Origin of the sequence: Enterococcus ratti (assembly GCF_001886195.1) — a bacterium.
In the GTDB taxonomy this organism is placed as follows: domain Bacteria; phylum Bacillota; class Bacilli; order Lactobacillales; family Enterococcaceae; genus Enterococcus_B; species Enterococcus_B ratti.
On sequence record NZ_JXLB01000002.1, the window covers coordinates 1 to 57671 of the forward strand.

General features: G+C 33.4%; 44 protein-coding genes, 4 tRNA genes and 1 pseudogene (1 of these 49 running past the window's edge). 40 read left to right on the plus strand and 9 right to left on the minus strand.

Translation table 11 applies throughout. The annotated features are described in order from the left end of the window. The first annotated feature begins 52 nt into the window (after positions 1–52). The 9 genes from RV14_RS00840 to gor all read left to right on the plus strand — a co-directional run bounded on the left by RV14_RS00840 (position 53) and on the right by gor (position 7531). Positions 53–126, plus strand: a tRNA-Arg gene (locus RV14_RS00840). Between the two features lie 9 nt (positions 127–135). Then, a tRNA-Pro gene (locus RV14_RS00845) sits at positions 136–209 on the plus strand. 18 nt (positions 210–227) lie between these two features. Next, positions 228–300 (plus strand) — tRNA-Ala (locus RV14_RS00850). A 25-nt stretch (positions 301–325) separates the two neighbouring features. Further along, a tRNA-Met gene (locus RV14_RS00855) sits at positions 326–399 on the plus strand. Positions 400–606: 207 nt separating this feature from the next. Then, positions 607–1074 (plus strand): CtsR family transcriptional regulator, encoded by a 468-nt coding sequence (locus RV14_RS00865; protein WP_071854470.1) that lies wholly within the window; start codon positions 607–609, stop codon positions 1072–1074. 6 nt (positions 1075–1080) lie between these two features. After that, positions 1081–3573: an ATP-dependent Clp protease ATP-binding subunit gene (locus tag RV14_RS00870; RefSeq protein ID WP_071854471.1), complete on the plus strand. Its 2493-nt coding sequence runs from the start codon at positions 1081–1083 to the stop codon at positions 3571–3573. Positions 3574–3816: 243 nt separating this feature from the next. After that, positions 3817–4740 carry a peptidase U32 family protein gene (locus RV14_RS00875; protein ID WP_071854472.1) on the plus strand — a complete coding sequence of 308 codons (924 nt, stop codon included), beginning with the start codon at positions 3817–3819 and terminating at the stop codon, positions 4738–4740. A 19-nt stretch (positions 4741–4759) separates the two neighbouring features. Continuing rightward, the gene (locus RV14_RS00880; RefSeq protein ID WP_071854473.1) at positions 4760–6001 is read left to right on the plus strand and encodes a peptidase U32 family protein; all 1242 of its coding nucleotides are present in this window, start codon (positions 4760–4762) and stop codon (positions 5999–6001) included. 183 nt (positions 6002–6184) lie between these two features. Beyond that, positions 6185–7531, plus strand: a complete 1347-nt coding sequence (gene gor, locus RV14_RS00885) for a glutathione-disulfide reductase (RefSeq protein ID WP_071854474.1) — start codon at positions 6185–6187, stop codon at positions 7529–7531. A gap of 138 nt (positions 7532–7669) precedes the next feature. Here gor and RV14_RS00890 read toward each other — a convergent pair whose 3' ends face one another. Then, complete coding sequence (locus RV14_RS00890) at positions 7670–9100, minus strand: AcpB/EbpR/MafR family transcriptional regulator (protein ID WP_071854475.1); 1431 nt, start codon at positions 9098–9100, stop codon at positions 7670–7672. A gap of 327 nt (positions 9101–9427) precedes the next feature. Here RV14_RS00890 and RV14_RS00895 point away from each other — a divergent pair, with 327 nt between their 5' ends. The 15 genes from RV14_RS00895 (at position 9428) to RV14_RS00965 (ending at position 26356) form a co-directional block, all read left to right on the plus strand. Then, positions 9428–10849 carry an AcpB/EbpR/MafR family transcriptional regulator gene (locus tag RV14_RS00895; protein WP_071854476.1) on the plus strand — a complete coding sequence of 474 codons (1422 nt, stop codon included), beginning with the start codon at positions 9428–9430 and terminating at the stop codon, positions 10847–10849. 114 nt (positions 10850–10963) lie between these two features. Next, positions 10964–11272 carry a hypothetical protein gene (locus tag RV14_RS00900; protein ID WP_071854477.1) on the plus strand — a complete coding sequence of 103 codons (309 nt, stop codon included), beginning with the start codon at positions 10964–10966 and terminating at the stop codon, positions 11270–11272. A gap of 52 nt (positions 11273–11324) precedes the next feature. Then, positions 11325–13727, plus strand: a complete 2403-nt coding sequence (locus RV14_RS00905) for a hypothetical protein (RefSeq protein ID WP_071854478.1) — start codon at positions 11325–11327, stop codon at positions 13725–13727. Between the two features lie 85 nt (positions 13728–13812). Next, positions 13813–14256, plus strand: coding sequence for a hypothetical protein (locus RV14_RS00910; protein WP_143139716.1), 444 nt, complete (start codon positions 13813–13815; stop codon positions 14254–14256). A 43-nt stretch (positions 14257–14299) separates the two neighbouring features. Next, a complete protein-coding gene (locus tag RV14_RS00915; RefSeq protein ID WP_071854480.1) occupies positions 14300–16021 on the plus strand; it encodes a VirD4-like conjugal transfer protein, CD1115 family in 1722 nt (573 codons plus the stop codon). Positions 16022–16327: 306 nt separating this feature from the next. Further along, a complete protein-coding gene (locus RV14_RS00920; RefSeq protein WP_071854481.1) occupies positions 16328–16558 on the plus strand; it encodes a hypothetical protein in 231 nt (76 codons plus the stop codon). Positions 16559–16581: 23 nt separating this feature from the next. After that, positions 16582–17403, plus strand: a complete 822-nt coding sequence (locus RV14_RS00925; protein ID WP_071854482.1) for a VirB6/TrbL-like conjugal transfer protein, CD1112 family — start codon at positions 16582–16584, stop codon at positions 17401–17403. Positions 17404–17420: 17 nt separating this feature from the next. Beyond that, positions 17421–17783, plus strand: coding sequence for a PrgI family protein (locus RV14_RS00930; RefSeq protein WP_071854483.1), 363 nt, complete (start codon positions 17421–17423; stop codon positions 17781–17783). Further along, positions 17780–20110 carry a VirB4-like conjugal transfer ATPase, CD1110 family gene (locus RV14_RS00935; RefSeq protein WP_071854484.1) on the plus strand — a complete coding sequence of 777 codons (2331 nt, stop codon included), beginning with the start codon at positions 17780–17782 and terminating at the stop codon, positions 20108–20110. The genes RV14_RS00930 and RV14_RS00935 overlap by 4 nt, the downstream gene beginning before the upstream one ends. A gap of 32 nt (positions 20111–20142) precedes the next feature. Then, the gene (locus tag RV14_RS00940) at positions 20143–20352 is read left to right on the plus strand and encodes a hypothetical protein (RefSeq protein ID WP_071854485.1); all 210 of its coding nucleotides are present in this window, start codon (positions 20143–20145) and stop codon (positions 20350–20352) included. A gap of 3 nt (positions 20353–20355) precedes the next feature. Then, on the plus strand, positions 20356–23076 hold the full coding sequence (locus RV14_RS00945; RefSeq protein WP_071854486.1) for a lysozyme family protein: 2721 nt from the start codon (positions 20356–20358) through the stop codon (positions 23074–23076). Positions 23077–23478: 402 nt separating this feature from the next. Next, positions 23479–23889, plus strand: coding sequence for a NusG domain II-containing protein (locus tag RV14_RS00950; RefSeq protein ID WP_071854487.1), 411 nt, complete (start codon positions 23479–23481; stop codon positions 23887–23889). Positions 23890–23901: 12 nt separating this feature from the next. Continuing rightward, the gene (locus RV14_RS00955; RefSeq protein ID WP_071854488.1) at positions 23902–24468 is read left to right on the plus strand and encodes a Gx transporter family protein; all 567 of its coding nucleotides are present in this window, start codon (positions 23902–23904) and stop codon (positions 24466–24468) included. A 23-nt stretch (positions 24469–24491) separates the two neighbouring features. After that, entirely contained in the window at positions 24492–25481 is a 990-nt protein-coding gene (locus tag RV14_RS00960) for a polyprenyl synthetase family protein (protein WP_071854604.1), read from the plus strand. Between the two features lie 632 nt (positions 25482–26113). Continuing rightward, the gene (locus RV14_RS00965; RefSeq protein ID WP_071854489.1) at positions 26114–26356 is read left to right on the plus strand and encodes a hypothetical protein; all 243 of its coding nucleotides are present in this window, start codon (positions 26114–26116) and stop codon (positions 26354–26356) included. Between the two features lie 613 nt (positions 26357–26969). Here the strand turns inward: RV14_RS00965 and RV14_RS00970 are convergent. From RV14_RS00970 to RV14_RS00985, 4 genes are all read right to left on the minus strand, one after another. Next, positions 26970–27935, minus strand: a complete 966-nt coding sequence (locus tag RV14_RS00970) for a biotin--[acetyl-CoA-carboxylase] ligase (protein ID WP_071854490.1) — start codon at positions 27933–27935, stop codon at positions 26970–26972. Positions 27936–28253: 318 nt separating this feature from the next. Next, positions 28254–29057: an ABC transporter ATP-binding protein gene (locus tag RV14_RS00975; RefSeq protein WP_071854491.1), complete on the minus strand. Its 804-nt coding sequence runs from the start codon at positions 29055–29057 to the stop codon at positions 28254–28256. Between the two features lie 2 nt (positions 29058–29059). Next, complete coding sequence (locus tag RV14_RS00980; RefSeq protein WP_071854492.1) at positions 29060–29965, minus strand: ABC transporter permease; 906 nt, start codon at positions 29963–29965, stop codon at positions 29060–29062. 18 nt (positions 29966–29983) lie between these two features. Next, entirely contained in the window at positions 29984–30952 is a 969-nt protein-coding gene (locus RV14_RS00985) for an ABC transporter substrate-binding protein (protein WP_071854493.1), read from the minus strand. 733 nt (positions 30953–31685) lie between these two features. On the opposite strand from RV14_RS00985, the gene rpoB reads away from it, so the two are divergent. The 3 genes from rpoB (at position 31686) to msrA (ending at position 40869) form a co-directional block, all read left to right on the plus strand. Further along, positions 31686–35303 carry a DNA-directed RNA polymerase subunit beta gene (rpoB, locus tag RV14_RS00995; RefSeq protein ID WP_071854494.1) on the plus strand — a complete coding sequence of 1206 codons (3618 nt, stop codon included), beginning with the start codon at positions 31686–31688 and terminating at the stop codon, positions 35301–35303. 79 nt (positions 35304–35382) lie between these two features. After that, positions 35383–39033, plus strand: coding sequence for a DNA-directed RNA polymerase subunit beta' (gene rpoC, locus RV14_RS01000; RefSeq protein ID WP_071854495.1), 3651 nt, complete (start codon positions 35383–35385; stop codon positions 39031–39033). 1311 nt (positions 39034–40344) lie between these two features. After that, positions 40345–40869: a peptide-methionine (S)-S-oxide reductase MsrA gene (gene msrA / locus RV14_RS01010; RefSeq protein WP_071854497.1), complete on the plus strand. Its 525-nt coding sequence runs from the start codon at positions 40345–40347 to the stop codon at positions 40867–40869. Positions 40870–40951: 82 nt separating this feature from the next. Here msrA and RV14_RS01015 read toward each other — a convergent pair whose 3' ends face one another. Further along, positions 40952–41629: a prepilin peptidase gene (locus RV14_RS01015; protein WP_071854605.1), complete on the minus strand. Its 678-nt coding sequence runs from the start codon at positions 41627–41629 to the stop codon at positions 40952–40954. Between the two features lie 76 nt (positions 41630–41705). Between RV14_RS01015 and RV14_RS12885 the strand changes: the two are divergent. The 4 genes and pseudogenes from RV14_RS12885 (at position 41706) to rpsI (ending at position 45027) form a co-directional block, all read left to right on the plus strand. Next, positions 41706–43248, plus strand: a pseudogene (locus RV14_RS12885) (gluconokinase). A 139-nt stretch (positions 43249–43387) separates the two neighbouring features. Beyond that, on the plus strand, positions 43388–43855 hold the full coding sequence (locus RV14_RS01025; RefSeq protein WP_071854498.1) for a Dps family protein: 468 nt from the start codon (positions 43388–43390) through the stop codon (positions 43853–43855). Positions 43856–44190: 335 nt separating this feature from the next. Beyond that, positions 44191–44619, plus strand: coding sequence for a 50S ribosomal protein L13 (gene rplM, locus RV14_RS01030; RefSeq protein WP_034686358.1), 429 nt, complete (start codon positions 44191–44193; stop codon positions 44617–44619). 15 nt (positions 44620–44634) lie between these two features. Further along, the gene (gene rpsI / locus RV14_RS01035; RefSeq protein ID WP_071854499.1) at positions 44635–45027 is read left to right on the plus strand and encodes a 30S ribosomal protein S9; all 393 of its coding nucleotides are present in this window, start codon (positions 44635–44637) and stop codon (positions 45025–45027) included. A 362-nt stretch (positions 45028–45389) separates the two neighbouring features. Here the strand turns inward: rpsI and RV14_RS01040 are convergent, their stop codons facing one another. Continuing rightward, the gene (locus tag RV14_RS01040; protein ID WP_071854500.1) at positions 45390–46553 is read right to left on the minus strand and encodes a site-specific integrase; all 1164 of its coding nucleotides are present in this window, start codon (positions 46551–46553) and stop codon (positions 45390–45392) included. 253 nt (positions 46554–46806) lie between these two features. On the opposite strand from RV14_RS01040, the gene RV14_RS01045 reads away from it, so the two are divergent. After that, positions 46807–47379 (plus strand): tyrosine-type recombinase/integrase, encoded by a 573-nt coding sequence (locus RV14_RS01045; protein WP_071854501.1) that lies wholly within the window; start codon positions 46807–46809, stop codon positions 47377–47379. A gap of 258 nt (positions 47380–47637) precedes the next feature. Beyond that, positions 47638–48135 (plus strand): type III toxin-antitoxin system CptIN family toxin, encoded by a 498-nt coding sequence (gene cptIN / locus RV14_RS01050; protein ID WP_071854502.1) that lies wholly within the window; start codon positions 47638–47640, stop codon positions 48133–48135. A gap of 22 nt (positions 48136–48157) precedes the next feature. Here the strand turns inward: cptIN and RV14_RS01055 are convergent, their stop codons facing one another. Then, the gene (locus RV14_RS01055; RefSeq protein WP_071854503.1) at positions 48158–49078 is read right to left on the minus strand and encodes a hypothetical protein; all 921 of its coding nucleotides are present in this window, start codon (positions 49076–49078) and stop codon (positions 48158–48160) included. 535 nt (positions 49079–49613) lie between these two features. Next, on the minus strand, positions 49614–50234 hold the full coding sequence (locus RV14_RS01060; RefSeq protein ID WP_071854504.1) for a hypothetical protein: 621 nt from the start codon (positions 50232–50234) through the stop codon (positions 49614–49616). Positions 50235–50611: 377 nt separating this feature from the next. Between RV14_RS01060 and RV14_RS01065 the strand changes: the two genes are divergently transcribed. The 7 genes from RV14_RS01065 to RV14_RS01095 form a co-directional block, all read left to right on the plus strand. Then, on the plus strand, positions 50612–51181 hold the full coding sequence (locus tag RV14_RS01065; protein WP_002338243.1) for a recombinase family protein: 570 nt from the start codon (positions 50612–50614) through the stop codon (positions 51179–51181). Between the two features lie 164 nt (positions 51182–51345). Further along, positions 51346–51615 (plus strand): preprotein translocase, SecE subunit domain protein, encoded by a 270-nt coding sequence (locus RV14_RS01070; protein WP_245785427.1) that lies wholly within the window; start codon positions 51346–51348, stop codon positions 51613–51615. A gap of 20 nt (positions 51616–51635) precedes the next feature. Then, a complete protein-coding gene (locus tag RV14_RS01075; protein ID WP_071854506.1) occupies positions 51636–52556 on the plus strand; it encodes a hypothetical protein in 921 nt (306 codons plus the stop codon). A gap of 9 nt (positions 52557–52565) precedes the next feature. Continuing rightward, the gene (locus RV14_RS01080) at positions 52566–52808 is read left to right on the plus strand and encodes a hypothetical protein (protein WP_002338246.1); all 243 of its coding nucleotides are present in this window, start codon (positions 52566–52568) and stop codon (positions 52806–52808) included. A gap of 440 nt (positions 52809–53248) precedes the next feature. Further along, positions 53249–53491 (plus strand): hypothetical protein, encoded by a 243-nt coding sequence (locus RV14_RS01085; protein ID WP_071854507.1) that lies wholly within the window; start codon positions 53249–53251, stop codon positions 53489–53491. A 2-nt stretch (positions 53492–53493) separates the two neighbouring features. After that, a complete protein-coding gene (locus RV14_RS01090; RefSeq protein WP_071854508.1) occupies positions 53494–55425 on the plus strand; it encodes a hypothetical protein in 1932 nt (643 codons plus the stop codon). Between the two features lie 918 nt (positions 55426–56343). Beyond that, positions 56344–57671, plus strand: partial view of an N-6 DNA methylase gene (locus tag RV14_RS01095; protein ID WP_071854509.1) — the 5' portion only. Its footprint extends 1288 nt past the window's final position; only the first 1328 of its 2616 coding nucleotides appear in the window; its start codon is at positions 56344–56346; its stop codon lies off the right edge, out of view.

Here is a 57671-nt window from a genome sequence, read left to right on the forward strand (position 1 = left end):
TTTTTATTGCTTTTTTTAAGATTATATTTTATAATCTAAGTGAATTGAATATGCGCCCATAGCTCAACTGGATAGAGTGTTTGACTACGGATCAAAAGGTTAGGGGTTCGACTCCTCTTGGGCGCGTTATGTTAGCGGGAAGTAGCTCAGCTTGGTAGAGCACTTGGTTTGGGACCAAGGGGTCGCAGGTTCGAATCCTGTCTTCCCGATAGTTAATAGCTTAATTAGGGGCCTTAGCTCAGCTGGGAGAGCGCCTGCTTTGCACGCAGGAGGTCAGCGGTTCGATCCCGCTAGGCTCCATTTCATTTAAATAATGAATATTTTTCGCGGTGTAGCTCAGCTGGCTAGAGCGTCCGGTTCATACCCGGGAGGTCGGGGGTTCGATCCCCTTCGCCGCGATTTTTAAGAGCCTGGACCTTTAGCTCAGTTGGTTAGAGCAGACGGCTCATAACCGTCCGGTCGTAGGTNATACGGAATCGTGTATTCCGTATTTTTTTATATTTTTAAATGATTTCTAATGTTTTAAAAGAGGAAAGTCTTTCTTCTTTCTTTCTGAAATTAAATTAGTTATAATTAAGGTCAATATTAGTCAAAGGAATGAGTAAGATGGCACATCAAAATACCTCGGATTTAATTGAATCTTATATAAAAAATATTTTAGAAAATAATGAAATGATTGAGATTCGAAGGATTGAAATGGCAGACCTCTTTAATTGCGTTCCTTCTCAAATTAATTATGTGATTAATACACGCTTTACCATTCAACGTGGTTATTTAGTAGAAAGTAAACGTGGTGGCGGTGGCTATATACGTATTGCCAAAGTAAGAATTTCTGATAAGAGGCATATGCTGGAGCAGGTTAACCAATTATTTGATGAAACAATTAGTGAAAAAAATGCGTTTGCCATCATCCAAAAATTATATGAAGATCAAATAATTACTAAAAAAGAAGGTAATTTAATGTTAAGTGCAATTGCTAAAACAACACTTAACGTGAATGGATTCGAAGATTGTGTTCGTGCTCGGATACTCCGAGCATTTCTAGAACGATTAAGCTATGAAGATGGGAAGTGAATATAAATGGAAGAACTCTTTACACAAAAAGCACAATTAGTATTAGAAATTGCACAAGATGAAGCAAAAAAATTTAAACATCAATCTGTTAATTCAGAACATATCTTGCTGGCACTAGTCATTGAACCTAATAGCATTGCTGGGAAAGTATTGCGTGAAGCTGGATTAAATGAAACGGATATTTATGAAGAAATTGAACATCTAATTAACTATGGAACGATGGCTTCTTATCCTAAAGGAGCATTTCTTCCCTATTCTCCACGTATGAAGCAAATTTTTGCATTGGCCAATAGTGAAGTAAGAAAAATGAGCGGGCAAAAAGTTGGAACTGAACATATTTTGTTGAGTCTGCTAAAAGATGAAAGTATTATGGCTACTCGTATAATGATCAATTTAGGAGTTAGCCTTACGAAACTTCGTCAATCGTTAAAGCAAAAAATGGGATTAAAAAGCGATAGTCGGAATAATGGTCCTAGACGTAGAACTTCCCAAAAAAAAAGACAATTAGTCAAAGGGACCCCTACTCTGGATTCCTTAGCAAGGGATTTGACTAAGTTAGCTAAAGAAGGAAAATTAGACCCAGTAGTGGGGCGTTCTAGAGAAGTGAAACGTTTAATTCAAATTCTTAGCCGTCGAACAAAAAATAATCCTGTTTTAGTTGGTGAACCGGGAGTGGGTAAGACAGCCATTGCTGAAGGTTTGGCTCAAAAGATTGTTTTGGGAGAAGTACCTGAAGAAATGAAAGAAAAACGGTTGATGATGCTGGATATGGGTTCATTAGTAGCGGGGACAAAATATCGTGGTGAGTTCGAAGATCGTATGAAAAAAATCATTGATGAAATATATAATGATGGGCAAGTCATCTTGTTTATTGATGAATTACACACTCTGATTGGTGCAGGAGGAGCAGAAGGAGCAATTGATGCGTCGAATATTTTAAAACCTGCTTTAGCGCGTGGTGAATTACAAACAATTGGTGCAACTACATTAGACGAATACCAAAAATATATTGAAAAGGATTCAGCCCTTGAACGGCGTTTTGCTCGTATTCAAGTGGACGAACCTACTCCAGAAGAAGCGGAGGAAATTTTACGTGGTCTTCGTTCACGATATGAAGAACACCATGGTGTGGAAATTACTGATGAAGCATTGCGTGCTGCTGTAAATCTTTCTGTACGTTATATTACTGCTCGACAATTACCTGATAAAGCCATTGATTTGATTGATGAGTCCGCCGCTAAGGTGCGTTTAGATCAAACAGATGATCCATCTGAATCTGCAATGGTAAAAGTAAAAATTGAGCAGTTAATAAATGAAAAAGAAACAGCGATTCAAACGCAAAATTTTGAAATTGCGGCTCAATTAAGAAGACAAGAAAAAGAGTTGCACCAAAAGTTAGTGAAACTCTTGATGATAGAAGAAAAACATGTGAAGGGTTACGCTGATCGTGTTACAGAAGAAGATGTAGCAGTTGTAGTTTCTGAATGGACGGGTGTACCGTTACAACAATTAGAGAAAAAAGAAAGTCAACGTTTATTAGAACTGGAAGCCTTGTTGCATGAACGGGTTGTTGGACAAGATGAAGCTGTAAAAGCTGTGTCTCGAGCGATTCGTCGGGCACGTAGTGGATTAAAAGATCCAGATCGTCCAATTGGTTCTTTTATGTTTTTAGGTCCTACGGGAGTCGGAAAAACAGAACTTGCAAAAGCTTTATCTGAAGTTATGTTTGGTGAGGAAGATTCCTTGATTCGTGTTGATATGTCTGAGTTTATGGAAAAATATAGTACCAGTCGTTTGATTGGTTCTCCTCCGGGTTATGTGGGCTATGAGGAAGGGGGACAGTTGACGGAAAAGATTCGTCAAAAACCTTATTCTGTTATCTTATTAGATGAAGTGGAAAAAGCGCATCCAGATGTATTTAATTTGTTGTTGCAAGTGTTAGATGATGGTCATTTGACAGATTCTAAAGGTCGAAAAGTCGATTTTCGAAATACAATTATGATTATGACTTCAAACATTGGTGCTACCCAAATAAGAGAAGAAAAAAATGTTGGATTTAATGTTCAAGATATTACAAAAGATCATAAAGCCATGCAAAAACGTATTTTAGAAGAATTGAAAAAAACTTTCCGTCCTGAATTTTTAAATCGAATTGATGAAACAGTTGTCTTCCACTCATTGAGCAAGGATGAGATTCATTCTATTGTTCAAATTATGAGCCGGGCGATTGTGAAACGATTAAAAGAACAAGATATTCAAGTAAAAATTACATCGGCTGCGGTGGATGTAATTGGTAAAGCGGGTTTTGATCCTGAATACGGTGCACGCCCTATTCGAAGAACTTTACAAAAAGAAATCGAAGATCGCTTAAGTGAAGCATTGCTAGAAGGAGAAATTCAGTTAGGTGATCAAGTGACAATTGGAGCTTCGAAAGGGAAAATTACTTTGAATGTGCGTTTACCTAAGAAGATAAAGTCGCAACTGGTAAATGAAAAATAAGTGAGAGAGTTTTGATGAACATAGCTGAAAGAATCAATTCTGAAGGTTGTGGAATGAAGTGTTCCCTAAAAATTAGAGGTTTTATCTAATTTTTTAGGGAATACTTCAGAAGAAACTCGCTCACTTTTTTGTTTTTGTTAAAATTATTTGTTGTGAAAAAATTTCAACAATTAACAACTGGAAGAAGTATTGGCAACATTTTTAAGCTATGCTACTATTATGGAGTTGTAGGAGGAGGAAATGATGATCGAAATCATAACTACGGTAGAATCTTTTGAACAAGCTAAAGCATTACTTGAAGCGGGAACAGACACGTTATATTTTGGTGAAGAATTATTCGGTTTGCGATTGCCTGCTTCATTTACTAGAAATGAACAACGCCGATTAGTAGAATTGGCGCATGCTTATGGTAAGAAAGTAAATATTGCGATGAATGGTATTATTCATCCAGAAAAAATGAAAAAAGTTTCGGAATATCTCCAATTTCTTAAAGAAATCAAAGCGGATAAGATCACGGTTGGAGATACGGGTATTATCTATATAATGAAAAAACATCCCAAATGGCGTCTTCCTTATGTTTTTGATGCAGAAACTTTGGTTACTAGTGCACGGCAGATTAATTTTTGGGCAAAAAAAGGTGCTGATAGTGCTGTGTTGGCTAGAGAAGTTCCTTTTGAAGAGATGAAAGCGATGGAGGAAAAGCTACAGATTCCTGTAGAGGTTCTTGTATATGGTGCCACTTGTATTCATCAATCGAAACGACCATTGCTTCAAAATTATTATAATTTTACAAAGCAGGAAGGACGAACAGATCGTGACAGAGGCTTGTTTATTTCAGAACCTAAAAAAGAAGATACACATTATTCTATTTATGAAGATAGCCATGGTACGCATATTTTTGCAAGCAATGATATTAATCTCTCAAAAGAGCTAGGCTTGTTATATCAACATCATTTTTGTACGTGGAAATTAGATGGCTTGTTTACTCCTGGAGAAAATTTTGTCTATATTACAAAAGAATTTGTTAAAGCAAAAAATCATATTTTAACAGGTAGTTGGAACGAAGAATATGCACAAATTCTTTGCAAGAAAATTAGTGAATTACATCCAAAAAATCGAGAGTTAGATACTGGCTTCTTCTATATGGATCCTGAAGCCATTAAGTAAGGAGAATGGGGAAAGAAAAATGACAAAAAATCGTAACTTAAAACGCCCGGAAATTTTAGCTCCGGCAGGAACCCTTGAAAAACTAAAAACAGCTATTCATTACGGGGCAGATGCAGTTTATATTGGTGGAAATGCTTATGGTTTAAGAAGTCGTGCGGGTAATTTTACTTATGAAGAAATGGCTGAAGGTGTTGCTTTTGCTAAGCGATATAATGCCAAAGTTTATGTAGCTGCTAATATGGTGACGCATGAAGGAAATGAAGAAGGCGCAGGTGAATTTTTCAGACGATTACGCGATGTAGGGATTTCAGCGGTTATTGTTTCAGACCCAGCGCTAATTGAAATTTGTGCTGCACAAGCGCCGGGATTGCCAATCCATTTATCTACGCAGGCTTCTGCAACGAACGTTGAAACGCTTGAATTTTGGAAAGAAGAAGGGCTAGAACGCGTGGTGTTGGCACGCGAAGTTTCAATGGAAGAAGTAGCGGAAATTCGAAAAAATACGGACATTGAAATTGAAGCTTTTATTCATGGAGCAATGTGTATTTCCTATTCTGGGCGTTGCACATTATCTAATCACATGTCCATGCGAGATGCTAATCGTGGCGGCTGTTCACAATCTTGTCGTTGGAAATATAGTTTATTTGATATGCCTTTTGGTCAAGAAAGAAATCGTTTGACAGATAATGGAGAGATTGAAGAAGAATTTTCAATGAGTGCAGTTGACATGTCAATGATTGAACATATTCCAGAATTAATTGAAAACGGAGTAGACAGTTTTAAGATTGAAGGAAGAATGAAGTCGATTCACTATGTGTCTACTGTCTCTAATGTTTATAAAGCTGCGGTGGATAGCTACATGGAAGATCCCGAAAATTATACATGCAAGCAGGAGTGGATTGATGAATTGTGGAAGGTTGCGCAAAGAGAACTTGCCACAGGATTTTATTACAACACGCCGAGTGAAAATGAACAATTATTTGGTGAACGCCGTAAAATACCAGTTTATAAGTTTGTTGGGGAAGTGCTGTCTTATAATGAAGAAACGAAGATGGCAACGATTCGCCAACGTAATTTATTTTCTTTAGGTGATGAAGTTGAATTTTATGGTCCTGGCTTTACTCATTTTAATCAAACAGTTGATGTGATGTATAATGAGGAAGACGAGGTAATTGATCGAGCACCAAATCCAATGATGATTTTGACTATGCCGGTAGTGCAGCCAGTAAAACCGGGAGACATGATTCGCAAGAAAAAGTAAGCTCACTTTTTGAGAAGAAAAGCTTAAGCATGAAAGCAATTGTTTTTATTTAAACATGTTAAACTTATTTTTTGTAAAGATAAAAAGAAATAGTGAAATAAATTGCTCTACTATTTCTTAAAAGACTGATTTTCAGTAAAAGGAGAAACAGCTAAATGCTCTTTTTAAATTGGGAGGTAGCACATGAAAATTTATGATTATATAGTTATAGGCGGTGGTTCTGGAGGAATTGCTTCAGCCAATCGAGCTGGAATGTATGGTGCTAAGGTCTTGTTGATTGAAAGAAGTGAGCTTGGCGGTACGTGTGTCAATGTCGGTTGTGTACCGAAAAAAGTAATGTGGCAAGCAAGTACTATGTTAGAAGCAATTGAGCGTGATGCTTCAAGTTATGGGATTCAAACAAAACTGGAAAAAGTCAATTTCAAAAAATTGGTTGAAAAGCGAGAAAAATATATTGAATTTTTACACGAAGCTTATCAACAAGGGCTAGAAAATAATCATGTGGATGTTATTAAAGGTTATGCAAAATTTATTGATAGCCAAACAGTTGAGGTAAATGGTGAAACTTATAGTGCGACAAAAATTTTAATTGCTGTTGGTGGTAGGCCTAGCAAAATGACTATTCCTGGCGGCGAATATGCCATAGATTCGAATGGTTTTTTTGCGCTTAAGAAATTACCAGCAAGTGCCATTGTTTTAGGAGCGGGTTATATTGCAGCAGAGTTATCTGGCGTGTTTCATGGATTAGGTAGTGAAGTAATGTGGGCTTATCGAAAAGAACGACCTTTACGTGCCTTTGATAAAATGCTGTCTGATAATTTGATTGAAATGTACCAAGAAGCAGGAATTAAAACATATGCACAATTTACAGCAAAAGAAATTATCAAGAATGAAAAAGAATACACGGTCGTTTTTGAAAATGGTAAACGACTGTCTAGCGAGTGTGTTTTATTTGCTGGTGGACGGATACCAAATACTGAAAAATTAGGGTTAGAAAATACCCAAGTGCAATTGGATGAAAAAGGCTTTATCAAAGTCGATAAATACCAAAATACAACAGATTCTCATATTTTTGCTGTGGGAGATGTAATTGGTAAAATTGATTTGACTCCAGTAGCGATTGCAGCAGGTAGACGCTTATCTGAACGTTTATTCAATCAGAAAGAGAATTCTTATTTAGATTATCATTTCGTACCTACTGTTGTTTTCACGCATCCACCGATTGCAACGATTGGGATGACGGAAGAAGAAGCATTAAAAGTTTATGGCAGTGAACAAGTCAAGGTTTATCGTTCTCGTTTTACACCCATGTATTTTGCTTTGAATGATTTCCGTCAAAAATGTGAAATGAAATTGATTTGTGTTGGTGAAGAGGAAAAAATTATTGGCTTACATGCGATTGGTGTGGGAGTAGATGAAATGTTGCAAGGATTTGCTGTTGCGATCAAGATGGGAGCGACAAAAGCAGACTTTGATCAGACGGTTGCTATTCATCCAACAGCAGCAGAAGAATTTGTGACAATGCGATAAAAAAGGAGTCGCTCGATTTTGCAGCGTCTTCCAAAGTTAGACTAAAAAATCTAATTTTGGAGGGCGGTATAATTTTAGAGCGACTCTTTTTTATTCGGTAAATTGAGTTTTTTATAGAAAGAAGCGATTTTCATTCTTTTATGTATAGATAGTTTCTTTCAAATTATTCCAAAAAGAAGAAGTAGGTATTTTAGATATCTTTATCATTTTTGTTTTCGTTTTTGTTTTGTTTAGTTCAATATCGGTTAAAATCAAATCATATCGATTGATTTGATTATAATCTACTGAAAAGATATTTTCTTGATATACGTCAATCTTATGTAAAGCAGGCATTTTTTTTAATAATAGTTGTTTATAAAAGGTTAAAATACGTTCTTCCTGATAAGAAATAATCAAAATAGATAAATGTTTTTTGTATGGAAAAAGAGTAGTTAATAGTTTTGATGATAAGGTAATTAATTCTAAAAATAATTCTTCATACAACAATGGATTTTTTTTGATTATAGTTAAATCTGCTTGCTCAATTGATTTTTCATAAGCTGTAAGTAGTTGGGGAGATTCTTTAATTAAAGTTTCAGATAAAATACCCATATATGTAGTTTTAAATGATTGCAATCGTTTGTTAAAATGAACAAAATCATTTAGCCGTTGAAGGTCTTCAGGAGAAAGAGAAATATCAATATCCATGTAAGCGTAGAAGTTACGTACAAGTTCATGTAGTTTCAATAATTCTTTTAATTTGTGATTTGGCGAATCAAAAAAATATAAATAGGTACATGAATTTAATAGATTATGAATATTTGTTTTTGTAATACTAAAATTATATTTTTTTTCAATAATGGAACAAAGAACAGTACTTTTTTTTAATAAGTCAAAAAAGATCAATTCACTATTTGTTTCTTCAATGGGAGAAGAATCAATCAAATGAGCTTGTCCAATTCGAATAACAGAAGTGTAAAAGTAATAACTATTTAAAATTAGCTTATATGTATTTATGGAGGCAAATGTCTGATTTTTTTTATGATAACGTTGCAATAAATCAACAATATAATCAAAATGTGGTAATTGTTGTGGATTATATATTTCACGAAACATACTACAAAAAAAGTGACGAATAAAACTCTCGTCGCCCACAATTTTTAATCGAGAAGCAATTTTTATAGATAAGGGCCATTTTTTTTGGGAGAAATATTCATTGATTTTTAAAACGATACGCCGAATACTTGTTTCACTTAAATATAGTTTTTCAGCAATTTTTGATAGAATCGGTTCTTCTGTAAAAATCATTTTTAAGATTTGAACATTTGTTGAATGATTCAAGATTTGTTTAATCAAATCTTCTAGATTTATATCATTTGGCAGTTCTAATGTTGTAATTTGATATTGGTCGATTTTAATGGTTGCAGGTGAATATGTATGATTAAAAAATACAATGTCACTTAATAGTGTTTTTTTTGTTATATCTAATTGTTTTGCTAAGGAATCACAATTCATAGGTTTCATCCCTAAAAGTAATGCTAGCCTTACCTGTCGCTCAGAAGTTTTTTCAAGTATATTAAGTTCTTTCATTGTTTTTTTAGGATTTCAAATTCTTAGAAATCTCCTCTTCCCACCTTTCTATGATGTTATACATATTATTTTATCATATTTTTTTTAGATATAATTGTTTTTTATTGTTTTTATATAAATATTTTTTCATAAACAAATATAATTTTCGTTATTTATATTTGTTATTTTAACAAGATGCTAGATTATTTTTTATAAAAACAAAATTATATCATAAGATAAAAAGTTATTTAGAACTTTATTTTACTATAACAGAAAAAAAGATACGGAGAAATAAAAGAATTGACTGTACGATACACTTACGTATTTAAAGAAAGGGGATAATTAATAATGGGGTTACTTGAAAAGCAATTAGAAAGACAATTTACTTTGCTTTATTTATTAAATACAGAATCCTCCAATGTTAATGAACTAGCAAAAAAACTAAATATTACCGATAAGACACTTGTTGCGGATATTGAGCATTTTAACGATTCTTGTTTTCCAGTTCACATCGGTATTAACCACTACAAAGAAGTCATATTATCTATGCCTAAAAATATAAATTTAGATGATATTTTTATAAAACTCCTTAATAATTCTATTAATGTCAAAATATTAAAATACATCATTATCTCAGAACCTACGTTGACTGAGATATCTAATTCGTTGTTTTTAAGTAAAACAAGTATTCGCAGGATCGTAACAAAAATCAATACATATTTTTTTAATAAGAACATAGATATTCAGATTGATTTACAAACAAGATTGATGATCGTGGGAAATGAAACTGAGATTAGGCGATTGTTTGCTAGTATGTTTAAAGAAATGTATCAAGTAAAAGGTTTTGCTTATTTTGATACCATTTATCAATTGCTGCGTAGGTGCCTGAAAACACATAATAAAACAGCGAGTACTCCTAAGATTATTTATTCAGTGTATTACATTTTTATCTCTATTATTCGTATAGGAAATAATCATTTTGTACCTGAAGTTGAATTAATAAATAAGGAAACTGTAGTCAACACTATTTTATCAGTGATTCAAGATGATACTGTTTTTACCACGTTGATGAATCAAAAATACAAGTTTCATGTAAATAAAAATAACGTAGCGAATATTTTGAGTTCTTATTTCGGCTTGTTATTTGCTGAAGGTGAGGATAGTTATGAATTAATACCGGCAAAGATAGAAAAATTTCTTACACATTTTTATTATTTGTTAAATATTGATATGACTATTAGTAAAAGAACAGTTGACTATTTTTTTGAATATATCAATTTTTATAAAGAATTAATGATTTTTAAAGTTAGTTATGCGGATATTTTTTATAAAAAGATGATGCAAAGTAATCCGAATGTTTGGCAAGCCTATCATCATGCTTTGAAGGTCTCGGAACTTAATTTTATTGAGAAAAGTGAACTATTACATAAAGATTTATTATTGGAATTACTGATTTCTTCTAGTCAACTACTTCGCATGATTGAGCCAAAAGTTAAAGAAAAATCTATTTTAGTGCTAAGTTCACAAGAAATGGGCGTTTCTTTATTGTACAAAAATATCATCTTAAACAAATATCCTTTTTTTAAAAATATTGATATCTACGAAAAAGATGTTTTTGCCATTGATTATCGATTAGTGAATCAATACGATTTGATTTTAACAGATGTTTCTTTAAATTTTGAGCGTATTACTTCTGATGTTTTAAAAATTTCTAAAGTGCCTACTCCGATTTTCTGGTCGAAGTTTGAAGCGTGTTTGTATTCTTCCTAAATCTTTTCACTTACGGTTTCCACATTTTTAATAATTTTGAAAAAATAGGCGTTAATTTAAGAATGACGTCGGGTATGATTAAAATAAAAAATAGTTAATAAGGAGGAATTGATAATGTCAGCTGAAGATTGTTATACGTTATGTTTATTAGGGAAGGGACTTAAATTTCTGTTTAAAGCAGCCTGGTTTCTTATTGCTACGCCTTTTCGTGCAGGAAAATGGATTTATAATAAATGTACTGAGAAGGTAGATACTCGCAATGAGACTGCATATTTTTGTGATCGATCATCGATAGCAGATGATCGTTCAAATGATCGATCATTTGAACAGCAAGTAAGCAAGGCGCGGCAAACAAGCCTGTCTAAAAATGCAGAACAACTAAAGAGTATCAAACCAATGGAATTATCTAGAATGAGTGTATAAGGTAGGAAGAAGTTCTAAGTTGTTCCAGATTTTAATTAAAGAGGGGATAATTATGCCAAGAAATGGTGGAAGTACAGGAGAGACTACACAAACTAATTTTGTTAATCGTTCGTCGTTAGATAATGAATATATCGAAGTCATTGCGCGAAATTTGCCTGAAAAGAACAGAAAAGAAGTATATAGTGTGGTTGAAAGTGAATATGATCAGGCAAAAGCTGAACCTGCTGCTGTTATAGAAGCTTTTAACGAACACAAGAATTCGAGACTTAAAGGGTTAGAGCTAGGTTTTCAAAATGCTCTATTGGAGATTGAACGTGAAGAACTGAGGATAAAAATCAGACAAATAGATCCTAAAAATCCTATTTCTTCTGAAGAAGCAGAAAAAGCTTTGAAGGAGATAGCCCCAAAAAAACAAGCAACTATTGCGTCATTTGAAGCACAGCGAGCAGAAATAATAGCATTTCCTGAAGAAAAGGCAATTGGTTCAAGAGAAAATGGAGTGATTAATTATCTTGCTGGTATAACACGAGTAGAGTTTAAACGACAAATGGGTGGAGTAAAAGAAAAAAATAAAAAATTAAATGAAGAAGCCAACAAATTAAAACAACAACTGACTCACTTAAAAAAGCATAAAGTACTAGAAAAAGAGTTAGAGAAGATAGAAAAAATAGAAAATATCAATCAAAAATTTTTGTCACCTGAAGAGATAAATGCAATAAACGAACAAGTTACCATCAGAAGAGTTCATGCTGCGGATGAACAGTTAGTTAAACGGACAGAATCTTTATCCGGTTATAAGATAAATGAAACGGATGATAAAGCAACAAAGTTCAAGAAATATATGGCTGTTGTATCAGACAAATTAAAGATTCAAGAAGAACTGGAGTCCAACGAAAAATTAATTGAGGCAATAGACAAAAAAACGAATGAATCAGCAATTGGCGCAGTAGATAAAAAAACGAATGAACCAGTAATTGGTTCAGTAGACAAAATGAAAATTCAAGAAGAAAAAGTAGTAAGTGAAAAAGTAAATAAAGAGATACCTCTGATGGATAACCCTATTTCAAAATCTAATTCACAAGAACCTGTGGTAGCGGAAAATGGAAAAAATAAGCTGTTTGATCAATCAGGTGATGATTTACGAACGAGCTTTAAAATTCCTAGAGCTCGTTTGGTTCCACAATTTAAATTAAGAGAAGAAAATCTGGAATTTAAAAGTCCGATTCAAACACAAAGCATTCACAAAGAATCTGCCGCGTCATTTGTGCAAAGTGACGGACTGGATGGAATAGGAAAAGAAAACAATGGCATGCCTCAAAAAGAAGTAAAAGGAATGTCTGTTGAAACTTTAGATGAGTCGATTTCTTCTAAAAAAGCAAAATCATGGGAAGAGTTAAGTAAACATAATTTAGAAGCTAAAGTAGCCTTGTTAGAACAGCGTGTTCGAATTCAGACAGAATTATTAAAGGTAGGACCGCTTCGTAATTTTTTACTTGATCCAACAATGAAGAAAAATGAAAAAAAAGGTCGACTGGCTGAAATAAAAAAAGAATTAGCTGAAAATACGCAGTTATTGGCTGAGACAAAAGCAATACTTCAAGATAAGGGAAAATTAGCAGAGTATGTAGAAAAAACGAAACCAAAAGATAAACATGAAATAATTAAAGAAGGAGACAACCTCGAACGGCAGACAGCTGAGATTGAAGGAAAAGTAAGTGAATTGAAAGATATCAATTATAAAGATCTTAAAAATAAATGGTATCATATTTTTTCTCGTCCTTCGTTTTATGCTTTTTTAGGGAGACAAGCTTTATGGACGGTTCCATTATTTTTTATCAATGCTATTCCTGGCTATGTGTCAAGTGTAATGCCAGAAATCTCTTTTGCAGAAAAAGGTGCTCAGGTAATAAGTTCTGTGCAAGCGTTACTTGTTGGTAGTTATGTTGGTCAAAAACTCTTTTCTGCTATACCAAAAGTAGCACCGAGAGTAGCTGAAAGATTCTCTAGAGGGGCGAGAAAGAAGTTCCCGGCTGCCATGGAAAAGGTAGATAAAGGTTTAGCGCCAGTAAAATCTATTGGACAAAAAGTGAAACAGACGCAACAGAAGGTCAAAGGAAAAACAAATAATCCGCTTGTTAAAAAATCAAAACAAGTTCTTCGTATTGGTAATGGTGAGAAACTGACACCTGAGCAAAAAGCAATGCGGGCAAAAGGTCTTAACCATCGTACTGGTGAGAAATTGCCACTTGCTACGCGAGCAAAAAATACTTCTGTTGATTTTATGAAAAGTGCTGGTAAACGTGTATGGAGAAATAAAGCGTCTTTAGCGTTAATGGTTGCGATGACGCTTGCTTTGACATTGGCTGGTGGGGGCTTTTTAGCTGCTGCATTCCCCGCTTTTGCTGGTACAGTGTTAGGGGCGTTTAGCTGCTGCCAGTGCATTTATTACTTGTAGTGCTGTTTTATTAACAGATAAACTACTTTTAAAACCCATTCAAAATAAACTTGCTGCTAGAGAAAATAGAAATCGTGATCAGGTAGTGATGGAAAGATTTACTCAAGATAAAGAAAAAAGTCAACACTACTCATTAGATGATAAATTTAAAGAACAGGTATCTTCGATTGCCAAACTTGATGTGCTAGAACAAGCAAAAAATCAAGAGCAAGTAAAAATACAAGAACCTGTAAAAGGTAAAGAGCAGTTAGTTAAAAAAGAAAATATCAAAGAAAATGTTAAACATGAGTCTAAAGTCGCGGAATTGCCTTCACCAATGGTTAACGAAAATACCATGATCAAAAATACTTCAGATCGTCAACCAAATGAACAGGCACCACAGCCATTAAAAAAATTGGTTCATTTTGCTTCCACGCAATCAAGAGAATCGATCAAAGCGAATCGTTCTGAACAGTTGAATGAACAGGTAAAAATGAATAAAAAACATAAAGAAAACAAAGAAAAAGCGAAGGTTGAAGTTAGCCTATAACAAAGAATGAAAAATTTAATTAAAAGAAAGGGTGATTCACAATTTGAAAAAATCTCAATACGCACTGTGGGCTCTCCATGTTATTGTGGTTAGTTCATTACTTTATATTGGTAATCGTACAGTTTTTTTATTTTTATCTCCCCAATATGAGGGTGTGTCGTTTTTAGAAAAAATAGCTTCAAGTTTCTTGCAAACAGTAGATGAAATTTCTAATTTTTCCTTTCAATTTTCTTTTGAAATGAAGCCATTGCTGGTGGGAGGCATTCTCGTACTCTTGTATGGTTTGTTTGTGTTGTATAGAACATTCAGTGAAAAGAAAATTCGACCAGGCGAGGAATATGGAAGTGCTAAGTGGGGGAAATATCATGATATTAAACCTTTTTTGGATAAGAAAAAAGATTTTAATATTTTATTAACAAAAACGGAAAGTTTATCTTTATCGGGAAGAATGAAGATCACTGGAAAAGATAATTTTAACCGAAATAAAAATGTTGTAGTTGTTGGAGGAGCGGGGAGTGGTAAGACACGTTTTTACGTAAAGCCTAATTTAATGCAAATGCATTCTTCCTATGTTGTCAGTGATTCGAAAGGATTATTACTGATGGAAACAGGAAAAATGTTTGAAGAAGCTGGGTATAAAATTAAAGTGTTTGATTTAATTAATCGACGAGATACTCACCACTACAATCCATTTAATTATATAAAAACAGAAGATGATATTTTAAAAATTGTTAATAACTTAATTAAAAATACTTCCAATCCGAATAAAAAAGGCGGCGATGATTTCTGGGAGAAAGCAGAAACTGCACTGTTGATGGCTATTTTTAGTTATTTGATTCAAGAAGTCGTTGAAGAAGATCGAACGTTAGGAAATGTGATTGAATTAGTTCGTTTAGCGGATATCGAAGAAGATGTGCCCGGCTTTGTTAGTCCATTAGATGTTTTATTTAATGAATTAGAAGAAAAAGATCCAACGAATTTTGCTGTTGCTCAATATAAAATTTTTAAATTATCAGGAGACAAAACGACAAAGAGTATCTTAGTTAGTTTAGGTGTAAGGTTGTCTCCGTTTGATATTCCAAGCATCAAAGATTTAGTATCAAAAGATACACTGGAGTTAGATACAGTTGGTGATGAAAAGACAATTTTGTATATCTTGTTGCCAGATACAGATACCAGTTTTAACTTTTTAGCTAGTATGATGTATCAACAGCTCTTTGATATGCTTGTTTACAAAGCTGATAATGTGTATAAAGGGCGATTGCCTTGTCATGTACGTTGTATTCTTGATGAATTTGCAAATATTGGACAAATTCCTGATTTTGAAAAAGTAATCTCAGTTATTCGAAGTAGAGAGATTTCAACAAATGTTATTTTACAAAATATCAGTCAGTTGAAAACTTTGTATAAAGATACTTGGGAAACAATCATTGGTACGAGTGACGTTTTCTTGTATTTAGGTGGGATGGAGCAAAGTACTCATGAATATATCTCCAAGCTTTTAGGAAAAGAAACGATTGAGCAAAGAAATATTAGTGTGACTAAAGGTGCAAATGGATCCTTTAATGAAAGCTTTCAAAAATTGGGGCGTAATTTAATGGATCCTGATGAAGTGGCTAGCTTAAAAGGCCAACAATGTATTTTAAAAATTCGCGGTGTGAATCCTTTTTTATCTGAAAAGTATGATATTGTTAAACATAAAAATTATAAAAAACTAGGGGATGTGACGGAGGAATATATGTATCAACGTAATTTATCCGCTTAAATCCTTCTTTGAAAAAATTCTTTTAGACAATCGTAGGTGTGTCTAAAAGAATTTTTTTTTAGAATTACTAAAAAGAATAACAAATATGAGTAATTGTCTTATGAATAGCCTGAAGTGTTCATAAAGGATGTTTCTCTTTAGAGCTAATTGAAACCTAACTTTATCAAGCTAGATAATCTTTTTTCAGCAGCTTATTTCTAAAATTTCTAAAGTTAGAAATAACTGATAAGATACACTTAAGAAAATCCCATATACTAATAAGTAGCAACAGAAATAATTAATCACTCAAAAAAGGAGAAATAAATAATGACAGATGCAAATTTATTAGAAAAGGTATTTGAATTGGTTTCAAACTTTACTTTAGTAGGAGGAGGTCTGTGGCTTATTTGGGGAACAGTTATTTTGGCTGGGGCTTTAAAAGATAAAAATGGTCCGCAATTACAACAAGGTATTTGGCAAATTGTAGGTGGCGGATTAATTTTAGTAGCTGCGGGGTGGTTTGGCACACAATTTGATTTTTCCTCGCTTTTGAAATAATGTTGAAAGTGGGCGTTTAATTTATGCATGGAGCAATTATGTACATCTTCAGGCAAATTTTGGTTTATTTGAATGGAGAAGATTTACAAGGTACCCTAGGACAGAACTTAAATACATACATGTATGATGCGTATGAATTAGTGATGAAATTGCAAAATTTAGTAGTAAGTCCTCTTGCTTTATCTATTTTAGCTATTTTTATTCTTTTGGAATTTCAAAAAATTTCATTGAAAGTAGAGGGAGCGGGAGGCGCTCCCATGTTGGGATTTGAGATGATTATTAAATCATTTATTAAATTTGCAATTTGTTACATAGTTATTTTAAAGATTCAAATGTTACTGGATGGGATCATTGTTATTAGTTCTAATTTGGCTTCTAAAGTACTGCAACTAGGAAGTGAAAGTAAGGTAAAAGATGTAACAGAACGTATTAGTCAAGCGGTGGGTGATTTAGAATTTTGGCAACAAATGACTGTTTTATTGGTTGTATGTGTTTTATTCTTAGTTGCTTTAGTTGTCCGAGTGTTGATACAAGTGACGATCTATCTACGTTTTTTAGAACTCTATATTTTTTGTGCAATGGCCCCAATTCCGATGGGGGCTTTACCAAGTCAAGAGTTTTCAACTATGACGAAGAGCTTTTTTAAAAATTTTGCCGCCACAGGCTTGCAGGCTACTTTTATAGCACTTGTTTTAATTATTTACCCAATATTATTTATGAAAATTATGGAAGATTTAGGTTCAAATATGTGGGGAATTATTTTAGGATTAACTGTTTATATGATTGCTTTACTGCTTTCTATCAACAAAACGAAAGGATGGGCAAAGACATTATTATCTGCATAATGAATTAAGGAGGAGTTATGGCAATAGAAGTTAAAGTACCGAAGGATATCAAAGAATATAAAGAAAAAGTTATTGCTGGTATGAACTTAAAACAATTGTTTTGTTTGTGCATTGCAGGAGGCGTGAATATCGCTATAGCACTTGTTTTTATTGCGTGGTTGAAAATACCAATGGAAATTACTAGTTGGCTGATGATTCTTGTGTCTATACCTATTGTATCTTTTGGTTGGTTTAAGCGTAATGGATTAACATTTGAGGTTTATATTAAACAATTTTTTAAATATCATCTTTCTACCGGAACTAGAAAAAAGAAACAAAAAATGAATGAAGTGTCAAAAACAGAAAATGAAAGTACAGATTTAGGCGGACAAGAGATATGATGAAATTTAAAGCAGCAAAAAAAATAAAGAATGAAGAGCCAAAAGTTAATAAGAAACAACGAAGACAGAAAAAAAATCCACAAGATGTGGATTTTTTAAGAGATACGTTTTCTTTTAAAACGATTTTTTCCGATGGAATTTGTCAAATTGACGATACTACTTATTCAGTGACGATTGAATTAAATGATATTAATTATCAGTTATCTTCAGAAGATCATCAAATTGAGATTTTTTCTCAGTATTGTGATTTTCTTAATTCATTGAGTAGTAGAACGCAGTTGCAATTGACAGTTTTTAAAAAGAAGCGACCGCTATCAGACTTACAAGCCGTTCTTTATTATCAGGAAAAAAATGACTTTTTAGATTATTATCGGGCTGAAATGAACGATGTCATCTCAAGAAAATTAGACGAAGAAAAAAATGGTTATAAAAAGACAATTTTATTTACATTTGTTCAACAACATCAAACAGTAGAATTTGCGAAAAAAGAATTAGAAATGGTAATTGATCGCTTTACTATGTTTGCGAGTCGATTGGGTAGTCAAGCAAGGCGGATTGAGAAAAAAGAAATGCTGTCGATTCTTTCAGAGATTTTATTGACAAAATCTGAGAAGGTAGAACCAGAATTAGAAGATATTTTACCTGATGTGATTGAATTGAAACAAAACAAGAATTATTTAAAAATGGATGATCATTATGCCAAAACGGTTTACTTGCAAGAATATCCAGCTGAGCTGTCTGATACTTTTCTCTATGAATTATTAGAAATTCCTAGAGAAGTGGTAGTTACCTTACATATGAAGCCGCTTGATCAGGATGAGGCTTTTGATTTAGTAAAAACAAAACTAGCTTTTATGGAACAACAAAAAGTAGATGAACAAAAGAAAGCTTTACAAAATGGCTATGATTTTGAGATGCTTTCGTATGATTTAACTTATTCCTTGACAGAAGCAAAGGAATTAGTTGACGATTTACAAAATAAAGGTCAAAAACTTTTTTCTATGACAGGAAGTATTTACTTTCATGCGGAAACAGTTGAAAAATTGGCAGAAGTACAAGGGGAAATTTCTTCGATTGGACGTCAATTTGGCTTTAAAATTATTGAGTTAGAATTTATGCAAGAAGAAGGACTAAATGTCACTTTGCCTTTAGGAATAAATACCTTACCTCTTGACCGCACCTTATCAACGGCAAGTACAGCTATTTTCATCCCTTTTACCATATCAGATTTGATCCAAGAAAATGGAAAATATTATGGCGTAAATGCTATTTCAAAAAATATTTTATCTTTAGATCGAAAACTGTTAAAAGCACCCAATGGCTTTGTATTGGGGACTCCTGGTTCAGGGAAAAGTTTTTCGGTTAAACGAGAAATTGTAAATGTTTTGTTGCGTGATGCAGAAGATGAAGTGATAATCATTGACCCAGAACGTGAATATTCAGTCATTGGCAAAAACTTTAACGGAGAGATTATTAGAATTTCAAGTGATTCCTCCACGACCATTAATCCAATGGATATCAATGAAAACTATGGGGATGATACTGATCCAGTTGTATTGAAATCTGAATTTTTGATTTCATTATTTGATTTGATTATTGGAGGGGCATTAGGCTTAAGTTCGACTCAGAAAACTTTAATTGATCGCGTTTGTCGTAGAACTTACGAAACTGTAGGAAACAAGATGCCGACTTTTGTAGACTTTTATCAAATTTTAAAAGAACAAGAAGAAGAAGAAGCAAAACAATTAGTAATGGATTTAGAAATCTATATTGAAGGAAGTTTATCTGTTTTCTCTTCTGAGACAAACGTTGATATTACTAAACGTTTAGTTATCTATGACATCAAAGATTTAGGAAAACAGCTTAAAACAATGGGGATGTTAATTGTTTTGGACCAAGTTTGGAATCGAATTACGACTAATAGGGAAAGAGGCGTACGAACGTGGCTGTATATTGATGAAATGCAATTGCTATTTACCAATGAATATTCAGAAAATTATTTCTTTGAATTATGGAGCCGTGCCAGAAAATGGGGAGCAATTCCTACAGGGATTACGCAGAACGTTGAAACGTTGTTGTTGTCTGATTTAGCACGTCGAATGCTTTCAAATAGTGATTTTGTCATGATGCTCAATCAAGCAAAATCTGACCGCTCCCAATTAGTCCGTTTATTTGATATTTCAGAAGAACAGGAAAAATTCGTTGTTAATTCTCCAGAAGGTTACGGATTAATGGTATTTGGCGATACTACCTTGCCTTTTTATGATCATTTTCCAAAAGATACGAAGTTATATAAGATGATGTCGACAAAACCTGGGGAAGATTAGCACGAAAATGCAATCAGAAAGGATGCGTCGCAATGTCTGATTTGAATGATCAAGAGCAAGAAAAGAATAGTAAAATACAAGGTAGTAATGTTGTGACGGCGTCTGAAAAAGTAGCAAACGTCCTTTCAAAGAGTCAAGAAAGGAAAGCTTCTCAAAAAGTGAAGGTCGTCAGCACAAAAAGTGAAAAGTTCAAAAGAAAAATTACAATTAAAAGAGAAAAAAATACGCTAGCACGGTCTTAAAAAATGCGTTTTAAACGGGCAATTAAAGCGAAACAGCAGCGAAAAAAGGTTATTCTTAAAGGAAAAGCTGCTAATGATCATCAGCCTGTTAATGAACAAAAAGCAAGTCAGAGAAGGTTTCGGCGTCTTTCAAGAAACAAGCAAAACAAAGAAAAAAGAGTAAATCAGCAAGAGCAGCTAATAAAAAGCAGTTCTAAGCGAAAACAGCCAAATAATGAGCGGCAAAAAAAGTCAGAAACGAAAAAAACGAATGTTCAAAAAATTCGCCAAAAACAAGACCGCAGAAAACAAATTTTATTAAAAAAACAAAAAAATGCACGTATTTCTACTATAAAAAACAATAAAAAAAACCAAGCAGCGAAGTATGAGTATAAAAAACAAGAGACAAAAACACAAAAAAGCAATGCTAAGATTTTAGAAAAAACACAAACGAAAAATAAAAATGTCCCCAAAAAAATTAAGAGAAAAAACGGGAAAAAGACAACATTCAAGAAAAAAAATTTAAAAGATAAAATAGGTAAAAATATAAAGAATAATATTTCTCCAAAACATAAGTTTAAAGAAATGTTAATTGATAAATTCGGTCGAGATGCGAATGGTGAATTGAACATTATTGGGTTTTTATTGTCGATAATTCTTTTAGTTCCTTTTCTTTCAACGCTGATTATCGTGATTGCTGTTTTGGCTGTAGTGATTGCGATTATTGCTGTAATTTTAGCTATTTGGGCTTTTATTATTGCGCTATTTACGATAAAGACAGAGGATATGGCAATCACAGAAGCGTATGATTATGTTACTTGGTTGGATGCTTATAAAAATAAAGAAGTCTATAATCGCTACAAACAGTTAGTAGAAGACGATAAATACAAAAAAGTTTATTTTGAAGTTAATGGGGTTGAGGCGGATCCTGAAAAATTTTCTTTTTCTTCAAATAGTGATAATTATGTGTATTATTTAAATGCTAAATATGAAGATTACGATATAAATAAGAGTGTCCTTCCTACCTATTATGATCGTTTAAAGAAAAGTACAGGATCAGTACCTTCTGCAGCAGGACTGCATGTTGAATTTAAAGATACCCCCCATCCTATGAACGATGAACCAGTTAAAATTTATACGGTGAAGAATGAAATTCATGCGATGCACGATATGACTTTTACATATAAGGCTGTATTAAGTGATGATGTTGCAACTTTGAAGGTTGATATCCGGTCACTTGGAGAAATGTTGGATTTAGATCCACAAGTCAATATTTATTCCGGTTCACAATTAATTGGGACGATTCCGGCATTTGCGGAAGATGAAAAAGATAAATTTTATCCTATCTTAGAGGTGGATCGTTTCGAGTCTAAGATTTTTATGGATAATCCTCTAGGAAAGACTGCTTATTCATCTGTTATTGAAAATTATGGTTATCGTGGAAGAGATGATGAGAACAGGAATATGTCGATTATGTTAAAGGCGGAGCCGGGAAGTCCAGTTTATGCGACCACATCTGAAACAGTTAAAGGTATTAATCTTTCCTACGAGCCACGTGATAGGGATGGAAAAATAAAGAATGCTAAAGGGATCAAAACAGATATGGGTTCTTATTATGTTAACTATATTAATGTTACGCCAGTTGTTCGTAGTGGAACAAAACTGAAAGAAGGCGATTTGATTGGTTATACTAGCGATAGCTTTGATGGGAATTTAATGATATCGATGAAAGAACAACGAATATTTATCTATGCTGATCCGGAAATCGTTCCTACGATTTTTATAGACCATTTGTCTTATGCTAATCGTCCTAACTTAGGTTATAATGACCTGAGTCAGTTGCGAGGGTCGTTAATCAATCCGCCAGAAAAAGTGACTAAGTGGCGTGAAAAAGTAACAAAAGAAGCGAAGAAAAATAATATTGAGCTTTATGTTAATGCGCTGCTTTCGATCATCTGGGTAGAATCAGGTGGTGATGAAAAGATGTCATCAGATATTATGGGGATTGTTAAAGCAAAAGGTTTAACAAGATCGGTTGACGTGAATGAATCCATTGAATTAGGTGTAAAATATTTTGCTGAATTATTGAAAAAAGCACAACAGCATCAATTAGGGGATTTAGCAGCTGCACAAGCTTACAACTATGGGGATGAATATCTAGAGGATTTAATTCGTTTAAACGGAAAATATTCACTGGACAATAGTATACTCTATGCGAAAGAACGAAGTGATGGGAAATCTGTGCCGTACAACAGTACAGTGTCTTTGAATTTAGGTTATACTTGGCGATATGTTTTTGGAAACATGTTTTATGCAAAATTGATTTCTTATAATCTTTCACAAGGTGTTGGGGAAATGCTTGAAATTGCTAAAAAAGAGATTGGTACAACAAATGGTGATAAGTACTGGCAATGGGGCGGCTTTGATAAGCGAGTAGAATGGTCGGCACTTTTTGTTTCATGGGTGGCTGATCAAGTTGGCTATATTGATGAAGGAAGAGTCCCTAAGACTGCTAGTCCTTTTCAAATGATGAAATGGTTTAAAGAAAACAATAAATTCAAAGAGCCTGACAAAGAATATCTACCTCAACCTGGAGATTTGATCTTTTTTGATTGGAAAGGGAATAAGACAGGAAATGGCTCTGGGCGGTCGATTGGCCTTGATCGTTGGATGATTCCATGGTTGCAAAGAACAGTAGGAAATTGGTGGTATGGAAGACCTAAAGCACGATATGGATCAAAATAATCGACTTGGTGTTGAATAAATTAAGAATAATGATTGTTTGAAGGGTTGAAGCATTGTTTGATGTTAAGACTGGATTTGCACAAACGATGAGACCAGCTCTTCGAGAGTAAGAGTAAGTTAAAGTCTGTATCTTTTTCTGCCGTTTTCTTAAATTTCAGAGTAAAACGGCTTAGTCACACATCTAGTTAAACAGAGTTTTAAAAGTTACTCTCTTGGAAATAAGCTGGAATATCCTGAAAGTTGGTGTATTAATTTTCAGATATTCCGGCTTATTGCTTTGAAAGATGAAATATTGAGCGTAAAGAGGAGTTGCTTAGAGTTAAGCGTAACATTTTTGTCACCTCTTCTTGTTTCGTGCTAAAATTGGAGAACAGTTCAGCAAGAGAAGGAGGCGCATGGAAAATGAAAGAATTTATTAAAAAAAGTTTATTTAAACCTTGGGATATTTTCATCCTCGTTCTTTTGATTGCTCTTTCTTTTTTGCCCATCCTTGTATTTAGCTATCAACAAGAAAATGCTGCGACTAAAAAAGAAGCAGTATTACGTGTAGATGGTACTCAAATCAAGGTATTTCCGTTAACAAGTGGAAATAAAAGGTATACGTATACCTACAAAGATATACACGGTGATTATAATTTGATTGAAATTGATGGTGATAAAATTCGTATAAAAGAAGCAGACTGCGGCGATCAAATTTGTGTGAGACGCAGCTGGGCTTTTAAAAATGGTGAAACAATCGTGTGCTTGCCGCATAAATTAGTGATCGAGATTCGATCAATAGATGGGAGTGACGAAGACAGTCTGATTTATTAGGCTATTCACGCCATGACAAAATTACAAAAGATGATTTATCTTTCTTTGTTAGTTGCACAAGGGGTCATCATCGGTTTAATTGAAAATATGATTCCTTATCCTTTTTCTTTTGCTCCCGGAGCCAAGTTAGGGTTAGCTAATTTAATTACGATCGTTGCGATTTTTACGATGAAAAAACGAGATAGTTTCTTATTATTATGGTTACGCTTGTTTTTGACTACTTTATTGGGTGGTACAATTTCTACTTTCCTATATAGTATGAGTGGTGCTTTATTAAGCTATATGGGAATGCTTCTGGTGAAACAGCTAGGGCCAAAAAGGGTAAGCATCATTGGAATTAGCGCAACAGGTGGTTTTATGCATAATGTGGGACAGTTGCTCACAGCTTCCTTCATTGCACAATCATGGGCAGTCATGTTATATTTACCAGTTTTGTCTTTTCTAGGTATTTTGTCTGGTCTTGCAATCGGAATTGCAGCGAATTACTTGTTGCAACATGTTCGAACGTTACAAAAATTTCAAAGAGTATATGAGAAAGAGCAAAAAGTGAAATGGCAACCGTTTTTTTTGAAAAAATAATTGTTATACAAGGAGTTTTTTTTATGAAGCTACATCCAATGTGGAGCGACTATCCAACTTTGAAAGATGAATTAAATGAAACCTTGCAGAAGATGGAAGAAGTGATCCGTTTAAAAAATAAACCGGTTGAACAAGCAATTAAAGAAACGATCCATGCTGGAGGCAAATTGTTAAGACCTGCTTATCAACTACTTTTTTCTCAATTCGGTTCAGAACAAGATCGAGAAAAAGCGATTGCATTGGCTGCTTCAATCGAAATGCTCCACACGGCAACTTTGATTCATGATGACATTGTAGATGAAGCAGATATCCGTCGTGGGCAACTTAATTTGCGTGGCCGATTTGGGAACACAGTGGCGGTTTATGCAGGCGATTATTTATTTGTTTGTTGCTTCAAATTACTTTCAGATTATACTTCTTCGCTAAAAAGCTTACAGGAAAATTCACGTAGTATGGAAAAAATATTAGATGGTGAACTTGGCCAAATGGATGATCGTTACAATTATCATTTGTCAGTAGCAGAATATTTAGAAAATATTTCTGGAAAGACAGCAGAACTCTTTCAGTTAAGTTGTTCAGTAGGTGCTTACGAAAGTGGGATGAGTGAACGCTTTGCTCGAAAGGCTGGATTAATTGGTTTGTCAATTGGAATGGCTTTTCAGATTGTTGATGATGTTTTAGATTATACAAAAAAAACTGAAGACATTGGTAAACCGGTATTAGAAGATATGCGTCAAGGGGTTTATTCTTTGCCATTAATTTATGCGTTACAAACGGATAAAAAAGCAGAGTTGATTGCTTACTTAGACAAAAGATTGGAATTGACGAATGATGAAGCACAAGCAGTACGTCGAATTGTGAGAAAAACAAAAGGGGTAGAAAAAGCGAAAAAATTAGCTGAAGATTATACGAAAAAAGCATTAAAAGAAATTCATAAATTACCGGATACGCCTTTTGATACGCGACAGACTCTTTTATCTTTAACTACTTTGATTTTAAATAGAGAAGATTAAATAAGTGAAAGAATGTGTACAGGATTTGGAAGTATTGTCTCTTAAGAATTTACTAAAGAAGTATCATTTTCAGAGTTTAAGAATAAGAAAGAAGCTGAATCTTAGTTTTTCGGCTTCTTTTTTATTTTTGGAAAAATAGTTGGGAAGAAATTTTAGGCAATAAGTATGTTAATAGTAAAGGTTGCTATTTTATAAGTAAGGTTCTGGCAAGCATTTGTTCTAGCAAATAATAGGAGAAAGCTTCTTTAAAAAAATTGTCACCTACAATTAACGAGAACAGCCATTTCGGCTTTTTTGAACTAGCTTATCTATTGCTTTTATAGAATCTACGAACGATAAAAAAGAAGACGATGTTTAAGTGCTACTTCTTTGTTTTTAGGGAAAGAATAGCGAATCACAAAACATAAAAAAGCAGTTTACTAGATGGATAATTGTTTTTTTTTAATAATGAAGTGTAATTCACGTAATAAAAGATTTATGTTATTTTTAAATAAATTTTATTAGAATCAATGCTTAGACAACTATCTTTTGAAACATTCTTTCCGTATTTTAAAAATTATAGTTTCTAATGCTAGATAAAATTGTGTTATATTCTTTGGTAAAAGAAATACAAATAGAAAGGAAGTATTTGTTTGAAAAAACAATTAGCAACTGATCTAACTAGAGTAGATGTTAACAAAATTATAACACGTATAATTAGTAAAAAAAGTCAATTTTCTTTCGAAGATGTTGAAAAAGAATGTCAAAAGTCATTGACGACAGCAGACAAATTTTTGATTCGATGTTTAGGTGTGAAGAAATTTAAATTAGATGTTGAATATCATTCATCAAATCAACTTAAGTTCTATAGACCTCAGAATAAAGTTTGTTTATAAAAAAAATACGTTGTTTTTATTTACATAAAGATCGAATAAAAAATGTTGCAATACCGCACAAAATGATGATTGGGCAATGAAATAAGGTAAGATAAAATCAGAAAGATAAAGGAGGGAGAAAAAGAAAACAAAAGTGTTGTTGTATGTGAGTAAAAAAACAAATAGTTTAATTAAAAGGATTCAGGGGAAATCAATTTAATTGAGCATAATTTTTTTAAAGAGAAGCGAATGAGTAGTGAAGCAAAAGTAAGCGTTGAAGAATTTGATAATAAGAACTTTAATTAAAAGATAAATTTAGTTGAAAATTTTAATTGAACTGTTTTATACATTAGGTTATAGAAATTGCAGTTGTATAAAAAGCACATAGAGAGTTAAGAAAAAGTTGTGTAGCATTTTGTTACGAGCAACAATTGCACATAGAAGAATTTGTTTTTTACAACTGGCAAAATAAAGAGATTATCAGTTATTCTATGAGAATAAATAAAAGGAACCACCATTGATGAAAAAAAGGTTGGGGCACAGAAGTGATTAATTCCGAAAGAGTTGCTTCTGTTCCAGCCGTTTATCTGTTTTTAGAGCGTGAAGTAAAGAATACTTTTACTTCACGCTCTTTTTATGCTTCAATTGAAGTTAAACTAATCTCACCTGAAGAAAGGGTAACTGATTGATTGCCGATTTGAACAATTAATTCTCCATAATTGCCAATTTTTTCGGCAATTCCTGTATATTGTTGCCCTTTTTGGTTAAAACTAACTTTTTTTCCTAGAACAAAGGACTTTTTTCGATAAAGGGTAAGATAGTCGTTGGTTGTGTCTAAAAGAAAAAGATAGAAATTTTTCCAAATCTGACCAATTAACTGGTTTCGAGTAATTGTTTTTTGTCCATCTAAGAAAAGAGAAGAAGCTATGTGTTGAATTCCTTCAGGAAAATTCTCTTGAGGGATTGAAAAATTCAACCCTATACCGATAATAATAGAACTGATTTCACCAGTTTCCATATTGCTAATTGCTTCAGATAAGATTCCACTGATTTTTTTTCCGTTTAAATAAATGTCATTCACCCATTTGATCATAGTATCTTTGCCAGTTAATTCCCAAATTGCTTTTACGCAAGCACTGGCAGCAATGATTGTGTATTGCGGTAGTTCATCAAATCGTTGGTTAGGATGAATTAATAAACTCATATAGATTCCTTGACCGGGTGCTGCAAAAAAAGGTCGTCCAAATCGTCCATGCGCTTGTTCCTGCATATTTGCGACAAAAAGAGCTGGTCCGTTTGCTTTAGTTGCTGCAAGTCTTGCATCTTTCATTGTAGATTCTGAATGTTCCACTACAAAAACGTTTAAATTTGGTTCAAAAGGCAGTAAAGTTTGATAAATTTCTTGTGCATCTAATATGTCAGAGGGGAGATAGCGATATCCCTTAGCTTGATGGATAAATTGATACCCCATTTTTTCTAATTCTTTAATTGCTTTCCAAATACTTGTACGAGAAACTTGTAACTGCTGTGCCATTTTTTCTCCTGAAAGAAAATGTGGTGTCTCTTTCAATAGTTGAAGTACTTTATCTTTTGTTGTCACTTCTTGCAACTCCTTTCATTAATATTGTATCAATAAGAAAGAAGAAAAAAAATGATCACTTTTTGTGTTAAAAAAGACTACGTAGTTCTAGTTGTTTTGGCACATCAAAAAATATTTTTTAGATGAAGATCTATTTCCAAAGAGAAAGGTAATGTTTTCAGAAAATAAAGGAATTTATTTTGGAATAATTGTTTTCGTATCATCCATTGACAGCTTTTTATTATTTGTATAAAAGTTACTTAATAAGAAGCCTAACAATCATTGTCTTTTGAAATAGAAGAAGCGAAAAACTTATTGGATAAGATAATTTTTTTTCTTTTAACTTAATAACACTTGATCGTCTTTTAAAACAGTTCCACTATTTTGTTTGAATAGTGCTAATAAATGAGTAATATTTAGTTGCTGTTTTTCTTTTTGTTTGATATCTACTACAACCTTTCCATGATGGAGCATAATCAATCGATTACCATAATGGATAGCATCTTCCATATTGTGTGTAACCATGAAGGCCGTTAATTGTTGTTCATAGATCAATTTTTCAGTTAATGCCATTACTATTTTTGAAGTAGTCGGATCAAGTGCTGCAGTGTGTTCATCTAATAAAATCAATTCAGGTCTTTGTAGTGTAGCCATTAATAAAGTGATTGCTTGACGTTGTCCCCCTGAAAGTAAGCCAATTTCAGTAGTTAAACGATTTTCTAATCCAAGATTTAAACGTGCAAGCTGTTCTTTAAAAAAGAGGCGGTCTTGCAATTTGACGCCACGAAAAAAGCCACGCTTTTTTCCACGCTTCATTGCTAAAGCTAAATTTTCTTCCACAGTCAAAAGAACAGCAGTTCCTAATTTAGGGTCTTGGAAGACGCGACTAATGTCTTTAGAGCGGGAAACAACGGATTTTTTTGTTAAGTCTTTCCCGTTTAATAATATCCGTCCTTGATCAATAGGAAATGAACCAGCAATGCTGTTTAGCAGAGTGGATTTACCGGCTCCGTTTCCGCCAATAATTGTGAGAAAATCTCCTGATTTCAACGATAAATTGATTCCTTTTAAAACGTGGTTTTCATTGATGGTTCCTTTTTCAAAAGTATGATGAAGATTTTCAATTGTTAATACTTCCTGCATTTTTAGGCATCTCCTTTCAATTTTTTACGTGTTGGTCTTTTTAATTTTTGTTGAATGGAGGGGAAAGATAGGCAAAGAACTAAAACAAGTGCAGAAGCGAATTTTGAATCACTTGGCTGTACATTTAATTCAAAAACTAAAGCTAAAATAAAGCGATAGATGATAGCCCCTAAAATAATTGTCAGCAAACGTAAAAATAACGGTAGATTTTTGAATAAAACTTCAGCAATAATAATTGAAGCTAAACCAATAACAATTGTACCTATTCCCGAATTCAAATCTGCAAATCCATTATTTTGCGCTAACAAAGAGCCGGATAATGCAATACAACCACTTGAAATCATATAACCAATTATTTTCATTGTATCTGTATAAATACCATTTGCTTCACTCATTGCTAAATTGTCACCCGTAGCACGAAGGGCAAGTCCTACTTCAGTACGTAAAAATAAAACAAGCAAAGTAACAACAAGTAAAGCGACTATCAAGCCAATGATCAAAACAGCATTTTCTTTGGAAAGACCAGTGCTTTGCAGCCAAAGGAAGACAGTATTTTGTCCTAATAAAGAGATGTTAGGTGCCCCCATAATGCGAGAAGTAACAGAGTAGAGACCAGTCATAGTAATAATCCCCGCTAAAAGTGCAGGAATCTTAAGTTTGGTATGAAGAAGTCCTGAAACAAGTCCAGCTATAGTGCCGCCTAAAAAACCTAAAAAACAGGCAACGAATGGATGGAACCCTTTGGTGATACTCATTGCAGCAATTCCAGCTCCTAAAGGAAAACTACCTTCGGCTGTTAAATCAGCGATATCTAAGATACGAAAAGTGAGAAAGACTCCAATTGCAAGCAACGCCCATAGTATACCTTGTGATGCAGAAGATAAAAAAATACTGATAAGATTTGTCATAATCGTCCTCCTGTAAAATTATTTAGCTTCATTGATCGTTGTTGGATCAATTCCTAATGCTTTGGCCATCTCTTTGTTTACATACAGTGAGAGATTCTCAGCAGTTTCTATCGAAAGTTCACTTGGTTTTTTTCCATCCAAAATTTTGGCCGCCATTTTTCCTGTTTGTTTTCCTAATTGTTCATAATCAATCCCAATTGTCGCTAGACCGCCTTCTTTAACTTGATCAATTGAACCAGCAACGATCGGAGTCTTGGTTTCTTTGGCTACTTCACCAATTACACTTGCGGCACTGGAAAACGTGTTATCCGTAGGAATATAGATACCCTCAACATCTTTAGCTAAACTTTTGGTGACTTGCTGGACATCGTTTGTTGAATTAGCAGTTAATACTTTGACTTTTACTCCTGCTTTTTTGAATGCTTTTTCTGCTAACTCCCCTTGAATTTTAGAGTTTGCTTCTCCTGTGTTGTACATGATTCCGATCGTTTTTGCATTAGGAACGATACGTAACAATAAATCAGTTTGTTTTTTTATAGGAACCATATCGGTTGTACCAGTGACATTACCATTTGGTTTTTCATTAGAAGATACTAAATGAGCTTTTTCTAAATCGGTCACTGCCGTTACAGTAATAGGGATAGTGGTTGTTTCATTTAAAAGAGATTGTGCAGCGGGAGTTGCAATGCCTAATAGCAGATCAGGCTCCTCTTTTACGAGTTTTTCACTCATGCTTTTAAGGTTGTCTTGATTGTTTTGAGCATTTTGATAATCGATTGTCAGGTTCGCGCCTTCTTTATAACCTTTTTCTGCTAAGCCTTCTTTAAATCCTTTATACGTTGCATCTAATGATTGGTGTTGAACAAGTTGTAACACACCAATGGTTTTCATCGTATCAGGTTTTTTTGAAGAGTGACTGGTAGAGCTGCATCCTCCTAGTGCGCATAAACATAGTGTTCCTAATCCCATTAATAATTGTTTTTTCATTTTCTTTTCCTCCTTCATGTTTGAAAACAAAAAATCCATTTAGACAAAACGTCTAAATGGATTAATCATCGAAAGAAAAGGTAAGAAAAATTGATTCCTTTGTACTTTTTCGTTTAGCCACTTAGCGTAATGTCTACGTGGCTTTTGTATAATACAAAGTTCTTTAGCCATCATAGATACAAACAATTTGGTTTGATGTTTGCATCCATAATTATGAATACAAACCTATCTAAAGTAGCTAAAGTAAAAGTTATTCAATTGTGTTGGTATAAGCCGATTTTTTTTTATTCGCATAAAACATTCCCCCACAAGTAATAATTTCTTATAATTTTAGCGGAAAAATGAATAAAATGCAAGAATAAAATTCAGAAAATTCAAAAAAGACGTAAAATTTAAATTGATACAGATAAATAGTAAAAAAAATTTAAGAAAAACAATGAGAAAGACTAGAAGATATTGACTTTTATAGAAAAAGCGTGTAGCATATAAAGTTGCAAAAACTATCTGATGAAATAAAGGCAGAAACGAAATATTGTCCGTTTCGGCTTTAATATAAGGAAACAAAAATAGAAGCGCGGGAAGAAGTGGTTTTAGGAACATGCTCTATTTTTGGTTTTTTTTTGCCTAAAAGCCGCAAAAAATGTCTATTGTTATCTAATTATAATATTTTTAATATTATTGTAACAATTGATCGGGTAGTCTTTTTGAATGACATTTTAGAGGGGTGAAGAGCTTGGCTGGACACGTAGTAAAATACGGAAAACATCGCGAACGTAGAAGTTACGCACGAATCAGTGAAGTGTTGGAATTACCAAATTTGATCGAAATTCAAACAGACTCTTACCAATGGTTCTTGGATGAAGGACTAAGAGAAATGTTTGAAGACATTTTGCCAATTGAAGACTTTAATGGCAATTTATCTTTAGAATTTGTGGATTATGAATTGAAAGAGCCAAAATATACGGTAGCAGAAGCACGCGCACATGATGCAAATTACTCTGCGCCGTTACATGTTACGCTACGTTTAACGAACCGAGAAACGGGTGAAATCAAAGCGCAGGAAGTTTTCTTTGGTGATTTTCCATTAATGACTGAACAAGGAACGTTTATTATTAATGGAGCAGAACGAGTAATCGTTTCTCAGCTGGTTCGTTCACCGGGTGTCTACTTTCACGGAAAAGTAGATAAAAATGGGAAGGAAGGATTTGGTTCAACGGTCATTCCTAACCGAGGCGCATGGTTAGAAATGGAAACTGATGCAAAGGATATTTCATATGTACGGATTGACCGTACACGTAAGATTCCATTGACTGTTTTGGTTCGTGCGTTAGGATTTGGTTCGGATGATACCATCTTTGAAATTTTTGGCGATAGCGAGATATTGCGTAACACGGTTGAAAAAGATTTACACAAAAATGCAAGTGATTCAAGAACAGAAGAAGGGTTAAAAGATGTTTACGAACGTTTACGTCCGGGTGAACCTAAAACGGCAGATAGTTCACGTAACTTATTAAATGCTCGTTTCTTTGATCCAAAACGTTATGACTTAGCAAATGTTGGTCGTTACAAAGTAAATAAAAAACTGGACTTGAAAACACGTCTATTGAATTTAACTTTAGCTGAAACGTTGGTGGATCCAGAAACGGGTGAGATTATCGTTGAAAAAGGAACGGTGTTAACGCATCAAGTGATGGAAACATTAGCCCCTTTCCTTGAAACTGGCTTGAATTCTGTTACTTTTTATCCGTCAGAAGATGGTGTTGTGACCGACCCTATGACTGTCCAAGTAATTAAAGTTTTCTCACCAAAAGATCCAGAACGTGAGATCAATGTGATCGGTAATGGTTATCCAGAAGCTGCGGTGAAAACAATTCGTCCAGCAGATATCATTGCTTCTATGAGCTATTTCTTAAACTTGATGGAAGGAATCGGTAATGTTGATGACATCGACCATTTAGGTAATCGTCGTATTCGTTCGGTTGGTGAATTGTTGCAAAACCAGTTCCGAATTGGACTGGCTCGTATGGAACGTGTGGTACGTGAAAGAATGTCTATTCAAGATACAGAAACATTGACACCTCAGCAATTGATTAATATCCGTCCAGTTGTTGCAAGTATCAAAGAGTTTTTTGGTTCTTCTCAATTGTCACAGTTTATGGATCAAACGAATCCGTTAGGTGAATTGACACATAAGCGTCGCCTTTCAGCTTTAGGTCCAGGTGGATTAACACGCGATCGTGCGGGATATGAAGTTCGTGACGTTCACTATTCTCACTACGGTCGCATGTGTCCGATTGAAACGCCAGAAGGTCCGAATATCGGGTTGATTAATAGTTTGTCTAGTTACGCAAAAGTAAATAAATTTGGGTTTATTGAAACACCTTATCGTCGTGTCGATCGTGAAACGGGTCGTGTTACAGATCATATTGATTATTTAACTGCTGATATTGAAGATCATTATATCGTTGCCCAAGCAAATAGCCCATTGAACGAAGACGGTACGTTTGCTCAAGATGTTGTAATGGCGCGTGCGCAAAGTGAAAATTTGGAAGTTTCTATTGATAAAGTTGATTACATGGACGTTTCTCCTAAACAAGTGGTGGCGGTGGCGACAGCATGTATTCCTTTCTTAGAAAATGATGACTCCAACCGTGCTTTGATGGGAGCAAACATGCAGCGGCAAGCAGTTCCTTTAATTAATCCACAAGCACCATGGGTTGGTACGGGTATGGAATACAAATCTGCGCATGATTCGGGAGCCGCTTTGTTGTGTAAACACGATGGTGTGGTGGAATATGTGGATGCATCTGAAATTCGTGTTCGTCGTGACAATGGTGCATTAGATAAATATGCGGTTACTAAATTCCGTCGTTCCAACTCAGGAACCAGTTACAACCAACGTCCAATTGTTCATTTAGGTGAAAAAGTTGAAAAAGGGGATACTTTAGCAGACGGGCCTTCAATGGAACAAGGAGAAATGGCACTGGGACAAAATGTTTTAGTTGGTTTCATGACTTGGGAAGGATACAACTATGAAGATGCGATTATCATGAGTCGTCGTCTAGTAAAAGATGATGTGTATACTTCCATTCACATTGAAGAATATGAATCAGAAGCTCGTGATACAAAATTAGGACCAGAAGAAATCACTCGTGAGATTCCTAACGTTGGAGAAGATGCTTTAAAAGATTTAGATGAGATGGGAATCATCCGTATTGGTGCAGAAGTCCAAGATGGAGACTTGCTTGTTGGTAAAGTGACGCCAAAAGGAGTAACTGAATTATCTGCAGAAGAACGTTTACTGCATGCAATTTTTGGTGAAAAAGCTCGTGAAGTTCGTGATACGTCTTTACGTGTACCACATGGTGGCGGTGGAATCGTTCACGATGTGAAAATCTTTACTCGTGAAGCCGGTGACGAATTATCACCGGGTGTGAATATGTTAGTGCGTGTTTATATTGTGCAAAAACGTAAAATCCATGAAGGAGATAAAATGGCCGGTCGTCATGGAAATAAAGGGGTTGTATCCCGTATCATGCCGGAAGAAGATATGCCGTTTTTACCAGATGGAACACCGATTGATATCATGTTGAATCCTTTAGGGGTACCATCTCGTATGAATATTGGACAAGTATTGGAATTGCACTTAGGGATGGCTGCTCGTCAGTTAGGAATTCATGTTGCAACACCAGTATTTGACGGAGCCAGTGATGAGGACGTATGGGAAACGGTTCGTGAAGCCGGCATGGCTAGCGATGCAAAAACGATCCTTTATGATGGTCGTACAGGAGAACCATTTGATGGTCGAGTGTCTGTTGGTGTGATGTACATGATTAAGCTTGCTCACATGGTTGATGATAAATTACATGCACGTTCAATTGGTCCTTACTCATTGGTTACACAACAACCATTGGGGGGAAAAGCACAATTTGGTGGACAACGTTTCGGGGAAATGGAAGTTTGGGCGTTGGAAGCTTATGGTGCAGCTTATACTTTACAAGAAATTTTGACGTACAAATCAGATGATGTAGTCGGTCGTGTGAAAACATACGAAGCGATCGTTAAAGGAGAGCCAATTCCAAAACCGGGCGTACCAGAATCATTCCGAGTATTAGTAAAAGAGTTACAATCTCTGGGATTGGATATGCGTGTGTTGGATATTAAAGATTCTGAAATCGAATTACGTGACATGGATGATGAAGATGATGATTTAATCACCGTAGATGCTTTGACAAAATTTGCAGAACAGCAAACTGTCAAAGAATTAGAAAAGAAAGCTGCCGAACAAGTAGAAGATGAAAGCCAAGATGTCATCCAAAACTTTGAAACCGCAGAAGATAAATTAGACTAATCCGGTCTACAAGCTGTAAGACGGTCGATGATCAGCCGTCTTACGGTTTTGCCATTAAATGAAATGGAGGGAACCCCTTTTGATCGATGTAAATAAATTCGAAAGTATGCAAATAGGTTTGGCTTCTCCCGAAAAAATCAGAAGCTGGTCTTATGGTGAAGTAAAAAAACCTGAGACGATTAACTATCGTACCTTAAAACCTGAACGCGAAGGGTTGTTCTGTGAGCGAATTTTTGGTCCTACGAAAGACTGGGAATGTGCCTGCGGAAAATACAAACGTATCCGTTATAAAGGAATTGTTTGTGATCGATGCGGTGTTGAAGTGACACGCTCAAAAGTTCGTCGTGAACGAATGGGGCATATCGAATTAGCTGCACCTGTTTCACATATCTGGTACTTTAAAGGGATTCCTTCTCGTATGGGACTTGTTTTAGATATGAGTCCACGTGCTTTAGAAGAAATCATTTATTTTGCTTCTTATGTTGTGATTGAACCAGGAAATACCAACTTAGAGAAAAAACAATTGTTGACAGAACGTGAATATCGTGAAAAACGTGAACAATACGGCCAAGAGTTTCAAGCAGCAATGGGTGCTGAGGCCATCAAACAACTGCTTGAAAGTGTCGATTTGGATGCAGAAGCTGCTGAATTAAAAGAAGAATTGAAATCTGCACAGGGGCAAAAACGGACACGTGCCATCCGACGTTTGGATATTTTAGAAGCTTTCCGTTCTTCAGGAAATGCACCAAGTTGGATGGTTATGGATGTTATTCCGGTTATCCCGCCTGATTTACGTCCAATGGTTCAATTAGAAGGTGGTCGCTTTGCAACAAGTGACTTGAACGATCTTTATCGTCGAGTAATTAATCGTAACAATCGTTTGAAACGCTTGTTAGATTTGAATGCTCCGGGAATTATTGTTCAAAATGAAAAACGCATGCTGCAAGAAGCGGTAGATGCGTTGATTGATAATGGTCGTCGTGGACGCCCAGTGACTGGGCCAGGGAATCGTCCATTAAAATCTCTTTCTCACATGTTGAAAGGAAAACAAGGACGTTTTCGTCAAAACTTGCTTGGGAAACGTGTCGACTATTCTGGTCGTTCGGTTATCGTTGTTGGTCCATTTTTAAAAATGTATCAATGTGGTTTGCCAAAGGAAATGGCGATTGAATTGTTCAAGCCATTTGTTATGCGAGAACTTGTTCAACGTGAACTTGCTTCAAATATCAAAAATGCTAAACGGAAAATTGAACGGCAAGAAGATGAAGTTTGGGATGTATTGGAAGAAGTAATTAAAGAACATCCAGTTTTACTTAATCGAGCACCTACACTCCACAGACTTGGAATTCAAGCGTTTGAACCGGTTTTAGTTCAAGGACGTGCGATTCGTTTGCATCCTCTTGTATGTGAAGCTTACAATGCCGACTTTGACGGTGACCAAATGGCTGTTCATGTTCCATTAAATGAAGAAGCCCAAGCAGAAGCACGCATGTTAATGCTCGCTGCTCAAAATATCTTAAATCCAAAAGATGGTAAGCCAGTTGTAACTCCTTCTCAAGATATGGTTTTAGGGAACTATTACTTGACAATGGAGGAAGAAGGGCGTGAAGGCGAAGGAATGGTCTTTTGTGATCAAAATGAAGCAGTAATTGCATGGCGCAATGGCTACGTTCATTTGCATTCACGTATTGGAGTAAATCCTAATTCATTGGGTGAAAAACCTTTCACACCATGGCAAAAAGAACGGATCATGATTACAACAGTTGGTAAGATTATTTTTAATGAAATTATGCCACCAGAATTTCCTTACTTGAATGAACCAACTGATTTCAATTTGACTGTACAAACGCCGGATAAATATTTTGTTGAAGCTGGAACGGATATTCCTGCGTACATTAAAGAACAAGAACTAGTTTTACCATTTAAGAAGAAAAATTTAGGAAATATCATTGCGGAAGTTTTTAAACGTTTCAAAGTAACGGAAACTTCTAAGATGCTTGACCGTATGAAAGATTTGGGATATAAACATTCGACACATGCGGGTATTACGGTGGGGATTGCTGATATTAGTGTGTTGAACGAAAAACAAGGAATTATTGAGAATGCCCATAAACAAGTTGAAACAATTACCAAGCAATTCCGTCGAGGGTTGATTACAGATGATGAACGTTATGAACGCGTCATTGCTGTTTGGAATGCCGCAAAAGATAGCATCCAACAAAAATTGATGGAAGGCTTAGAAGCGAAAAATCCAATCTTCATGATGTCTGATTCAGGGGCGCGTGGGAATATTTCCAATTTTACGCAGCTTGCTGGTATGCGTGGGTTGATGGCTGCTCCGAATGGTCGAATTATGGAGTTGCCAATCATCTCAAACTTCCGTGAAGGACTTTCTGTATTAGAAATGTTTATTTCTACTCACGGGGCACGTAAAGGAATGACAGATACAGCCTTGAAGACAGCCGATTCAGGATATCTTACTCGTCGCTTAGTTGACGTGGCTCAAGATGTCATTATCCGTGAAGAAGATTGTGGAACGGATCGAGGACTTGAAATTCAAGCTATTCGTGAAGGAAATGAAATTATTGAATCATTAGAAGATCGCTTGATTGGTCGTTATACTCGTAAAGAAGTACGTCATCCTGAAACAAATGAACTGATTATTGCTGGAAATCAATTAATTTCAGAAGATGTAGCAAAACAAATTGTTGATGCCGGTGTTGAAACTGTGACGATTCGTTCAGTCTTTACATGTAATACAAAGCATGGGGTCTGCAAGCATTGTTATGGTCGTAACTTGGCTACAGGTTCTGACGTGGAAGTGGGAGAAGCGGTTGGTACAATTGCTGCACAATCCATCGGTGAACCGGGGACTCAATTAACTATGCGTACTTTCCATACGGGTGGAGTTGCTGGAGATGACATCACGCAAGGTCTTCCTCGTGTTCAAGAAATATTTGAAGCTCGTAATCCAAAAGGTCAAGCTGTAATTACAGAAGTAACAGGTGATGTCATTGATATTTCAGAAGATGCGGCTACACGTACGAAAGAAGTAACAATCAAAGGGAAGACTGATACACGTACGTATACTGTTCCTTATACGGCACGTATGAAAGTAGCTGAAGGGGACATGATCCATCGTGGTGCACCGTTAACGGAAGGTTCAATTGATCCAAAACAATTATTACAAGTTCGTGATGTGTTATCTGTTGAAAATTACTTGCTACGTGAAGTCCAACGTGTTTACCGTATGCAAGGGGTAGAAATTGGTGATAAGCATATCGAAGTAATGGTTCGCCAAATGTTGCGTAAGGTTCGTGTAATGGATCCGGGGGATACAGATATTTTGCCGGGTACATTAATGGATATTGCAGACTTTAAAGACCAAAATTACAATACGTTGGTATCTGGCGGAGTTCCTGCAACTTCTCGTCCCGTCCTACTAGGTATTACAAAAGCATCGTTAGAAACAAATAGTTTCTTATCTGCTGCTTCTTTCCAAGAAACAACACGCGTCTTGACGGATGCTGCGATACGTGGGAAGAAAGATCCCCTTCTTGGTTTGAAAGAAAATGTTATCATTGGTAAAATCATTCCGGCTGGTACTGGTATGGCGCGTTACCGTAACATGGAACCAAAAGAAGTAGGTGTTGCAAGTGAAAATGTTTATAGTATTTCTGACATTGAAGCACAGATGGCAGCAGAAGACGCAATGAATGAACAAAACTAGATAGAATTTGAAAATGTTAAAAAAACAGGGCTGAGAAAGAATCTCGGCTCTGTTTTTTTTAACAAAAATGACTATATAACAATGGTCTCATTCAAAATAAAATGGAGTGTTTCATGAAAAAAGTAAAAAGTATAGAAACAAATATGTACTTTTTTATATGCTGTATCACAGTGATGAGAAGTAATTTTTTTAAATAAAATTTATTCAGAACCACAAGCATTGAACGTACTGTTTCGTAAACATCTTTTTATTTTTTAAAACGTAAGATTTCTTTTTTGCCAAAAGGTTTTATTAGCGGCTGAGAAAGCGACTTTTATCTTTATTGTATTGATTCTGGTTTAAATTTTCTTTTAATAATTTGTACATAATAGAAGTTGAATCAAGTTTTTCAGAAAGTGTACAGTGTGTATTAATAAAATTGGCGCCTTTATTGGTTGAAATACTTTGAATAAGTTTTTATAGAGATGAATCTTTTTTTGGCATGATTGTCTTTCCTCTATGTAAAAGAATTAGTAAAAAATACCTATCAAGGATAATACCGTATATTAATTATCCACAGGGGAAAAAAGAAAACTAATTTTTTCTTTTTTGTGGAAAAAATTAACGAAAGCAGAAATTAAAGTTATCCACAAGGGAATAAAAAAGAGCAAACTTTATAAAAAGATTAGCAGGAAGAGAAATTTTTGCCTATGTCCTAAGAAATTTGGGTATAAAATTAGTGAAAATTTAACTATGTTAATTGGGTTTAAATGGGACATGCAAAAAAAGGCTGTTTCATTAAGCAAAATATTATCTTCCTTTTGTAAATCAAGGTATGATGAAAAGAAGTTTAACCAATTAAGTACCCATTAACTATCAGAGTGCTTTCTCATGCGAATATAGCTTCTTTAATATCATTAGAGACAGAAACTTCAGGTAAATAGTCAATGAATCCTCATTTGTTAGAAAGCAAATTTTTAATTTTTGGTGTGGACGCTGATTCGGATCAATAATTTCATGGAAGGAGAACTCTTTTTGGATTGAATTGATATTTTAGGGTTCCTTTGGAAGTGACACTTTAGTTAATAGAATACGGAGATCAAAGAGCTGGCAGCTTTCTTCAATTGTTATTTGAAAGTTGAGTTTGTTATCGAAGTAATGAATAGTGAGAAATGTAATAGGGATAATAGATTTTTTTAAGGCGTATAGTAGGAAGAATCACGTAATAAAAAATCAATTCTGCAAAGAATGTGTCATGCAATAAATTTTACAATTTATAAATAGTTGAATGAAAGTTATTAGATGAATAATCGTTTACGAGGAGGAAATTATATGACAAAAAAAGCAGTATTTGCAGGTGGTTGTTTTTGGTGTATGGTTAAACCGTTTGAGACACAGCACGGAATTATTGCGGTGACATCCGGTTACACAGGCGGACATATGCCTAATCCCACTTATGAACAAGTGACGACTGGTACGACTGGTCATACAGAAGCAGTTGAAATTGAATATGATCCTTCTGTCATTTCTTACGACCGGCTAGTTGAGATCTACTGGCAACAAACTGATCCTACTGATGCGTTTGGGCAATTTGCTGATCGTGGAGATTCTTATCGTCCGGTCATTTACTATAGTAATGAAGAAGAGCGTGGGGTTGCTGAAAAATCAAAAAAACGACTTCAAGAAAGCGGTCGATTTGATCGACCGATTGTAACTAAAGTTGAACCAAAAAGTGAATTTTATCCTGCTGAAGACTACCATCAAGACTATTACAAGAAAAATAAATTACATTATAATTTGTATCGAGAAGGCTCCGGTCGTGGAAATTTTTTACGTAAGCACTGGTTTGAAAAGTGAAGCAGCGTTTTATCAGGCAGTATTCGTTCGTATGCGCCTTTAGTATCTATCAGAAGAAAGACGAATTAGAAGGGATAATTTTTTAAGGCAAATGTAGTAAGAGTAAAGCAGTACTTAAAAAAGGAACGAAAGGCAGTTTTGTTTCTTTTTTGTTATGAATGGTAGAAAAAAGAGAGAATAGTAAGCCTAGGAGACTGGAAATAAATAATAATTGGATAAAACGCTCCAGTGTTAAACCGCCACTCCAACTTAAAAGTAATAAAATATCTCCTAATCCTAAAAAGTGGGAAGCATAACGTATCAAAGGGAAACTAATTAATAAAAGACTGAAAAAACATAACAATTGAAATTCTCCATTTATAATCCAAACTATCCATAAAATGATCCATGAAAAATACAGCGTTCTTGCCTCGATTACTAGGTAAAAACAATCCATTAGTGAAAGTAAAAAGGCAGAAAGAAACCAAAAAATTAATATGCTGTTCGTGTTGACAGAAAAGGAAAAAAGCCAAATGCATAAACTACCACCGATTAATTCGGCTATGAAGTATATGGGTGAAATTTTGCAACGGCAGTGCCGGCAACGAAAGCGTTGGAGGCAAATAGAAAGAAGTGGAATTATTTCTTTCCAAGATAAGGGATGACCACAGTTGACACAATGTGATCGTGGATAAATAATAGAGTGTCCTTGGGGAAGTCGTTGTGCAATTAAACATAAGAATGAACTGACACAACATCCAATGATAAAATAAAGAAGCAAAAACATAGTCGTATCCTCCTTTTAAAGAAAGATACGTCAGAAATAAAATATTTATGTATTTTTTAGAGGTGACAAAATGAATATCTCAATCGGAGTCGATGTTGGAACTACACAAATCAAGGCGGTAGCATTTAATGATCAAACCGAAGTAATCGCTTCCTCCTACTTTTTTAATCCTATGATTCAAGAAACACGAGAAATGGCTGAATAAGATCAAGAATTAATTTTTCATGGGGGATGTACGGTGATTCAAAAAGTAGGGAAGCAATTAGCTGTGGATACAACTATTGAAGTAATTTCTTTTTCTACGGTGATGCATAGTTTGATTTTATTAGATGAAAATAAAAAGCCTTTAACTCGTATGATGACATGGACAGATAATCGTGCAAAAGATCAAGCAAGGAAGTGAAATGTAGCGATTTGGGAAAACAATTGTATCGACAAACTGGTACACTGCTTCCTCCTATGTCACTGCTTGTTAAAATAAAGTGGTTAAAAGAAACTCAACCAGAATTAACGAAAAAAGCAGCATATTATATTGGTATTAAAGAGTATATCTTTTATTGCTTATTTCAACAACTCATTTGCGATTACATTGCGTCTTCAGGTACAGGCTATTTTGATATCCATCAATTTAACTGGACTGAAAATGTACTAAAGTACTTATCTATCAATAAAAATCAGTTGCCACAGTTATTTCCTCCAACAACTAAGATAAATTGATTGAATCAAGAAAGAAGAGAAAGATTAGGGTTTTAAAATGATATACCATTTATGTTGGGAGGTACCGATGGACTTTTGTCTAATTTGGGGTTAGGTACGTTTGGAGAAAATGTTGCTTCTTTAACTGTAGGAACGAGCGGGGCATTAAGATTTGTTAGTAATAAACCACCGCTGCATTCTCAAATGGAGACCATTTGTTACGTGCTCGACCGAACACATTGGGTAATTGGCGGTGCGACAAGTAATGTAGCAGGAATTTTGGCTTGGGCAAATCAAACATTGATGAAAGAAGTTGTACAAGAAACAATCAATACAAGAGAAGATGCTTATACTACATTTTTTTCAGAAATTTCTTTTGTACCTTTGGGTGCGAATGGTTTACTTTTTTGTTCTTATTTGTTAGGAGAATATGCTCCTTTGTGGGAACCTGAAGCTTTTAGTAGTTTTTAGGTTTAAGAAGGGATCATACAGAAAAAGAAATGATGCGGGCGGTTTTAGAAGGCATTTGTTTCAATCTTAAAAGAATCTTGACTGGCGTTTGTAAACAGGGACAGGTAGTTGAAATTAGAACTACTGGCGGATTTTCATAATCGGTTATCTTTCACCAGTTGATGGCTAATGTTCTTGGTTGTCCACTTATTTTTCCAACCGTTTCAGAATCATCTGCTTTAGGAGCTGTTTTTTTAGGATGGCAAGGGATCGGAAAAATCACCGAATTAAGCGAATCAACTGGGAAAATTCAGTTGAAATCACAAGTATTAGTTCAACAAAACATGCAAGAAAGTTATCAAAAAATTTATCCGGTTTTTGTTAAGATGCAAAAACAGTTAGTTAATGCCTATCAGCCACTTGCTCAGTTATGTGAAATGTTAAAGGTCGATAAAGAAAAGGACTGAGTTTATTTTAAAAAGAAATTTCTGTTACAAAAAATTTATAATGAAAATCATTCTCAATTAATCGGTTTCATTGTACTTTTGACGAAAAGTCTACTATGCTTTAAATTATAAAAAGAGAGATATAGGAGGAGAAAAGAAAATGAAATTTACACAAACAAAAGAAATACTTAATCAATTAGTAGCAGATTTGAGCCAAATGTCTGCTGTTGTGCATCAAACACATTGGTACATGCGAGGACCGGGTTTTTTGACGCTACATCCAATGATGGATGAATTCATGGAAGATTTAAATGAACAATTAGATGAAATTTCTGAACGTTTAATTACTTTAGATGGGTCTCCATACTCAACATTACGTGAATTTGCAGACAACACGAAAATTTCTGATGAAGTGGGGCGATGGGATCGTAATATTCCCGAACGTTTGGAAATTCTTGTCAAAGGCTACCGTTATTTAGCTGATCTTTATCAAAAAGGAATTGAAGTATCTGGTGAAGAAGGCGATGATTCCACGCAAGATATCTTTATTGCATTTAAAACTGCTACTGAAAAACGAATTTGGATGATTCAAGCCCATTTAGGTAAAGCACCGGAAATTGATGCGTAAAGCTTAAAAACGTGATTATTATATTAAATATAGCATAGTAGAAAAACTGCGAGAATAATTTTCCTCGCAGTTTTTATTTGTTTTTTCTTAGATTTACTCTAATATTAAAATAAATTATTTTTAGCTGGTCATAGGTATAGTTGAAAAAAGTAACAGGCAAACACGGTTTTAATAAAGAGAAGTTTTTTATTAGTAAGAAAAAACGTTGACATTAAGGGGATTAGAAGGTAATATGTTAAATGGTATTGTTTGCCCCACGAAGAGCCCCGGAAACTCAAAGTGTATGTCAAACATCAGAACTTAAATTGGAGGAAACTAACGTGCGTACAACATATATGGCCAAACCAGGCGAAGTAGAACGTAAATGGTATGTAGTAGACGCAACTGATGTTCCATTAGGACGTCTTTCAACAGTTGTTGCATCTGTACTACGTGGTAAAAATAAACCAACTTTCACCCCTCATTTGGACACTGGCGATTTTGTCATCGTCATCAATGCAGACAAAGTGAAATTAACAGGTAAAAAAGCGACTGATAAAATTTATTACCGTCATAGCAACTACCCAGGTGGATTGAAATCAATTACTGCTGGCGAATTGCGTGCTAAAAATTCTCGTCGTTTGATCGAAACTTCTGTAAAAGGAATGCTTCCTAAAAATACTTTAGGTCGCAAACAATTTACAAAATTGAATGTATATGCTGGCGCAGAGCATCCACATGCAGCACAACAACCAGAAGTTTTAGACATTACAAACTTAATCTAATAGGAGGGAATTTCATTGGCACAAGTTCAATATATCGGCACAGGCCGTCGTAAAAATGCAGTTGCTCGTGTACGTTTGGTACCAGGAACTGGTAAAATTACTGTAAACAAAAAAGATGTTGAAGAATATATTCCGCATGCTGACTTGCGTGAAGTAATTAATCAACCTTTTGCTGTTACTGAAACAAAAGGCGCTTATGATGTATTTGTTAACGTAAAAGGTGGAGGTTATGCTGGACAATCAGGAGCTATCCGTCATGGGATTGCTCGTGCATTGCTAGAAGTTGATCCTGATTTCCGTTTGGCTCTTAAACGTGCTGGCTTGCTTACACGTGACGCACGTATGGTCGAACGTAAAAAACCAGGGTTAAAAAAGGCAAGAAAAGCAAGTCAATTTTCAAAACGTTAATCCTTATTATATCAAGGATTTCAAGGCATCATCCGTTTGGATGGTGTCTTTTTTTAGCTAAATTCCTTGAAAATTGGGTCTATTTTACAGACCCTTTTCTATATAAAATGTTTTCGAGACTTGGAAAAATCTGTTATTTTTAAATTTTATTTAATTCTAATGTTTACTATGTTTTTAGCAGTGTTAGGTAATGTGACTGCAATAAATTTGTTATACAATAATGGATTTTGATTTTGGGACGTAAAACATTGTGTTTTATGTGTCTTACGTTTGTTTAATATGTATGGAAAGCCTTTAATAGGTGAATAGAAAATTTATTTTTGTTGAACTAAAAAAGAAGCTAATTCGTATGAACTAGCTTCTTAGCTATCTAAATATAAAGCAAGTTTATTTGCTGTTTCTCTTTTAGCCTCAGTTGTGACGTGAGTATAAATCTTCAAAGTTATATCACTATTAGCATGACCTAGACGGTCTTGGACTTCTTTCAATGTTGCTCCTGCCTCGAATAACAATGAACAATGAGTATGCCGAAACCCATGAATTGTAATTTCTCTTATTTCTTTATTTTCTTTAACAACAGTTTTCATACAACGATTCAAATAGTCAGGGTCGAATGGTTGGTCTTTTTCGTGTTTTAATGGAATGTCTCTTGTAAATACTAAATGATTGTCCCTAACATTAATATAGCGTGCCTGTTGTTTTTCTTTCCAAGTCATTAAAATATTAGAAGTCGTAGGGTCGATGCTAATTACTCTATTGCTTTGTTCATTTTTAGTGTCTGATACGTAAGCAATGCGTTTAATCATCGTCATTGATTTATTTACGATAATACTGTCAGCTCGTATATCAGACCATCTTAAAGCCATCAGTTCGCCTTTCCTCATTCCCGTAAAAGCCAATAATCGAAAAGCTGTAAACCACATATAATCATAGTTCTGCTCCAGTACATCTAAAAAATTATTCAATTCATTCTTGTCATAGTAATTTTCGATATTACTACTTGTTAATTCGACAGTATTAGCAATATTCATTCGAGATTTATTTATCTTTGGCATTGTGCATAATCGCATAGGATTTTTTTGAATTAAATCTTTTTTTATTGCTAAATCAAGAATTTGTTGGGTGTAACCCTTTAAAGCTTTATATTTATGATATTCCTTCGCCCACTTATTTAGTATTTGCTGACAGAATTCTGTAGTTATCTCATCAACATATTTTTTACCAAAAACAGGTAATATTTTTAATCTAAACAAATCAATTGTTCTGTTGTATGTAACCAATCTGACAGAATCTTTATAGGTAATCAACCATTCTTTATACATATCTTGAAATGATAATTGAATATATTTTTGTTCAGTTTCAATTTTCCCTTCTATTTCAGCTAATTTTTCAAGTGCTTGTTTTTTTGTTGAAAATCCAGACTTTTTAATATACTTTTGTTTTCCATTATAATCTAAACCAAGGAATATTCTGAATTTATAAGCAGTTTCTCCATTTTTCTTGATATATTTGTCTACTCTAGCCAATATAATCGCTCCAATTCTTCAGAAGTGTGCAGCGATTATACCTCGCTTCAGGAAGGATATCTAGGATGTTCTACAAATTTGCTCTCCGTTATTTATGATGCTATAAAGGTCCATGTGATGGATACTTTTGTAATTAGTATCCTTTGTCGATGCTGATAAATCAACATCGAAACAGACCACAAAGATGATAAGGATACTTTAATTATTATTCAATGTAAAAGTATCCCTTTAAAACAGCATAGGAGGAGGCAAAATGACACGAAATATTATTAATGTAAAACCTATAAAAGATAAACAAGTGATGGTAGATTTTTTAACGGAATTGAAAAAAGGAAAACATGGGAAAAGAGACCATTTGATATTTACCATAGGTATTTTCACTGGCTTACGAATTTCTGATATTTTAAATTTGAAAGTTTCTGATGTTCAAAATAAGACTACTACAGTCATTGTCGAGAAAAAGACAAATAAACAAAGAGAATTAAATCTATCCAATTTGACTAGTTTAATAATTGATTATTTAAATTCTTATCATGATGGACAATCTAATTGGTTATTTTATAGACCTTCTGACCATTCTAAACCGTTAGGAACCCATCAATACTATAAAGTCTTGCAAAGAGTCGCAGACACCCTTGAATTAGATTATATTGGCACACACACGATGCGGAAGACGTTTGGTTATAAATACTATCGCCAATTCAAGGATATTCCCACATTAATGAAGATTTTGAATCATTCTAGTCAAGCAATCACGATTCGGTATATTGGGCTAGAAGAGGAAGAAATTCGAGCAAGTTTAGATAAGTTTAATCCATTAGGTTGAATATCTAAGTTAGCCAACAGTGGATTTTATCAACAATTTTTTTATCGAATCACTTGTAATAGAAAATTATATATGATAACATATAAGTGAAGATAAGAAGTTTATCTTTTCAAATATTTGTCGTTCCTCGATATACGACTAATAAAAGGTCGAGTTCAAATATTTGTCGTTCCTCGATATACGACTAATAAAAGGTCGAGTTCAAATGATTTTTTTACTCTATTCTTTTGAATAGAGTTTTTTTGTAGGAGGAAAAGAATGAATGTAGGGCATTTTTATTACTTAAAAGACCAGTATTTTATAGATTTTCCAGACCAATATTTAATGAAAAACAGAGAAAGAATTAATGGTGTATTTCACGATAGACCTTGTTTTTATGCATTTCAAGATAGGAATACTAGCTTATATTGGTTAATACCATTTTCTTCTCAAGTTTCAAAATTTAGAGCAATATATCAAAGTAAGATAAATAAGTTTAATCGATGTGACACAATAGTATTCGGGAATGTATTAGGTCATGAAAAAGCATTTTTAATTCAAAATATGTGTCCTGCATCAAGAAATTATATAAAAAATGAATACTTAGATAGTCGTGCAAATGTTGCTGTCCGAATAGATGGCGTACTGGAGAGAGAATTATTAACTAAAGCAAGAAGAGTTTTAGCTCTACATAGAAGAGGTATACGTTTAATTTTTCCTGATGTTTTAGAAATAGAACGACAATTATTACAAAATAATAACAGGAGAAATTCTTAAAATAATATAAAAGCACAGTCAGTCAAGATTGTGCTTTTTGTTTGCTCTTTTTTAGCTGAACTGTATTAAACTTTTCTTTATTTTGTTGACTTCTAGTATAGAGCCTATGTGCATAATTAAATTCTTGTTTATTTGAAGTAAAGTATAGTGAAGTCTTTGACTTAGAAAATTTAGCGACATAATAATAGAAATCCATTAGAGAAGAAATCACATGAACACCATATTGTCTGTTTTGCTCCATTTCATAGAAAATAAGTTTACCTAGGTTTTCAACATAAATCAGTATATCGTCACGTATATACTGACTATTCTTTTCCGAATTTCTATATGAAAAACTATCTAATTTTAGCTCAATTAGTGGTAAATATTCAATGTTAGGAACAACTAAAATATCAATCATATCTAATGAATGTGTGTGATAGTTTATATCTAATTTATTACGAAGACATGAAACTCGAATAGGAAATTTAGTTAATACATTTTTGATACATTCGACAAAAAAATTATATTCTTCAGATTGTTGTGGTAATTGATTCACTAATTTATTCGCTTGTAGTTTTAGATGTTCATTAGTTTGAAAAGTATCTTTACCTGAAGAATAACAAGATAAATACAATTCTTTTTGATGGTCACAATTCGTTATAATATGAATATTTTCTGTAAAAATACTATAAGCTACAAGTTTTTGAACAACATTAGTTTGTCTATCTAATAGGCTTAAATTCTTAGAATCAAAATGGTTCGTATAAAAGAAATATTTTCCCAATTTTTGTTTCGTAATCATTTTATTTTTTTCAAGTGTTTTTAACCGACTTTCTAAACTGATTCGATTGCACTGAAGAATCTTTAGTAGGGTGGATTCATAGATGCCATCTGAGTTATTTATTATCTGAAATAATTCTTCTGTGTCAATTGCTCGTTTGTTTACAAATTGTGTTGTCATGTTCACTCCCTCCAATAGTAATTTTGTATAATTGATAATATATTATATTTAGTAAACTTAATTGTTCACTCTCTAAACTATCCCTTAAAACTATCCATTCAATTTGCTGATTGTAAGTTAGTAGAAAATTAGGATAATTGTAAGGAGCAGCCAGTTAGAAAAAATTCACGGAGGTTTCCATTCAATTTTTTCAAAATCCTGTCAAATTTCCTGTAGTTTTATAAAAGTTCTCATGAAAGTTCTCAAAAAGTTCTCATCTGCTTTTATTAAAAAATGCTTTATGTAGGGTTTGTGAAGGGATTATGTAGCCTATAATTTTTATAGATGTAGGGTTTATGAAGGGGTGGTAATTTAATAAAAAAGAGTGTTCAATTCCTAAAAGTATCCCACAAGAGCATCCCAAATTCATATGTATCCTAACCCTACTTCACCCCTTCATTATATCATCTTAAAATAGATGATGGAAATTTGAATCATGTCTTTAAAATTGTTGACAAAAAACTCTCTAATAAAATTATTAGAGAGAAATCAAGTATTAATTGAGTATTATTACCTGTAAAGTATATACTGTTTTTCCACCATGAACATTGATGTATTTCATCTTAATTGTATTTACTTCACCGATTTTTAGTTTTAATCCTTTATTTGTTCCCCAGCTTACATTTGAATAATTCGCTTTACCTAAGTATATTTCTTTTTCTCCGTTAATACTTATATATGCTTCACGTGTCTTGTTTGTTCCAAATCCTTTATCAATAGCATCTTGTTTTACAGCAACATTAATGTCGGAAATACTATCAACAAGAACATATCCATTCTCTATTGTAGGTATTCCATTTGATGCTTGACTTAGTTTAATTGTTCTTATTTCTGTATTATCTGGTGTCCAAATGATAGGTCCCCAATTCGCTCCTTTAAACCAAATATTAAAATAACCTTTAACTTCAAAAGAATTGTTAAATTTTCTCATACATTTACTATTATTAGTGTCTAATAGATTGGTGTTCTCATCTATTTGTTCAAAAGAATCACAATATATTGTCGATAAGCTAGGTTTTAAAGTATTTCTAAATAATAAATAACTAATAGCTATAAAAATACCAAATATAATTATTGCAACAACTATAAATAGTCCTTGACTTGTTCCATTTGTCATAAAAAATGACCTCCTTTTTGTTATTTTATTGTAGTATAAATTATAGCAAGTACTTATGATAAATCAATTTTATAGAACTGGATAATTTCTGTAACAAAGCATTTTGGTTAGAATAATAAAGTATTTAAAGGGAAATAATAGAAAAGTAAAGGAGGATTGATTTGCTGGACATTTGTTATTTTTGATGCAATAATAAATGTATACCTTGATGAAATACACCATTGTCATATAAATAGATACAATATTGGATAATTGTATTCCCTCTATATGATAGAAAATCCCTAATTTGCTCTAGTATCCATTTTTTATGTGATACTAGGGTATTTTTGTGTGGAAAATAAACAATTAAAATAAAGAAAGAAGGGAGGTTTTGCAGGATGACAAATAAAGTCATTGGATATATCAGAACAAGCACTAGTTCACAAGATTTAGGATTAGAAGTCCAGAAAAAGGCGTTAGAGCGGTATAAACCAGATATTATTTATTCTGAAAAAATTAGTGGTAGGAAAGAAAAGCGAATAGAGTTTGAAAAAGCGTTAGAAAATTTAGAGACAGGGGATACTTTACTTGTTTACAATTTAGCTAGATTAAGCAGGTCAAGCAAGCAATTAGTGAATCTAATGTCAGAATTAAATGCAAAAGGTATTCATCTGAAAAGCATTCAAGAGAGTGTAGACACGAAAACAGCGACCGGAAGACTATTTTTTACCGTTTTAGCGGCTATTGCAGAATTTGAAGCAGAAAATATCAGTATCCGAACAAAAGAAGCCTTAGCGAATTCAAACAAGAAACTTGGGAGACCTAAAGTAAAAAATAACACGAAAAAGAAAGTTTTAAAGTTATATCAGAATAAAGAATTGTCACTAAATGAAATTGCTGAAAAATGTGGTGTTAGTGTGAAAACGGTCTATAATTTAGCTAAAAGTGAAGGTTTGTCAAGAAAATAGTACTTGCTATTTTAATGGACAAACGATAAAATTTAGTAGTATAACAGGGCAATTAATCGGTACAAAACCAAGGTTTTTTACCGATATTTTATTAAAAAAATAACTAACAGAAAAAGACAAGTATATCAATGTTTTAAAGGTTGATATATTGGTCTTTTTTTGTCGTGGCAAAAACCTTGGATTTTTACTTTATTAAAGAGTTAGAAAGGATTGAAAATATGGCACTTAAAGGCGGAAGGATTTTTCAAGAAATGATAGAGGTTCCTGATAAAGATGAAGGAGGGTGTCTGGGAGGATGTATCAGTTGGTTGATTGGATTTGGTATTATTATTGGAATTTTAGTTCTAGGTTTCAATTTTTTGATGAGCCATCCAATGTTTCTATTTATTTTTGTCGCAATAGCTTTATTCATCGGAGTAAAGGCAAGTAAATAATAAGATAGGTAGTGAATAAAATGAAAAATTGGCTAAAGATGGGCGTAGCTTTAGTAAGCATTATGATAATAAGTGGTGTAACAGGAGCTTATTTATATTCACAAGTAAAAGAACCAGTGAAAGTAAAAGCAATTAGTAGCAGTTCTTCGACAATTAAAGAAGAAACTGGTCAAGATGAAAGCAGTTCTGATAGCAATACAGCTACAAATTCAACCGAAAAAATTGAAGAAGTAAGTGTAATAGATGAATTTAAACAGTTGAAAAACGATGAAAGCACTTTTCAAGTATCTTTAGAAGATAAAATAAAAACTGAAGATGATAGGTTTAATACGAATATTGTTGTAAATCAAAAAGATATTTATGAAGCATTTGAAATGGATGGATTAAATGTAGGTACCTTATTTTATAACGGCAATCCTAGTGCTTCAAATCCATTCTTTTATATAGGTAACTCTAAAGCCGAAGTTGTAGAGCCAACCGAAATTGGTTCAAATTTACAAATAGACAGTAGTAAATATGATAAATTTGTGGCTATGCTTTTAAATCAAGGTTCTGGTGAAACAAACTATTATTTGGTGACTAAAAAATCTGATGAAATAATGATAAGCTTGCACACTGTGAAAGACTTGGTAACAGAAGAAAATCGTGTAGAAAAAGCACTACTGGCAGTAAAACCAATACATGCGAAACAGGCGACAGATACAAGAGATATAAGTAAAATGTTAAGTAGTTTAGAAAATGAAGAAGCTCCATCGCTTGCGGTTTTGAACAATCAAGTGAGTATTAATTGGAAAAAGACTTCTCATTTAGATAACGTATATGTCTCGCTAACGGATAATAATGAAACTATTTATTTATACAAGCAAGTGTTTGATGGAGCTTTAGATAAATTTGAACAATATTTCTTCACTATAGCAATGTTTAATTACTTTTTCATGTAAGGGGAATAGATGAATACTAATCAATTAGCCCAAAAGAAATATGTTCAAAATAAAGTGAAGAAAGCATTTGTTCAAGCGAATGTAACTATTCCTAAAGTAGTAATCAATGGAGTAGCTACTGCTTTGTATAAGGAATTTATCAATTTATCTATTGAAGAACAAGAGAGAGTATTATTCAGTGAAGAATTAGTAGCTTGTCTTTGGGATAAACATGTGATAACAAAAGAAAAAGAATTATTAAAAGAGATATGAGTAAAATCATGTCTCTTTTTTTGAAAAAAATTTATCTCAAAATTATTGTCAAAAACCACTTAAAAAATGACCCCTTTAAAACCTTGATTTTATAGGGGTTTTTATATTGTTGACAAAATCAATAGATTGTTGTTATATCAAGCTTTTAAAGAGTGATTTTTGAAAAAACACCTTAGAATGAACGTGAAAAAATTTTTATGGGGAATTATCCACTTCATGTTCAATTTGAAGTGTTTTTTTGTATGTAGAAACGAGAAGAAGTAAATAAAACGTTGATAAATCAATGTTTTTAATTAGTTTGGTTCTTTCTAAAGTTAGTAGGTAAAAGAAGGGATTTTTTGTCTAAAAATAAATGATAGATTTTCTTTACTTTCGTTTTAAATGATGGTAAGGTCCAGCTGTGATTAGATAACTAATAATTATATAAGGAGATAATCAATATGATAAATAATAAATTGACAGAGGAAACGATTGTAAGACAAGAAAAAGTAAAAAGACGATTAGATACTTTAGAAGGATATTATGGAGTGAAGATGACGATTATAGCTAAAGCTGTGGGGATTCATTATCAAAATTTACATAACTTCAGAAAAGGAAAACGAACGATAAGTAAAGAAAAATTAAGTTTATTAGAGGAGTTATTGGAATTTAAATATGGAAAATTATTTGAGGAGGAGTTATAAGAATGAAAATTGAGTTGTGTATGGAAGATATTCAAAGAAGGAGTAAACCTAATCTTAATGAAATCAGATTGATTCAAAATACTTTATATAAAAAAATAAAGAAAGAAGAAGTTCAGGAATTTGCTGAAAGTATTGCTGTTAAAGGAAAAACAAGTATGCTAGCAACATATTTTGAAACAGAAGAGTTTTCTGAACGCATACATTCGATTAATTTTAAACAGCAACAACTGATTATGCTTGATTTTGATAATTCTAAAGTAGATATAAAAGAATATGGAGTAACAACTTATGACTATGTAAGAAATCATGACTTTATTAAACAAAATGCTTGTTTCATGTATCGAACCTTCTCTGATAAAGAAGCAATAGTTGATAAATTTAGAGTCGTTTTTGTGTTGAATGAATCAGTAAAAGATTATTTACTGATTGGGAATATCTATACTAAATTATTTCGTTTATTCCCATCTGCTGATAGAAAATGTTCCAATCCTAACCGTTTATTTTTTGGAAGTAATCGAGGATATGAAGAAGTTCATTTTTCCAATCTTTTGAATGTTAAAGAATTTACAAGCGATATTGTGCCAATGAAAAAACAGTCAAACAAAATAGTAAAATCAGAAATTTATAACGAACAATATGAAATTCAAGATAGAAAGCTGGTTTGGCAACTAATTAAAGAAAATACGCAAGAATCAATTGATGAGGCAAGAGCGATTATCCTAGATAAATTCGATTCAGAAATTTCTAAAATATATCCTTCTTACACAAATGCACGAGTGATACTAAGGCAAACAATTGATATGAGAGAGTTTTTAGAACTACCTAAATCAGAACCGTTTCATGATATTTTAGAAAAAGATGAAAATCCAAGTGCGAGCGTGATTCGATGGGAAGATGGCACACAAATTTATCATAGATTTAATAAGGATTCTTTTGCCAATTTAGATATTTTACGAGTGGTTGCTAAACTGTTAAATCTAACTGGGTATGAAGCCCATTGCAAATCCATCGATTTATTATTATATTTAACTGGAAGTAGTTTGGATAGAACTTCTGAATCAGCAGAACAAATTGATAAAATTCAATTCTTTAGAAAAGTATTGAAGGGTGAAAAATTAGCCACTGAATATCCCAAATTTACTAAATTTCTAGGAAGTGACTTACGTATTTCAATTGCGTTATTGGATATGCTTTCAGAGTATATGTATGAAGATTTTAAAACAGGAGAAGTTCGACACTTACTATGCCTAACAAGTGAAAATATTGCAAAAGAAATAAATATTGTTTTAGGTACAAAATACGACCACACTAGAATTCATAAAGTAATTAACAAATTGGCGATTACAGAAAATATTGAAAAGCTAGAAGAATCACAAATACCTGCTGAATTATTTGAAAAATACACGGAAAATTCTTATGAAAAAATAATAAGCAATAAATACCATCATACAAATTTTATAGAGTTTAAAAATGCTGACATGGAAAAATCGGAGACTATATCTAAAGAATTGTATGATAATAACTATACGTTGAATGCTTTGAATTTCGAAGGAATTGCTAGAATTTTGGGAAAGGATATTGCTAGTAATGTATTTAAGCAAAGAGAAACAACTGTAGTATCTAAGAAAATTAAAGTAGATGAAAATTTATTATCTGAATCAAAAAAGGAAAATGAGTTGAAAATAGCTAAATTCATTTTAAGAAAAATAGAAACACAGAACTATGTGGCTGAAAGAGATATAATTTTTTATGTTTATAAATATCTATTAAAGAAAAAAACAAAGAAAGATGCTGAATATCTGGTAAAACAATGTCGTGCCAATATCTGTAAAGACTATGATTTAGAGCTTATCAGAGTAACCAACAGTATTAGAGATAGTTATAAAATATCTAATGAAATTAAGAGTAGAAGTATTATATACGTGAAAAATTAGTATTATTGAAGAGATTGTATAAGTTATACCATAGTTTTATTGAATTGTAACTTTCATTCGATTTCTTCAATAAAACTAGGGGTAAATCATAACTTTTATAATCATACAATAAATAACTATTATTTATATATTCTTATTTGTTGTATGATTATAAAACCTAACAAGTTTTACCAGAAAAACTGGGTTTTCTCTACGAAAGTTCCAATTCAATTTTGATGGTGCATAATATGTAGGTTTATAATCATACATACTGATTGAGTATTAGCAAAGCTTCGCTTTGCTTACTTATAATAGGAATATTGAAATTTAAAAAGAGGATGTTTTCTTCTCTTGTTTTTAGGTAGTAGCAAGTCAAAGGCTTGCTTGCTTAATAGCACTGCCTAGGTTTAGTCAAATAGCTAAAATTTGCTGCCTAGAATTTTAAAATATAACAAAGTGGTGATTATTTGTTTTTTTATTTTTTAGAATCATCTTCACACAAACAATAGGACATTGATAACATGTTTTACTCTATATTAGATAATAAAACGTTTAAATAACGTGATACGCAATTTAAATGGACTGTTTTCATTTTTAAGAGCTTTAAAAATGATTTTCGATAAATTATACATAAAATTTTAAAAACGCTTAGAATGAATTTTAAGGAGCATGGAACTGATTCTTTTCGCCCATAAGGACTTCTGAGATTAGCATTTTAAATTGTAGGAGTCTTGAACTACCTATGGATGTCAATTGTAATCGTTTCATGCTTCGGGAATTAATATGAATAACAGAGTAAGTAGACAACTAAAATAATTGATGAGATAATGATGGGGAGAAAATTTCAGTAGAATTAATTATATATAGTTCTATTCTATTTTAAAATATGAAGTTAAGTATTGAATATATAAGCTTATAACAAATTGTGGAGGATTATTAATGGCAACGAATAAAAGTGTAGAAAGAGATGTAGAAGATTTAGTAAATAGTTGGTTAAAAAGTTATGGATTAAAGTATTATCTTCAAAATAGTAGTGTAAATCCTGAAATTGATAAAGCTTTGTTAAAATCGCCGTCTAAATTAGGTGGATTGGGTGGGAACTATCCTGACGTAAAGCTATTATTACAAGACTCTAAATTAGATTATTATCCTATTGTGATTGAATATAAGGGGACTAAAGATGCTCTTGTAAAATTAGATAAAGATGGACATATAGCAAATATAAAAACTAGTGGTAAAGATAATGGATTGCCTAATTATCAAAATATAGCTAGATTTGCTGTAAATGGAGCAGTTCATTATGCAAATGCGATTCTTCAATACTCTAGTTATACAGATGTAATTGCAATAGGAATAACAGGCTATATTGATGATTATCAAAAACTTCAATTACAAATTGGTGTATATTTTGTTTCTAAAAAAAACTATGGTATTGGTCAAAGAGTAGGAGATTTTACTGATTTATCTTTCCTAAAAAAAGAAAATTTTGATGGATTTATTGGGAAAATCGAGCAATTATCATTATCTAGTGAAGAACTTTCTATAATACATCAAAAGAGGGAAGATAGTATAGAGGATGCACTTACTAGAATAAATGAAAAATTATATAATCAAACTAAAAATATTAGTGCTTTAAGTAGAATTCATTTAGTTGCCTCTAGCATAATGGCTAATTTAGGTGTTCCTCATAAGGTAACACCACTTGAACCAGAAGATTTAAAAAGTTCTACAGAATTAGGAGAAACAGATGGAGAAATCGTGTTAAGAAAGATAAAATCTTTTTTAATGCATAAAGGACTACCTGTAAAAAAACAACATCAAATTATTAATAGTTTGTCTATTACATTAAATGATGAGTCCTACTCTGCTCCAATTAATGGAGAGTCATTGATTAAAGATATTTTTTCTGAAGTAGTCGATACCTTAGGAATGTTTTATAAGGTTGGTGTAGATACAGATTTTACAGGAAAACTATTTAATGTGATGTTTAGATGGTTAAACTTTGCAGGAGATGACCAAAATGATGTAGTATTGACGCCTCGATATGTAGCAAATTTAATGGCAAAATTAGCAAGAGTTAATAAGAATTCTTATGTTTGGGATTTTGCTACTGGTTCTGGTGGATTATTAGTAGCAGCGATGAATTTAATGATTGAAGATGCTAAAAATACTATTAATAGTCCTGAGGAATTATCAATTAAAATAGAAAATATACGTGACAGACAGATTTTGGGAATTGAGATATTACCAGAGATATATATTTTAGC

What these genes read in the sequence shown, in the direction of transcription:
- RV14_RS01045 (WP_071854501.1), top strand. Translation starts at nt 46,807, where the DNA reads ATGACACGAAATATTATTAATGTAAAACCTATAAAAGATAAACAAGTG.
- RV14_RS01060 (WP_071854504.1), bottom strand. Translation starts at nt 50,234, where the DNA reads ATGACAAATGGAACAAGTCAAGGACTATTTATAGTTGTTGCAATAATT.
- RV14_RS00905 (WP_071854478.1), top strand. Translation starts at nt 11,325, where the DNA reads ATGCCAAGAAATGGTGGAAGTACAGGAGAGACTACACAAACTAATTTT.
- RV14_RS00935 (WP_071854484.1), top strand. Translation starts at nt 17,780, where the DNA reads ATGATGAAATTTAAAGCAGCAAAAAAAATAAAGAATGAAGAGCCAAAA.
- RV14_RS00865 (WP_071854470.1), top strand. Translation starts at nt 607, where the DNA reads ATGGCACATCAAAATACCTCGGATTTAATTGAATCTTATATAAAAAAT.
- RV14_RS00940 (WP_071854485.1), top strand. Translation starts at nt 20,143, where the DNA reads ATGTCTGATTTGAATGATCAAGAGCAAGAAAAGAATAGTAAAATACAA.
- RV14_RS00960 (WP_071854604.1), top strand. Translation starts at nt 24,492, where the DNA reads ATGAAGCTACATCCAATGTGGAGCGACTATCCAACTTTGAAAGATGAA.
- cptIN (WP_071854502.1), top strand. Translation starts at nt 47,638, where the DNA reads ATGAATGTAGGGCATTTTTATTACTTAAAAGACCAGTATTTTATAGAT.
- RV14_RS00895 (WP_071854476.1), top strand. Translation starts at nt 9,428, where the DNA reads ATGGGGTTACTTGAAAAGCAATTAGAAAGACAATTTACTTTGCTTTAT.
- RV14_RS00890 (WP_071854475.1), bottom strand. Translation starts at nt 9,100, where the DNA reads ATGAAAGAACTTAATATACTTGAAAAAACTTCTGAGCGACAGGTAAGG.
- rplM (WP_034686358.1), top strand. Translation starts at nt 44,191, where the DNA reads ATGGCCAAACCAGGCGAAGTAGAACGTAAATGGTATGTAGTAGACGCA.
- RV14_RS01065 (WP_002338243.1), top strand. Translation starts at nt 50,612, where the DNA reads ATGACAAATAAAGTCATTGGATATATCAGAACAAGCACTAGTTCACAA.
- RV14_RS00920 (WP_071854481.1), top strand. Translation starts at nt 16,328, where the DNA reads ATGACAGATGCAAATTTATTAGAAAAGGTATTTGAATTGGTTTCAAAC.
- RV14_RS00930 (WP_071854483.1), top strand. Translation starts at nt 17,421, where the DNA reads ATGGCAATAGAAGTTAAAGTACCGAAGGATATCAAAGAATATAAAGAA.
- RV14_RS01025 (WP_071854498.1), top strand. Translation starts at nt 43,388, where the DNA reads ATGAAATTTACACAAACAAAAGAAATACTTAATCAATTAGTAGCAGAT.
- RV14_RS00925 (WP_071854482.1), top strand. Translation starts at nt 16,582, where the DNA reads ATGCATGGAGCAATTATGTACATCTTCAGGCAAATTTTGGTTTATTTG.
- RV14_RS01085 (WP_071854507.1), top strand. Translation starts at nt 53,249, where the DNA reads ATGATAAATAATAAATTGACAGAGGAAACGATTGTAAGACAAGAAAAA.
- RV14_RS01075 (WP_071854506.1), top strand. Translation starts at nt 51,636, where the DNA reads ATGAAAAATTGGCTAAAGATGGGCGTAGCTTTAGTAAGCATTATGATA.
- RV14_RS00875 (WP_071854472.1), top strand. Translation starts at nt 3,817, where the DNA reads ATGATCGAAATCATAACTACGGTAGAATCTTTTGAACAAGCTAAAGCA.
- RV14_RS00870 (WP_071854471.1), top strand. Translation starts at nt 1,081, where the DNA reads ATGGAAGAACTCTTTACACAAAAAGCACAATTAGTATTAGAAATTGCA.
- RV14_RS00900 (WP_071854477.1), top strand. Translation starts at nt 10,964, where the DNA reads ATGTCAGCTGAAGATTGTTATACGTTATGTTTATTAGGGAAGGGACTT.
- RV14_RS00945 (WP_071854486.1), top strand. Translation starts at nt 20,356, where the DNA reads ATGCGTTTTAAACGGGCAATTAAAGCGAAACAGCAGCGAAAAAAGGTT.
- RV14_RS00880 (WP_071854473.1), top strand. Translation starts at nt 4,760, where the DNA reads ATGACAAAAAATCGTAACTTAAAACGCCCGGAAATTTTAGCTCCGGCA.
- RV14_RS01090 (WP_071854508.1), top strand. Translation starts at nt 53,494, where the DNA reads ATGAAAATTGAGTTGTGTATGGAAGATATTCAAAGAAGGAGTAAACCT.
- RV14_RS00980 (WP_071854492.1), bottom strand. Translation starts at nt 29,965, where the DNA reads ATGACAAATCTTATCAGTATTTTTTTATCTTCTGCATCACAAGGTATA.
- gor (WP_071854474.1), top strand. Translation starts at nt 6,185, where the DNA reads ATGAAAATTTATGATTATATAGTTATAGGCGGTGGTTCTGGAGGAATT.
- msrA (WP_071854497.1), top strand. Translation starts at nt 40,345, where the DNA reads ATGACAAAAAAAGCAGTATTTGCAGGTGGTTGTTTTTGGTGTATGGTT.
- RV14_RS01055 (WP_071854503.1), bottom strand. Translation starts at nt 49,078, where the DNA reads ATGACAACACAATTTGTAAACAAACGAGCAATTGACACAGAAGAATTA.
- RV14_RS00985 (WP_071854493.1), bottom strand. Translation starts at nt 30,952, where the DNA reads ATGAAAAAACAATTATTAATGGGATTAGGAACACTATGTTTATGCGCA.
- RV14_RS00950 (WP_071854487.1), top strand. Translation starts at nt 23,479, where the DNA reads ATGAAAGAATTTATTAAAAAAAGTTTATTTAAACCTTGGGATATTTTC.
- RV14_RS00975 (WP_071854491.1), bottom strand. Translation starts at nt 29,057, where the DNA reads ATGCAGGAAGTATTAACAATTGAAAATCTTCATCATACTTTTGAAAAA.
- RV14_RS00955 (WP_071854488.1), top strand. Translation starts at nt 23,902, where the DNA reads ATGACAAAATTACAAAAGATGATTTATCTTTCTTTGTTAGTTGCACAA.
- RV14_RS01080 (WP_002338246.1), top strand. Translation starts at nt 52,566, where the DNA reads ATGAATACTAATCAATTAGCCCAAAAGAAATATGTTCAAAATAAAGTG.